The sequence below is a fragment of the Bacillus sp. 22-7 genome, assembly GCF_010628845.1.
In the GTDB taxonomy this organism is placed as follows: Bacteria; Bacillota; Bacilli; order Bacillales; family Cytobacillaceae; genus Cytobacillus; species Cytobacillus firmus_B.
On record NZ_NJQY01000004.1, the window covers coordinates 269,183 to 319,586 of the forward strand.

49 protein-coding genes and 1 rRNA gene are annotated in these 50,404 nt (G+C 43.1%); 33 read left to right on the forward strand and 17 right to left on the reverse strand.

The features are described from left to right. Positions 1 to 398: 398 nt before the first annotated feature. The 3 genes from CE058_RS03245 to CE058_RS03255 form a co-directional block, all read right to left on the reverse strand. Positions 399 to 1,628 (reverse strand): PucR family transcriptional regulator, encoded by a 1,230-nt coding sequence (locus CE058_RS03245; RefSeq protein WP_163140270.1) that lies wholly within the window; start codon positions 1,626 to 1,628, stop codon positions 399 to 401. A gap of 122 nt (positions 1,629 to 1,750) precedes the next feature. Then, positions 1,751 to 3,214 carry a sodium/proline symporter PutP gene (putP, locus tag CE058_RS03250; protein ID WP_048011755.1) on the reverse strand — a complete coding sequence of 488 codons (1,464 nt, stop codon included), beginning with the start codon at positions 3,212 to 3,214 and terminating at the stop codon, positions 1,751 to 1,753. 145 nt (positions 3,215 to 3,359) lie between these two features. Beyond that, entirely contained in the window at positions 3,360 to 4,277 is a 918-nt protein-coding gene (locus CE058_RS03255) for a proline dehydrogenase family protein (protein WP_163140272.1), read from the reverse strand. 259 nt (positions 4,278 to 4,536) lie between these two features. Here CE058_RS03255 and CE058_RS03260 point away from each other — a divergent pair, with 259 nt between their 5' ends. From CE058_RS03260 to CE058_RS03295, 8 genes are all read left to right on the forward strand, one after another. Then, complete coding sequence (locus CE058_RS03260) at positions 4,537 to 5,691, forward strand: ABC transporter substrate-binding protein (protein WP_048011757.1); 1,155 nt, start codon at positions 4,537 to 4,539, stop codon at positions 5,689 to 5,691. Positions 5,692 to 5,770: 79 nt separating this feature from the next. Continuing rightward, complete coding sequence (locus CE058_RS03265; RefSeq protein ID WP_048011758.1) at positions 5,771 to 6,646, forward strand: branched-chain amino acid ABC transporter permease; 876 nt, start codon at positions 5,771 to 5,773, stop codon at positions 6,644 to 6,646. A gap of 12 nt (positions 6,647 to 6,658) precedes the next feature. Next, entirely contained in the window at positions 6,659 to 7,636 is a 978-nt protein-coding gene (locus tag CE058_RS03270; protein ID WP_048011759.1) for a branched-chain amino acid ABC transporter permease, read from the forward strand. Continuing rightward, the gene (locus tag CE058_RS03275; protein ID WP_048011760.1) at positions 7,608 to 8,381 is read left to right on the forward strand and encodes an ABC transporter ATP-binding protein; all 774 of its coding nucleotides are present in this window, start codon (positions 7,608 to 7,610) and stop codon (positions 8,379 to 8,381) included. The genes CE058_RS03270 and CE058_RS03275 overlap by 29 nt, the downstream gene beginning before the upstream one ends. Further along, a complete protein-coding gene (locus tag CE058_RS03280) occupies positions 8,374 to 9,084 on the forward strand; it encodes an ABC transporter ATP-binding protein (RefSeq protein ID WP_048011761.1) in 711 nt (236 codons plus the stop codon). The genes CE058_RS03275 and CE058_RS03280 overlap by 8 nt, the downstream gene beginning before the upstream one ends. A 95-nt stretch (positions 9,085 to 9,179) precedes the next feature. Then, positions 9,180 to 10,160 carry a glycerophosphodiester phosphodiesterase family protein gene (locus tag CE058_RS03285; protein ID WP_048011762.1) on the forward strand — a complete coding sequence of 327 codons (981 nt, stop codon included), beginning with the start codon at positions 9,180 to 9,182 and terminating at the stop codon, positions 10,158 to 10,160. A gap of 161 nt (positions 10,161 to 10,321) precedes the next feature. Beyond that, positions 10,322 to 12,058: an ABC transporter ATP-binding protein gene (locus CE058_RS03290; RefSeq protein WP_048011763.1), complete on the forward strand. Its 1,737-nt coding sequence runs from the start codon at positions 10,322 to 10,324 to the stop codon at positions 12,056 to 12,058. Next, positions 12,051 to 13,880: an ABC transporter ATP-binding protein gene (locus CE058_RS03295; protein WP_048011764.1), complete on the forward strand. Its 1,830-nt coding sequence runs from the start codon at positions 12,051 to 12,053 to the stop codon at positions 13,878 to 13,880. Before CE058_RS03290 ends, CE058_RS03295 begins: the two co-directional genes overlap by 8 nt. Before the next feature lie 67 nt (positions 13,881 to 13,947). On the opposite strand, the gene CE058_RS03300 is transcribed toward CE058_RS03295, so the two are convergent. Continuing rightward, entirely contained in the window at positions 13,948 to 14,613 is a 666-nt protein-coding gene (locus tag CE058_RS03300; RefSeq protein WP_163140274.1) for a vWA domain-containing protein, read from the reverse strand. A gap of 75 nt (positions 14,614 to 14,688) precedes the next feature. Continuing rightward, positions 14,689 to 15,750 (reverse strand): M20 family metallopeptidase, encoded by a 1,062-nt coding sequence (locus CE058_RS03305; RefSeq protein ID WP_163140276.1) that lies wholly within the window; start codon positions 15,748 to 15,750, stop codon positions 14,689 to 14,691. Between the two features lie 326 nt (positions 15,751 to 16,076). Between CE058_RS03305 and CE058_RS03310 the strand changes: the two genes are divergently transcribed. Beyond that, entirely contained in the window at positions 16,077 to 16,580 is a 504-nt protein-coding gene (locus CE058_RS03310) for a DoxX family protein (protein WP_048011779.1), read from the forward strand. A gap of 55 nt (positions 16,581 to 16,635) precedes the next feature. Here CE058_RS03310 and CE058_RS03315 read toward each other — a convergent pair whose 3' ends face one another. The 3 genes from CE058_RS03315 to CE058_RS03325 all read right to left on the reverse strand — a co-directional run bounded on the left by CE058_RS03315 (position 16,636) and on the right by CE058_RS03325 (position 18,023). After that, the gene (locus CE058_RS03315) at positions 16,636 to 16,824 is read right to left on the reverse strand and encodes a YfhD family protein (protein ID WP_048011767.1); all 189 of its coding nucleotides are present in this window, start codon (positions 16,822 to 16,824) and stop codon (positions 16,636 to 16,638) included. A 93-nt stretch (positions 16,825 to 16,917) separates the two neighbouring features. Continuing rightward, the gene (locus tag CE058_RS03320; RefSeq protein WP_082139046.1) at positions 16,918 to 17,043 is read right to left on the reverse strand and encodes a YfhE family protein; all 126 of its coding nucleotides are present in this window, start codon (positions 17,041 to 17,043) and stop codon (positions 16,918 to 16,920) included. Between the two features lie 74 nt (positions 17,044 to 17,117). Further along, positions 17,118 to 18,023 (reverse strand): TIGR01777 family oxidoreductase, encoded by a 906-nt coding sequence (locus CE058_RS03325; RefSeq protein ID WP_048011768.1) that lies wholly within the window; start codon positions 18,021 to 18,023, stop codon positions 17,118 to 17,120. Positions 18,024 to 18,127: 104 nt separating this feature from the next. Between CE058_RS03325 and recX the strand changes: the two genes are divergently transcribed. After that, positions 18,128 to 18,931 carry a recombination regulator RecX gene (gene recX / locus CE058_RS03330; protein WP_048011769.1) on the forward strand — a complete coding sequence of 268 codons (804 nt, stop codon included), beginning with the start codon at positions 18,128 to 18,130 and terminating at the stop codon, positions 18,929 to 18,931. 18 nt (positions 18,932 to 18,949) lie between these two features. Here the strand turns inward: recX and CE058_RS03335 are convergent, their stop codons facing one another. Next, entirely contained in the window at positions 18,950 to 19,621 is a 672-nt protein-coding gene (locus CE058_RS03335; protein WP_048011770.1) for an SDR family NAD(P)-dependent oxidoreductase, read from the reverse strand. A gap of 177 nt (positions 19,622 to 19,798) precedes the next feature. On the opposite strand from CE058_RS03335, the gene CE058_RS03340 reads away from it, so the two are divergent. Continuing rightward, positions 19,799 to 20,128, forward strand: a complete 330-nt coding sequence (locus tag CE058_RS03340) for a YfhH family protein (protein WP_048011771.1) — start codon at positions 19,799 to 19,801, stop codon at positions 20,126 to 20,128. Between the two features lie 61 nt (positions 20,129 to 20,189). On the opposite strand, the gene CE058_RS03345 is transcribed toward CE058_RS03340, so the two are convergent. Both CE058_RS03345 and CE058_RS03350 read right to left on the reverse strand, forming a co-directional pair. Beyond that, the gene (locus CE058_RS03345) at positions 20,190 to 20,348 is read right to left on the reverse strand and encodes a YpzG family protein (protein ID WP_009335831.1); all 159 of its coding nucleotides are present in this window, start codon (positions 20,346 to 20,348) and stop codon (positions 20,190 to 20,192) included. Between the two features lie 19 nt (positions 20,349 to 20,367). Continuing rightward, positions 20,368 to 20,538: a small, acid-soluble spore protein K gene (locus CE058_RS03350; protein WP_048011772.1), complete on the reverse strand. Its 171-nt coding sequence runs from the start codon at positions 20,536 to 20,538 to the stop codon at positions 20,368 to 20,370. A gap of 127 nt (positions 20,539 to 20,665) precedes the next feature. On the opposite strand from CE058_RS03350, the gene CE058_RS03355 reads away from it, so the two are divergent. Then, positions 20,666 to 20,935, forward strand: coding sequence for a YfhJ family protein (locus CE058_RS03355; RefSeq protein WP_048011773.1), 270 nt, complete (start codon positions 20,666 to 20,668; stop codon positions 20,933 to 20,935). A gap of 33 nt (positions 20,936 to 20,968) precedes the next feature. Here the strand turns inward: CE058_RS03355 and CE058_RS03360 are convergent, their stop codons facing one another. After that, positions 20,969 to 21,949, reverse strand: coding sequence for a metal-dependent hydrolase (locus CE058_RS03360; protein ID WP_048011774.1), 981 nt, complete (start codon positions 21,947 to 21,949; stop codon positions 20,969 to 20,971). A 205-nt stretch (positions 21,950 to 22,154) separates the two neighbouring features. Between CE058_RS03360 and mutY the strand changes: the two genes are divergently transcribed. Further along, positions 22,155 to 23,249, forward strand: coding sequence for an A/G-specific adenine glycosylase (gene mutY, locus CE058_RS03365; RefSeq protein WP_048011775.1), 1,095 nt, complete (start codon positions 22,155 to 22,157; stop codon positions 23,247 to 23,249). Positions 23,250 to 23,288: 39 nt separating this feature from the next. Here the strand turns inward: mutY and CE058_RS03370 are convergent, their stop codons facing one another. Continuing rightward, positions 23,289 to 23,513 (reverse strand): hypothetical protein, encoded by a 225-nt coding sequence (locus CE058_RS03370; protein ID WP_048011776.1) that lies wholly within the window; start codon positions 23,511 to 23,513, stop codon positions 23,289 to 23,291. Positions 23,514 to 23,678: 165 nt separating this feature from the next. On the opposite strand from CE058_RS03370, the gene fabL reads away from it, so the two are divergent. From fabL to nikC, 10 genes are all read left to right on the forward strand, one after another. Then, a complete protein-coding gene (gene fabL, locus CE058_RS03375; protein WP_048011777.1) occupies positions 23,679 to 24,428 on the forward strand; it encodes an enoyl-[acyl-carrier-protein] reductase FabL in 750 nt (249 codons plus the stop codon). Between the two features lie 85 nt (positions 24,429 to 24,513). Beyond that, positions 24,514 to 24,705, forward strand: coding sequence for a gamma-type small acid-soluble spore protein (locus CE058_RS03380; RefSeq protein ID WP_048011778.1), 192 nt, complete (start codon positions 24,514 to 24,516; stop codon positions 24,703 to 24,705). 574 nt (positions 24,706 to 25,279) lie between these two features. After that, positions 25,280 to 25,531, forward strand: coding sequence for a YgaB family protein (locus tag CE058_RS03385; RefSeq protein ID WP_048010446.1), 252 nt, complete (start codon positions 25,280 to 25,282; stop codon positions 25,529 to 25,531). A gap of 287 nt (positions 25,532 to 25,818) precedes the next feature. After that, complete coding sequence (gene ntdP / locus CE058_RS03390) at positions 25,819 to 26,349, forward strand: nucleoside tri-diphosphate phosphatase (RefSeq protein ID WP_009335840.1); 531 nt, start codon at positions 25,819 to 25,821, stop codon at positions 26,347 to 26,349. 377 nt (positions 26,350 to 26,726) lie between these two features. Continuing rightward, entirely contained in the window at positions 26,727 to 28,475 is a 1,749-nt protein-coding gene (locus tag CE058_RS03395; RefSeq protein ID WP_163140278.1) for an ABC transporter ATP-binding protein, read from the forward strand. Positions 28,476 to 28,796: 321 nt separating this feature from the next. Continuing rightward, on the forward strand, positions 28,797 to 29,813 hold the full coding sequence (locus CE058_RS03400; protein ID WP_048010448.1) for an ABC transporter ATP-binding protein: 1,017 nt from the start codon (positions 28,797 to 28,799) through the stop codon (positions 29,811 to 29,813). Beyond that, positions 29,788 to 30,756: an ABC transporter ATP-binding protein gene (locus tag CE058_RS03405; RefSeq protein WP_048010449.1), complete on the forward strand. Its 969-nt coding sequence runs from the start codon at positions 29,788 to 29,790 to the stop codon at positions 30,754 to 30,756. Before CE058_RS03400 ends, CE058_RS03405 begins: the two co-directional genes overlap by 26 nt. Positions 30,757 to 30,834: 78 nt before the next feature. After that, positions 30,835 to 32,445, forward strand: a complete 1,611-nt coding sequence (locus CE058_RS03410; RefSeq protein WP_048010450.1) for an ABC transporter substrate-binding protein — start codon at positions 30,835 to 30,837, stop codon at positions 32,443 to 32,445. Positions 32,446 to 32,716: 271 nt separating this feature from the next. Then, positions 32,717 to 33,721 carry an ABC transporter permease gene (locus tag CE058_RS03415; RefSeq protein ID WP_048010462.1) on the forward strand — a complete coding sequence of 335 codons (1,005 nt, stop codon included), beginning with the start codon at positions 32,717 to 32,719 and terminating at the stop codon, positions 33,719 to 33,721. 54 nt (positions 33,722 to 33,775) lie between these two features. Then, a complete protein-coding gene (gene nikC / locus CE058_RS03420; protein ID WP_048010463.1) occupies positions 33,776 to 34,636 on the forward strand; it encodes a nickel transporter permease in 861 nt (286 codons plus the stop codon). 62 nt (positions 34,637 to 34,698) lie between these two features. Here nikC and CE058_RS03425 read toward each other — a convergent pair whose 3' ends face one another. The 3 genes from CE058_RS03425 to CE058_RS03435 form a co-directional block, all read right to left on the reverse strand. Next, positions 34,699 to 35,778 carry an FUSC family protein gene (locus CE058_RS03425; RefSeq protein ID WP_048010451.1) on the reverse strand — a complete coding sequence of 360 codons (1,080 nt, stop codon included), beginning with the start codon at positions 35,776 to 35,778 and terminating at the stop codon, positions 34,699 to 34,701. 253 nt (positions 35,779 to 36,031) lie between these two features. Next, a complete protein-coding gene (locus CE058_RS03430; RefSeq protein WP_048010452.1) occupies positions 36,032 to 40,504 on the reverse strand; it encodes a glutamate synthase-related protein in 4,473 nt (1,490 codons plus the stop codon). A 410-nt stretch (positions 40,505 to 40,914) separates the two neighbouring features. Then, on the reverse strand, positions 40,915 to 42,210 hold the full coding sequence (locus tag CE058_RS03435; RefSeq protein ID WP_048010453.1) for a glutamate-1-semialdehyde 2,1-aminomutase: 1,296 nt from the start codon (positions 42,208 to 42,210) through the stop codon (positions 40,915 to 40,917). Between the two features lie 193 nt (positions 42,211 to 42,403). Here CE058_RS03435 and CE058_RS03440 point away from each other — a divergent pair, with 193 nt between their 5' ends. From CE058_RS03440 to perR, 8 genes are all read left to right on the forward strand, one after another. Then, positions 42,404 to 43,411 carry an ABC transporter ATP-binding protein gene (locus CE058_RS03440; RefSeq protein ID WP_048010454.1) on the forward strand — a complete coding sequence of 336 codons (1,008 nt, stop codon included), beginning with the start codon at positions 42,404 to 42,406 and terminating at the stop codon, positions 43,409 to 43,411. Positions 43,412 to 43,444: 33 nt separating this feature from the next. Next, the gene (locus CE058_RS03445; protein ID WP_048010455.1) at positions 43,445 to 44,236 is read left to right on the forward strand and encodes an ABC transporter permease; all 792 of its coding nucleotides are present in this window, start codon (positions 43,445 to 43,447) and stop codon (positions 44,234 to 44,236) included. A 3-nt stretch (positions 44,237 to 44,239) separates the two neighbouring features. Continuing rightward, on the forward strand, positions 44,240 to 45,025 hold the full coding sequence (locus CE058_RS03450) for an ABC transporter permease (protein WP_048010456.1): 786 nt from the start codon (positions 44,240 to 44,242) through the stop codon (positions 45,023 to 45,025). A gap of 301 nt (positions 45,026 to 45,326) precedes the next feature. Beyond that, positions 45,327 to 45,740, forward strand: coding sequence for a potassium channel family protein (locus tag CE058_RS03455; protein WP_035333128.1), 414 nt, complete (start codon positions 45,327 to 45,329; stop codon positions 45,738 to 45,740). Between the two features lie 72 nt (positions 45,741 to 45,812). After that, positions 45,813 to 46,289, forward strand: coding sequence for a thioredoxin-dependent thiol peroxidase (gene bcp / locus CE058_RS03460; RefSeq protein ID WP_048010457.1), 477 nt, complete (start codon positions 45,813 to 45,815; stop codon positions 46,287 to 46,289). 193 nt (positions 46,290 to 46,482) lie between these two features. Then, on the forward strand, positions 46,483 to 47,433 hold the full coding sequence (locus CE058_RS03465; RefSeq protein WP_048010458.1) for a D-2-hydroxyacid dehydrogenase: 951 nt from the start codon (positions 46,483 to 46,485) through the stop codon (positions 47,431 to 47,433). A 1-nt stretch (position 47,434) separates the two neighbouring features. Then, positions 47,435 to 47,992, forward strand: a complete 558-nt coding sequence (locus tag CE058_RS03470; RefSeq protein WP_048010459.1) for a cob(I)yrinic acid a,c-diamide adenosyltransferase — start codon at positions 47,435 to 47,437, stop codon at positions 47,990 to 47,992. 108 nt (positions 47,993 to 48,100) lie between these two features. Next, the gene (gene perR, locus CE058_RS03475; RefSeq protein WP_162272000.1) at positions 48,101 to 48,538 is read left to right on the forward strand and encodes a peroxide-responsive transcriptional repressor PerR; all 438 of its coding nucleotides are present in this window, start codon (positions 48,101 to 48,103) and stop codon (positions 48,536 to 48,538) included. Positions 48,539 to 48,652: 114 nt separating this feature from the next. Here perR and CE058_RS03480 read toward each other — a convergent pair whose 3' ends face one another. After that, positions 48,653 to 49,009 carry a YgzB family protein gene (locus CE058_RS03480; RefSeq protein WP_048010460.1) on the reverse strand — a complete coding sequence of 119 codons (357 nt, stop codon included), beginning with the start codon at positions 49,007 to 49,009 and terminating at the stop codon, positions 48,653 to 48,655. A 150-nt stretch (positions 49,010 to 49,159) separates the two neighbouring features. Here CE058_RS03480 and CE058_RS03485 point away from each other — a divergent pair, with 150 nt between their 5' ends. Both CE058_RS03485 and CE058_RS03490 read left to right on the forward strand, forming a co-directional pair. Next, the gene (locus tag CE058_RS03485) at positions 49,160 to 50,035 is read left to right on the forward strand and encodes a nucleotidyltransferase-like protein (protein ID WP_048010461.1); all 876 of its coding nucleotides are present in this window, start codon (positions 49,160 to 49,162) and stop codon (positions 50,033 to 50,035) included. Between the two features lie 273 nt (positions 50,036 to 50,308). Then, a 16S ribosomal RNA gene (locus CE058_RS03490) occupies positions 50,309 to 50,404 on the forward strand; the annotation flags it as partial.

Below are 50,404 nucleotides of genomic sequence, written 5' to 3' on the forward strand. Positions count from 1 at the left end.
TCTGAGTCTTGAAGTGGGGGTCTTACTGCCCGTTAGACTGCGATAAAATGCCTGCTCCCTGGTTAGGGGACAGGCATTTCTTTTTTTGGGAACTTTTACAATTCTGATGCGTATATAAGCTGAAGGGAGCTGATAAAGGTGAACCATGTTAAAGAATGCCCGAGATGCAAAGGGACAGAATTTGCAGAAGGCACTGACTATGTGGCAGTCAGGCCATTGAATAAAAAACTTTCAACTGGATCTCTGAAGATCTTTCGCTTTTGTTTAAGCTGCGGGGAGATTGTTTCTATCAGAGTTGAAAATCCAGGCAAGTTTAGAAGCCAGTGATGGGAAAAGAGGCTGCATGAGAGCTCCATGAATCATCCTTTGTGCATCTCTTCCTCCACCAGCCCGCATTACTATTTCCTCCGCTTAAGCAGCTGTAAATCAATGTACAGCTGGCATCTTGTATTAAAGTCGTCAAAATCGATTGAAGTCAGGTCAGTAATTTGTTTCATCCGGTATTTTAATGTATTGGTATGGATGAAAAGCTGCTCAGCTGTCGGCTTGAGGCGGCAGTTGTTCAATAAATAGACTTCAAGCGTCTTCAGCAGGCTGGTTTGGCTCTCCAGGTCTTTTTTCTGCAGCTTCATAAGATCTTCATTAACATAATTGGTCTTGCTGTTATGCTGGGCGATCGGTTCCAGGTAACGGAACACCCAGAGCTTTTTATATTCATAGGGCAGTTCTTCAGGCGAGCCAATGAATTTGGCGGCTTTGATGACCTCCAGGGCCTCTCGATAGCTTTTGCGCAGCTTTAGGATGGAGGAATACTCTCCTCCGATTCCCGCATACACAGTCTGCTGCCTGAATTGGCTTAGGACGGTATTGGTTAATTCGTGTGCGTCTTCTGAAAGGCTGCCGGGTGCAGGGGAGCTGCTGCCGATCATTACGATGATCTCATGCTGATTCGTAAAGATATAAGCAGGATGGCTGAGCGCATTAGCGAACAGCCGAACGGTTTCATTTAATTCAGCAAACATCTCTTCATCTCCCTGAACGACCGTAAATACATTGATGATAAAAGCCTCCGGGAGGATGATTTTGACATTGGCAGCTTCCCATTTAATCTGATCTTCGGTCTGATACGTACGATCAATGATTTTTTGATAAAATTGATGTTTTTCTTCTTCTTTACGGAGCTTCTTCAGGTTTTTCTGATATAAAAGCTTTCCAATATGGAAGGAAACGTCATGCAGAAATTTCATTTCGCTTTCAGACAGGAAACCGTCTAATTCCTGAACCCAGATAAATCCAAGTATCTGCTCTTTATATTTTGCGCTTACAACTACACGCTGGTTAAGGCCGATTTCTTCCATCTTCTTAATTCTGAAAGGCTCAGGGATTGTCTTTAACTGGTCAACAATGCCTTCATCCATAAATTTCTCCAAAATGGGAATCGGCCATCTCTTCGAAAAAATAGTCTGCTGGTTCGCCAAATCAAAATGCTCAATATAATACGAGCTATAAGCCAGCAGCGAGAATTGCTCATCCTCGATGACAACAGGCTTCTTCAAAAAAGTGCTGACCATTTCTGTAATCTCATCAATATCAGTCAAAGTAAGGATTTTCTCCAGCGGCTGGCTCATTAAGCTCCCTCCTCATTATTGCTGTTCTTATTATAGTGAAAAACGGTGACAGGCACCACCCGAATTTTGTGGTATAGAAAAAGGACCGGGCATTTTCTTAGCCCAGTCCTGATTAGTCTAGTTTATTTTAAGGATTTTTCAAAGTCAGCAAACTGTTTCTCAACTTCTGCAGATGGCTTCTCAGTCAGAAGACTCACCACGATGATGGCGATTAAGCTGGCAGCAAAGCCAGGGATCATTTCATAGAGGAAGTCGGATAATCCGGCTTGAGACCAAATGATGACGGTGCTGGCACCTATGATCATCCCTGCTAGTGCTCCCCATCTTGTCATGCGTTTCCAGTATAAGCTGAGAATGATAAGCGGTCCGAAAGCAGATCCGAAACCAGCCCAAGCATAACCCACAAGGTCCAGAATCGTTTCATTTTTCTCCCATGAGATAAATAATGCAATGACAGAAACCAGCAATACAGATAATCTTCCTATTGTAACCAATTCTTTATCTGTAGCTGAGCGGCGGAAGAATGTCTTATATAAATCTTCCGTTAATGAGCTTGATGTGACTAGCAGCTGTGATGAGATGGTACTCATGATAGCTGCAAGGATTGCCGAGATTAAAAAGCCTGTAATGATCGGGTGGAATAATACCTCGCCAAGGAGGATGAAGATCGTTTCGGGATCTTCGATGCTAATTCCGGTATCCGCCACATAAGCAATTCCCACAAAACCAGTCAGCATAGCGCCAATACTTGAGAAAATCATCCAGCCCATCCCAATGCGGGTGGCTTTTTTGATTTCTTTAACTGAACTGATAGCCATAAAGCGGACGATAATATGTGGCTGTCCAAAGTAGCCAAGACCCCATGCAAAAAGGGATACGATGCCTAATAGGCTTGTCCCTTTAAAGATATCAAGGAAAGCTGGATTGATTGTTCTGGCAGTATCAATTGCCGGCCCAAATCCTCCTACATGGAAAAGGGTTACGATTGGGACAAGAATGAGGGCGAGGAACATAATCAAGCCCTGAACAAAGTCTGTCCAGCTAACCGCAAGAAATCCTCCAAATAGTGTATACGCAACCACAACACCTGTAATGATCCATAAACCTGTATGGTAATCCAGCCCGAAAGTGCTCTGGAATAAAACGCCCCCGGAAACCATGCCTGATGATACATAAAAGGTAAAGAAAATTAAGATAACTAATCCTGAAATCAGGCGAAGGATTTTGGAAGCATCCCCGAACCGGTTTTCTAAATAACCGGGAATCGTAATAGAATCATTGGCTACCTCAGTATATGTGCGAAGCCTTGGTGCCACATAGATCCAGTTTGCCCATGCCCCGAGAGTCAAGCCGATGACAATCCAGGAAGCGCTTAGGCCAGTGGCATACATGGCTCCTGGAAGGCCCATCAAAAGCCATCCGCTCATATCGGAAGCACCCGCACTTAAAGCGGTTACCGCAGGACCCAATGTCCGTCCTCCGAGCATGTAATCTGATAGATTGGAAGTCCGTTTATACGCATAATAGCCAATCCAAAGCATTCCAATCATATACACGGTAATGGATATAATTAATGCATAATCCATTTTGTCAGCCTCCTTTTTGTTGGTTTTACAAAATATTTAGATAAAATAAGCGATGAGAAAGCAGTGGTTTGCTTTCTCATTACCTAGAAATCATGACTGGTTTCTTTTTATTATAGTTATATTTTAATATTTTGGAAGAAAAATATTATTTCTTGAAAATGCCCTTAAAAGCAAATGCAATATTAGCCGGCCGTTCAGCAAGCCTTCTCATGAAATAGCCGTACCAGTCCATGCCGTATGGTACATAGACACGCATCTTATAGCCTTGCTTTGCCAGCTCCAGCTGTGTTTTATTCCTCATGCCATAAAGCATTTGAAACTCGAAACGGTCGTTTGAAATGTTATGCTTCTTTGCTAATTCTTTTGTGTACTCGATGATCTGGTCATCGTGGGAAGCTATTGCTGTATAGTTTCCGTTTAAGAGACTTTGTTCTATTAATTTCTTATAGTTTTCATCAACATCTGTCTTCTCAGGAAATGCGTGCTCAGGTGCTTCTTTATATGCCCCTTTTACCATTCTTAAGAACGGCTGGTATTTCCCCAGATCCTCCAGGTCCTTTTCAGTCCGGTACAGGTACGCCTGCAGAACGGTGCTTACACAGCTGTACTTTTCTTTAAACTGTTTAAACAAATCGATCGTTGCCTGGCAGCGCGGCACATCTTCCATATCGATTGTCACCATGATCTTATGCTTCTCGGCAGTATCAAGAATTCTGGTCATGTTTTTCACAACAAGATCATGATCAATATCCAGACCAAGAGAAGTCATTTTCAGGGATACTTGTGAATCCAGTCCTTCTTTGCTGATCATTTCAATGGTTGAAATACATTCCTCTGTCCGTTCATTTGCCACTTCAACAGAATCAACAAATTCTCCCAAATGATCCACTGTTACAGAAAGTCCCTGATTATTCAGATCCCTGATAAATCGGACGCTGCTTTTGAAATCAACCCCGCCTATTAATTTTCCTGCTGCAAAACTTCCGCCTCTATTCTGGGCGATTTTATTCAGTAAGCTATTTTTAGATAAATATAGGAAAAAGTCCCTTGTAATCGCTTCCATTTCAACAAGCACCTCCAATGGTTGTATCTTTAGATTAATCTTACAATTCTGTGACAAGTTACGACAATGTTCATAAAAAACAAAGATTCAATCAATCTATTGTTGACAGAAGACAATGAAAGGCTGCATTTTCCATATTCCGCTCCAAATTAATATGTAAGAAAAGTTTCCATATTATTGTTTACAATGACAAGCATTTGTATTTAAATAGTAATATAGTTTTGAATATTTATTTATTTCAGAAAATGGGGGTTAAAAAATGAGAAAGCAGTTAAAGAAATTTGCTCAATTTACAGCATTGTCCAGTTTGCTTGTCCTCTCTGCATGCGGCGGCAACCAGGCTGCAGGGGATGAGGATGGGAAGAGCAGTGGAGGAGCTGTTAAAGCGGATATTGGAGTTATTTCCTATATCAGCGGGCCGGGTGCAGCTTATGGTGAAGCTATCACAAATGGCTTAAAGCTGGCACAGGAAGAAATCAATGGCAAGGGAGAAGTCAAGATTAACCTTGTAACTGAGGATTCTGCCGGTAAGCAGGATCAGGCATTGACAGCAGCGCAAAAGCTTATGAATTCCGAGAATGTGACAGCCATTATCGGGCCAACCTTAAGCACAGAAATGAACGTAGTCGGTCCTGAAGCCGACCTCAACGGAGTGCCGATCATGGGAACTTCAACAACGGCAGAAGGAATTCCGCAAATTGGGGATTATGTCTTCCGCAACTCACTGCCTGAAGCATTGGCGATTCCGGCTGCAATAGATAAAGCCATTGAAAAATATGATGCTAAAAAAGTAGCAATTCTATATGGAAATGATGATGTTTTTACAAAATCGGGCTTTGACACAATGAAAAAAGCAGCGGAAGAGAAGGGCCTTGAAATCTTAACGATTGAAACGTTCCAAAAAGGCCAATCAGATTATAATGCTCAGCTGACAAAAATTAAAGGCTTAAAGCCGGACCTAATTCTGGCGTCTGCTCTATACAATGAAGGTGCAGTCATCATGGATCAGGCCAGGAAAATGGGCATTGATGTTCCGTTTGTCGGAGGAAACGGCTTTAATTCTCCTGAGGTCATCAATATTGCAGGGGATGCAGCAAATGGCCTGATTGTGGCAACTCCATGGTACGGTGAAAAAGAAGATGATAAGGTCAAGGAATTTGTAAGCAAATATGAAAAGGAATACGGCAAAAAGCCGGATCAGTTTGCAGCACAGGCATACGATGCTCTGTACATAATGGCTGAGGCATTGAAGAATGCCGGTGAAGCTGACCGTGATGCACTTCGGGATGCTCTGGCCGAGGTCAAGGGCTTTAATGGAATTCTTGGAGAGTTCTCTTTCGATGAAGAAGGAGATGTCGTGATGGATCCGACCGTTTTAGTTATTGAAGAAGGAGCATTTAAGGAATTTAATTAAAAAGCTGCGAAAGTGAAGCTCTGGCGCCTTCAGTGCCAGAGCTTACTTTTAAGAAAATTAGAGTAAGCAGGTGAATGCCGTGTTAATCGAACAATTAATAAACGGAATTACCCTTGGCAGCATTTATGCCATTGTTGCACTTGGGTTTACATTGGTTTTCGGGGTGCTTGGGATTATCAATATGGCACACGGAGAAATTTTTATGTTCGGAGCCTTCATTGGCGTTGTTGTCACTTCCACTTTTAAAGGGCCGCTTTGGCTGGCTTTTCTGGCTGCAATTGCGGTAACTGCTGCAATGGGATATCTGCTTGAACGATTTGCCCTGAGACCGCTCCGGAATAAACAGGGTGTATCCCATCTGGCGCCATTGATCAGCACTATTGGTGTATCGATACTGCTGGAAAACCTGTCCCACCATATTTTTGGACCGGGCAACCATCCTTTCCGTGCTTCTTTCGCGGAAATCAGCTTCCAGATCGGTTCGATAACTGTGTATCTTGTGCAGATTGTCATCTTTGTCATATCCGTCCTGCTCATGTACGCCCTTTCTTTTTGGCTTGGCAAAACAAAGGCAGGAAAAGCCTTAAGAGCAACTGCTGAAAATCTGGAAACAGCAAGCCTTCTTGGTGTTGATGTCAAAAGAACAATTACAATGACGGTTATCATCGCATCGGCAATGGGCGGAATCGCCGGTATCCTTGTCGGGATGGCCTTTAACTCTGTAACGCCGCAGATGGGTTTATCCATTGGGCTAAAAGGACTTGCCATCATCATTCTTGGGGGCATGGGGAATGTCAAGGGAGCGATGGCAGGAGGACTTATTCTTGGTCTGGCCGAAACCTTTGTCGTTGTTTACGGCGATTCAGGTTACAAAGATGCAATCGCTTTTGCGGCCATCATCATCATACTTCTCATCAGGCCACAGGGATTGTTTGGCCAAAAAATTTCAGCGTAAGAAGGTGAAATCATGCTTGCAGAATTAATAAATCCATATTATTTACAGGTAGCTTCTTTTATATTAATCAACATTATATTAGGGGTTAGTATTTATATTACTCTATCAACTGGACAGCTTTCGCTAGCCAACGCAGGATTTATGGGGATCGGTGCCTATACATCTGCACTATTGACGCTGAATTTTGACCTTCCGATTATTGTGGGCATACTGGCCGGCACTTTATTGGCAGGTGTTTTCGGAATCCTGATCGGGATACCGACATTAAGGCTTCAGGGTGTTTATCTCGCCATTGTTACCCTTGGGTTTGGAGAGGTTATCCGCGTTATTTTTGTAAACTGGGAGTCTATGACAAAGGGAGCTGTCGGTTTATCAGGCATACCGCATATGGGCCGTGAGCTGCTGAATACATTAAAAGACTTAGGCTTTGATCCGAAAATACTTGGGCTTCAAAATAACCAGTTTGTGTTTCTGGCTATCTTCCTCATTTTATTAGGGGTGACAATCAGCATCATCGCATTTTTCAGAAGGCAGAACCGCTCAAGAGTAGGACGGGCTTTCGCAGCGATTAAGCTGGATGAAAAAGCTGCAGAATCAATGGGCATCAATATCACGTATTATAAGGTCCTGGCATTTGCACAGGGGGCCCTGGTAGCGGGTTTTGCAGGTGCACTGTTTGCCCATGTTCTTGCGTACATAAGTCCTGCCGATTTTGCCTATCACCGTGCCGTTGAGATTCTGATTTTTGCCGTTTTCGGGGGAAGCGAAGTAATCTGGGGACCGGTGTTTGGGGCGCTCTTTCTAACTGTAATGCCGGAAGTGCTCCGATTTATCAGCGAATACCGCTACATGATTTACGGTCTGATCATTATTATTATGATGGCAGTCAGACCGCAGGGATTAATTGATGTAAATATTTTAAACTGGGTCAAGCTAAAAACATCAAAGAGGAGGCAAAAGCATGGTACTTCAAGTCAAAAAAGCATGTAAAAACTTTGGCGGGCTGAGTGCCCTGTCTGATGTCTCGTTCTCTATAAATCAAGGTGAGATCTTTGGGCTGATTGGTCCGAATGGAGCGGGGAAGACCACGATGTTCAATCTGATTACATCAATGTTCACTCCTACCTCAGGCGAGATCATCTTTAATGAAGACAATATCAATGGCTTAAAGCCGCATCTGATCACGAAAAAAGGCATTTGCAGGACATTCCAGAATATTCGCCTGTTTCCGCAGATGACAGCAGAAGAAAACGTGATGGTTGGGGAGCACTGCCGAAGCAAATCAGGGGTTTTCAGCAGTGTATTCAGGACAAAATCACAGCGGCAGGAAGAAGAGAGAATCCGCAGCAAAGCGAATGAACTATTAGAGTTTGTGGGGCTCGGCGGGTTCGCGGAAACTGTATCAGACAGTCTTGCATACGGCCAGCAAAGAAGGCTGGAGATTGCCCGTGCCCTGGCCAGCTCTCCTAAATTGCTTCTGCTCGATGAACCGGCAGCCGGAATGAATGAAACAGAAACAAGCGAATTATTTCACCTCATTAAAAGAATTCAGGAACAGGGCATTACGGTCCTCCTGATTGAGCATGATATGCCGCTTGTCATGAAATTATGCGACCGTATTGCCGTCCTAAATTTCGGCAAGAAGATTGCTGAAGGCACACCTGCTGAAATCCAGAATAATCCTGATGTCATCGAAGCCTATCTCGGCAGTGAGGAGGAGGATATGTATGCTTAAGGTAAATGGGATTAACGCTTTTTACGGGAAAATCCAGGTTCTTAAAAACATCAGCCTCGAAGTGGAAGAAGGCAGTATTGTTACGATCCTTGGCGCAAATGGTGCAGGGAAGACAACGACCATGAAGACCATTTCCGGAATGCTTAAGCCTCAAGCCGGCAGCATTCAATTTCAGGGGCAGGATGTAACGGGACTTCGGCCGGACCAGCTCCTGCGCAAAGGGATTGCCCTTGTTCCGGAAGGCCGCCAGATTCTTTCCGGAATGACAGTGCTTGAAAACCTGGAAATGGGGGCATACCACCGGAAGGATAATGAAATTGACCAGGATATTAAGAACGTAATGGAGCGTTTCCCCATCCTCGAAGAAAGGCAGAAACAGCTTGGCGGAACATTATCCGGCGGACAGCAGCAGATGCTGGCCATTGCTAGGGCCATTCTCAGCAAACCAAAGCTGCTTCTTCTGGACGAACCGTCAATGGGACTGGCCCCTCTGATCGTGGCTGACATCTTTAAAATTATAAAAGAAATTAATGAAGCGGGCACGACTGTTCTATTGGTTGAACAGAATGCAAGGCAGGCCCTGAAAATATCCGATTACGGATACGTTTTGGAAACAGGCAAAATGGTTGCTGAAGGAAGTTCAGAGAAGCTTCTGAATGATCCGCGCATCATGGAAGCATACCTGGGGCGCAAATCAAGCTAAAGATAAAAGGCCGAATCTTTTGATTTGGCCTTTTATCTTTTTACCTAATGCATTATGATAATAACGGAAATCAACGTGCAAAAACCGGAGGACAAATGAATAAGAGAAAGAAAATCTTAAAAAGGATAATGATAACTTTATTAATTCTCGGCGTATTTCTATTTTTAAACAACAGCTCTCTGCTTACAAAAGAAAGAAACGATAAGCCGCTCCTGCTCGCTCATAGAGGAATGGCACAGACCTTTCATATGGAAGGGATCACAGGAGAGACGTGTACGGCTGAAAGAATTTACGAGCCTGAGCATAACTTTCTTGAGAATACGATTCCTTCCATGGAAGCAGCTTTTGAGGCAGGGGCAGATATAGTCGAACTGGATATCCAGCTTACAAAGGATGGACAATTTGCGGTGTTCCATGATTGGACCCTGGATTGCCGGACAAATGCAAAAGGAAATACGAGAGAGTATACAATGGAGGAATTAAAAAAGCTGGACATTGGATACGGCTATACAGCCGATCACGGTAAAACCCATCCGTTTCGCGGTAAGGGAATCGGAATGATGCCAAGCCTGGATGAAGTCATGAAAGAGTTCCCGAAAGGAGATCTCTTAATCCATATTAAAAGCAATGACTCCCAGGAAGGAGTAAAGCTTGCTGAATACCTGTCGATATTTCCAGCAGACAGATTGGAGAAAATAACTGTATATGGAGGAGACAATCCAATTGCCGCACTGAAGGAAGAAATGCCTGGAATGCGGGCTATGTCTAAGGCTACATTGAAAGATTGCCTCCTGCCATATATAGGTGCGGGATGGACAGGTTATGTGCCAAATGCCTGCAAAAACACACAGGTTCATATTCCTGAATCATATACAAAGCTGCTGTGGGGATGGCCAAATAAGTTCTTAAACCGAATGGATGAGGCAGGTACAAGAGTTATAGTGGTTGCCGGGGATGGCAGCTGGTCGGAAGGCTTTGACAGACCGGAAGACCTAAAACGGCTCCCTGAGAGCTATTCAGGAGGCATCTGGACAAACAGGATTGAGCTGATTGCCCCAGTATATAGGAAAGAATAGACGTCTGGTCTGATCCAGGCGTTTTTAAATTTTTTTAACGGAATTATTTAAAAATTTTGTAAAAAGGATTATGATATGGATAGGGTTATTTAGTTTGCCGAAGGATTTTAAGAGTATTATTATACATATATTAACTGCAATTACAGCTTGGGGGACTATAAATGGCGAAAGTATTGGCATTTCTTAAGCCTTACCGGATAGCGGTGGCTATAGCTCTGTCATTAATGCTGACGGAGCTTGCTGTTGAGCTTATTCAGCCATTATTAATGGCAAAAATCATAGATGAAGGCATCCTGCAGAATGATCTTCAGGAGATCCTGAAGTGGGGAGGGATCATGCTGGCTGCTTCTTTTGCGGCTTTTGCGGCTGGAGTCATCAATTCCTTTTATGCTGCACATGTCAGCCAGAGCTTCGGTTTTGATGTAAGGAAAAGCTTATATGACAAGGTTCAATCCTTCTCCTTTGCCAACTTTAATCTTTTTCCGACCTCTTCATTAATTACCCGTATGACGAATGATATTACGCAGCTTCAGAATACTGTTTTTATGAGCCTTCGAATCATGATGAGAGCGCCTCTCTTAATCATCGGCGGCCTGATCATGGCATTTGTGGTAGATGTAAAGCTTGCACTTATCTTATCAGCTGTTGCCCCTTTCCTTTTTCTATTTCTGTTTTGGGTCATGGGAAAAGGCGGCGCGCTTTTTAAGGCAGTCCAGGAAAAGCTTGATTCTGTGAATAGCGTCATGCAGGAGAACCTGACGGGGATCAGGCTAATTAAAGCGTTTGTCCGCAGAAATCATGAAGTGAAACGCTTCGCACGCACAAATGAGGATCTCAGAGATGGAACCGTTAAAGCATTGCGCCTGATGGAAGTGACCATGCCTGTTCTGCTTTTCATTATGAATCTTAGTATTCTTGGAGTCCTTTGGTTTGGCAGCATACAGGTAAATGCAGGGGATGTAAAGGTAGGCGAGGTAGTTGCGATTGTGAACTATGCAACCAGAATAACGGCCGCCTTCTCCATTTTCTCCTGGATTATCATGGCATTTTCCAGGGCGAGGGCATCAGCAAACCGTGTAACAGAGGTACTGGACACTGAAGTGGATTTAACAGACAGTCAAGAATCTCATGATAGGAAGGGCTTAACAGTGAGCCGAGGGGAAATTCACTTTAAAGATGTATCTTTTAAATATCCAGGCACTTCAGAGAAGGTACTCGATGGCATCAGTTTTATCATCCATCCCGGGGAAACAGTGGCAATAATGGGTGCAACAGGCTCCGGGAAGACCTCTTTATTCCAGCTTATCCCCCGCCTTTATGATGTGACCGGCGGGAGAGTTGAAATTGATGGGCGGGATGTAAGGGAATTGAAAATGGAGAACCTCCGCAGGAAAATCGGTTTTGTTCCTCAGGAAGCCCTGCTCTTTACAGGCAGTGTGAAAGAAAACATATCATGGGGAAAAGAAGATGCAGCGATGGAGGAAATCACTGAAGCAGCGGTCAATGCGCAGATACATGAAACCATCATGAAGCTTCCGCAGGGTTATGAAACAAGAGTGGGGCAAAAGGGAGTTAACTTATCCGGCGGGCAAAAACAGCGTCTTTCCATTGCCCGGGCGCTTGTACGAAAGCCTAAAATCCTTCTTCTTGATGACAGCACAAGTGCGCTGGATATGAAAACAGAAGCAAAACTTCTGAATTCATTGAAACAATATACCTGTACAACCATGATTATTACGCAGAAAATCAGTACAGCCATGGAAGCAGACAGAATCCTGTTGCTTGAGGATGGGGTGCTTCTTGCTGAGGGAGACCACGAGACTCTTCTTAAAACATCCGGATTGTATAAGCGAATTTTTCAATCCCAGTCTGGAGAGGAGAACAGAAACTATGCTTAAACACTTTAAAGAACCTTTCCAGCATAAAAGAATTCCTCTTGAGCTGAATGGTGAATTTACAAAAGGGAAAAAGCCCAAGTCTGAAAACATGGGGGCCACACTAAAAAGAATTTGGTCCTATTTAGCCTATAATAAGGGTTTGTTATATCTCGTTTTATTCATGGTGGTCATCAGCTCGGCAATGGGGCTGCTTGGCCCCTATTTAGTCGGAATGGCTATTGACGATTATATTGTCACAAAGAACAGCGATGGATTTATCGCTTTACTGATCTGGCTTGGCGTCATTTATGTGTTGAACTCGCTTGCCCTCTGGTTTCAGAATTATTGGATGATCGGCATCGCACAGGAAACGGTTTTTACGATGAGAACGAAGCTTTTTGGCCACTTGCACAGGCTGCCTATTCCGTTCTTTGACAAGCGGCAGCAGGGGGAACTGATGAGCAGGGTTACAAACGATATTGAAAATGTCAGCTCGACTCTGAACAGTTCAGTGATACAGGTCTTTTCCAGCCTGCTGACATTGATTGGCACTGTCTCTGTTATGCTTTGGCTAAGTCCTTTGCTGACGCTCATTACCCTGATCATTGTGCCGCTGATGTTCTTGGGAATGAAATGGATTACAGCACGGACAGGAAGGCTGTTCAAAGAGCAGCAGAAGAATCTTGGAGAGCTGAACGGTTTTATTGAAGAAACCATATCAGGGCAAAGGATCATCAAGACCTTTTCTCAGGAACAGAAAGTGATGGCCGAGTTTCGGGAAAAAGGGGAAAAACTTAAGCTGGCAGGGTTCTGGGCTCAAACTTATTCCGGGTTTATCCCGAAGCTGATGAATGTCCTGAACAACTTGAGCTTTGCCATTATCGCCGGGGCAGGGGGCATTTTTGCCCTGAATGGGATGATCTCAATCGGTGTGATTGTCATATTCACAGAGTATTCCCGCCAATTTACACGTCCGCTTAATGACCTGGCAAACCAATTTAACACCCTTCTATCTGCGCTTGCCGGAGCAGAGCGGGTATTCGACATCATGGATGAGGATGAAGAATTCCGAAATGAAGAGCAGCTGAAAGAGCTTGCCGAAGTGAAAGGCGAGGTCGAATTCCAGGATGTTTCTTTTTCGTATGAAGAAGACGGAAATACGGTAAGAAACGTAAACCTCCATGTCAAAGCAGGCCAGACCGCTGCTTTCGTTGGTCCGACAGGTGCAGGAAAGACCACCATGATCAATTTGCTCTCCCGCTTTTATGAACGGGACTCAGGCCGTATTTTAATTGACGGTGAAGATATCGCAAATGTGAAAAAAGAAAGCCTTAGAAAGCATATGGGATTTGTCCTGCAGGATTCATTTCTTTTCCGCGGCACTGTGCGTGAAAATATCCGCTACGGCAGGCTGGAAGCTTCAGAAGAAGAAGTGGTGGAGGCGGCTAAGCTTGCCAATGCCCATTCATTTATCGTGAAACTGCCGCAGCAGTATGATACAGTGCTGAGTCAGGAAGGAAATGGCATCAGTCAGGGGCAAAAGCAGCTTCTTTCCATTGCACGTGCATTTTTGGCCAACCCGGACATCTTAGTTCTGGATGAAGCCACAAGCAGCATTGATACGGTGACAGAGCTTAAAATTCAGGATGCCCTTCAGGAGCTGATGAAAGGAAGGACCAGCTTTGTCATTGCCCACCGTTTGAACACCATTCAAAATGCGGATAAAATTTTTGTTCTGGAAGAGGGCAGGATTATTGAGGAAGGAACACATGAATCACTGCTTGAACAGGAGGGCTTTTATTACCGGCTGCATGGTAAAGCGGCAGCAGGGGCAAATGCTTGAAGTCAATGGCTATTCCAACACAAAAGGCGGACTTGATTACGATCAAATCCGCCTTTTCGCTTATCTATCAAATAACATTTTTTTCTCTTGCTTCTCTTAGCCAGTCCGGGAATTCGTTCAGCAGGAGGTCATATAGTTCGTTATCAGAAATGGCCTCTACATCTTTAATGTGGAAAAAATTTGCGTTATCAATATAGCGGCCATCCATTTCATCCAGCTTTTCCAATACTTCAAAGTTTGAATCGCCTATCCCGACAAACTGCCAGAACAAGGGTTTATCGGATGATGAAACAACAGGTTTTTTGATGGTTCTTTTGCAGCCGCCATCATTAATGAAAACAATGAAGGCTGGATCTTTGCTCGGATCTTCAGAGGTATATTTCTGAATGACATCCTCCATTACCGGAGGCTCATCATTTCGTCCGAATTTGTGTATTAGATCATTATTTAAAATATACTGATCCACATATCCTTCAAAATCATGTTCAGTTACCGGCTTCAGCCTGGAAAATTCATTATCATAGACCCAGACATCCAATGCGCCATCATCATCAAATTGGCTGGCAACAGCTAAGATTCTCTCCACAACCCTCTGAACGGTTCCATTTTTATATAACTTGCGCATGGAGCCGGAAATGTCCAGCACCAAACCTACTCTGGCAGTGACATTTGTCAGATTCTTTTTTTCCAGTACAATGCCTGCTGATTTTTTTAATAAACTAATAGAGCTCATTTATGTGGAATCCCCCTTTAATCATATATTCTAATGTTTACCATATCGGGAGACTATCCGCATTAAAAAAGCTTTCTAATTTGAGAATTTCATAGCAAAGTCGATCAGGATTTTTTCATATAAATGGATGGAATGCGGCAGAACGTATTCCTTATCTCCGTGCCAGTTCATGCCGGTTGGGCCAAATTCGATGGCAGGGATCCCGTAATTGGCAAAGAACACAGTATCCGCAGAACCATGCTGTCCAAAGAAAACAGCTTTATCTTCTGTGTGCTTTTCGACAATGGGTTCGAGCATCAGGATGAAAGGATTATCTCTGGCTGTCACAAGCGGCTTTGAGAACATATTCATGATAATTTCCCCATCTGTGATATTTTCAATTTGTTTGATGATCTCTTCATGGTTTTGCTGCGGCAAATAGCGGATATCATACGACATTACACATTTTTCAGGCACCTTATTATATACATCCCCTCCGCTTATTTTTGCAAGATTAATCGAAGGATATGGGTAAAATTCCGATGATTCCTTTGCAAAAGGCAATTTTAATAGTTTTTGATGAACTTCAAAAGCCTTTTCGATAGCATTGACTCCCTCCCATGGACGGCTGCCGTGTGCAGGGTCTCCTTCTATCTCAATGTCCAGCCTGATAACGCCTTTTGCTTCGAGCGCAATTCCAAGCTGAGTGGGTTCAGAGCAAATGACAAAATCGCCGCGATATCCCTGTTCTGCTAAATACCCGGAACAATTAAAGCCTCCGATTTCTTCATCTGAAACAATTTGAATCTGTATTTTTACGCCTATGGGCATATTTTTGAGCTCTTTTACTGCGCACATCATGGCGGCAACACCGGCTTTCATATCCGCAGCTCCACGTCCATAAATCTTATCGCGGACTTCTACAGGAATGAACTGTTCATCCTTTCCTGAAACAACATCCACATGTCCGTTAAAAATAATGGTCTGATCCCCGCTTCCGATTTCACAGACAGCCATTTTATAGCCATTATTTTCGATGATTCTGGAAGGGAGGTCATGTCCCGACAGCCATAGATGGCAATATTCAATGGCCTGGTTTGCTCCCTCCTTTGAAGAGCTGTTAATGGAAATGAGATCTTTCAATAAGTTTTCAAGCATATGTCAAAGGTCCTCCTTTAATACAGCAATAAATTTACACAGTCCTCTCTTACTATTCCCGCTTTGGGAGGATGAAAACAGCCTGTTTTATGATGGCCCAATAATTGTGAAGAATTGGTGAAGTGTATTGCGAAAAGGGGAGGGATGGAGTATATTATAAGTGAGGAAAGTTAGTGAAATGTTTCACAAATCAATTCAAAAAACAACTTCACTAAAGCATTCCTTCCTCCTAAGAGCTGGCCGGCTTTTTAAATCCCCAAGAGGGAAAAAATTTTAAGATATTATGTGAAATTATTCACAATAATAACATGGAGATGATTATGATGATGAAATGGTGGAAAACTCCTCAGGCAGCAGCTGTTTGGACCGTATTAAGGGTTTGGCTGGGTATTCAGTGGCTTGAAGCAGGATGGCATAAGGTAGCAGACGGATTTGATGCAGGCGGATTTATGCAGGGGGCCATTGCCAAAGCAGCTGGCGATCATCCTGCAGTGCAGGGCTGGTATGCTGGATTCCTGGAAAATGTAGCACTGCCAAACGCGGACTTATTCAGCACTCTAGTGGCATGGGGTGAAGTTCTTGTCGGGGTTGGCCTTATACTTGGAGCTGCGACCATTCCGGCTTTAATTGCAGCAGCTTTCATGAATCTAAACTTCTTGTTAGCAGGAACAACAAGCACTAACCCAATACTGTATACAGCAGCAATCATCCTTCTATTTACAGGCGCTGGTGCTTACTACTGGGGAATTGACAGATTCGCTTATCCATATATCAAGACAATGATGAAAGGCGGTCACGGCATAGGCAAAAGAGAAGCACACACCCACTAAGCAGAAATAGGAAGAAGCAGGAACCTGATGTTCCTGCTTCTTTTTTACCTTTGAGCTAGCGTTTTTTCCTGCTTTTTGCCCGCTGATCGGCAGCCTTGGAACGTGCCATTGCCTCGAGATCATCATGATCGGCGAGTTCGCGGTTAAATTCTACGTCGATGCCGTCAGATTTCATGTTTTTCGGTACTTGTGGAAGTGATGCTTTGTTTTTATCACGAGTTTTATGTCCATGTGCACGGCCCATTGTAAATAACCCCTTTCAGCAATAAAGGTACGGAAACTTAGGTGTTTCCGTACCTTTATCATGTACCATCGATCAGGGCGGTATGAGTGGAAATTAATGTTTGGACAGTCTGCCTGCAAATCCGCCGGCCTTGTCAGCCCGTTTGAATTCTCTTGAATAAGTTACTTCCTGCATGCTTGATAACGTGCTTTTGGATTTGTCTTTTTTCTTTTTATCCACTTTGCATCATCCTTTCAGAATAAGGGTACACACTTACCTTATTTTTCCCTTATTTGACATAAATGATACAAATTTCATTGATAAATATTCCTTAGAGCTGAACGTAAATCCGGATATAAAAAGTCATAGCCTAATGCCTGCAGTTTTTCAGGAAGCACCTTTTGCCCTTCCAGTACCAATGTACTCATCTCCCCGAGAGCTATTTTTAAAGCAAAACCGGGAGCGGGCAGCCAGTGGGGGCGATTAAGGACTTCACCGAGTATTTTTCCAAATTCTTTCATTGTCAGGGGATTTGGTGATGTAAAGTTAACGGGCCCCTGCAGATGCTCGTATTCAATGCAATAAAGGATTCCGTTTACAACATCATCTAAATGAATCCAGGAAACCCATTGATCCCCAGTTCCAACAGACCCTCCGGCAAATAGCTTGTAGGGAAGTGCCATTCGCGGAAGAGCTCCATCGCTCTTTTCGAGAATGATTCCAAATCTGCAGAAAACGGTCCGGACTTCAAATTCTTCTGCTTTGGAGGCCTCTTCTTCCCAGCATCTTACTGTTTCAGCTAAAAAATCAGTGCCGCTTTTGCTGTTGGCTTCTGTAAAGGTTTCATTCCGGGATGTGCCATAGTAACCGACCGCACTGGCATTGATTAATGTATATGGCTTTTCTTCAAGGCGGCTAACAATGCGGAGAACTTCCCTTGTGGCAGTAATGCGGCTGTTTAATATACGCTTTTTGCGTTCATCTGTCCATCTTCCGCTGTTAATGGACTCACCAGCCAGGTTGATAAACACGTCAATGCTTTCCAGAGCATCCTCAGGTGAGTCATCATCGTTCAGCCATTGTACATATTGCAAATTTTTAGAAGCATGCTTATCAGCTGAATTCCTTGTAAGAATAAACAGTTCATGTTTTTTATCCAGTAATTTTTTAACCAAGGCGCTTCCAACAAAACCAGTTCCGCCGGCGATGGCAATTCTCATGGGAAATTCCCCTTTCAAGTGTCATATACTTTGGTACATTTTACGACGTTTTCTTTCAAAATCCTTTTTTGGATGTGTTACATTTAAGATAAGAGGTGGAGAAAATGCCGACTATTACGAAAATCACAGTTCAGAAAAAAAACACAGACCGCTACAATATATATATGGATTATGGGAAAGGTGAAGAATATGCATTTAGTGTGGATGAAGATGTTTTAATTAAGCATCAGCTAAAAAAGGGAATGGAGCTTGATGAATTCTCTTTAAATGAAATTGGCTATCAGGATGATATCCGGAAAGCCTATAACAGGGCTATTCATTATTTATCCAGAAGAATGCGCTCAGAAACCGAAGTCCGCAAACATTTAGCTGAAAAAGAAGTGGAAGAACCGGTTATTCAGGAAGTTATCCACAAATTGTATGATTACCATTTTTTAAATGATGAAGAATTTGCAGCAGCTTTTGTGCGTACACAAATGAACACATCAGATAAAGGTAAAGGCCTGATCCGCACAGAACTAAAGGAAAAAGGGATTTCCCCTCAATTAATCGAAATGGCATTGGAGGAATATCCAAGGGATGCTGAAGTAGCTGCCGCTATAAGGCTGTGTGAAAAATATTCAAAGAAATATGCTCGTGATTCATCCAAAATCCTTAAGCAAAAGCTGGAACAGATGTTAATGCGCAAAGGCTTTAATTTCGACATCATTCAAGAAGCTGTAACTGAAACGGAGATTGATAAAGAAGAGGATGAAGAACTGGCTGCCCTGAGGTTCCAGGCGGAAAAAGCGAAGAAGAAATATGCAAACCTTCCTGAGTTCGAATATATGCAAAAAATGAAGCAAGCCTTGTTCAGAAAAGGTTTTTCTTTTGAATTGATAGAGCAATTTTTAAGTGAAGAAGAATAACACATGGAAGCCCATGTGTTATTTTTTTGACTCGATGACAATTGAGTCTTCTTCTATATGATCCAGAATCATGGCTGCCACTGCTTTAGGAGAACGAAGCCTCGATTTGTCCTTGATATGGTCGTTTTCATCCCAGAAAGGGGTATCCATGCCGCCCATATAAACCGCTTTAACTTTAATATTTGTATTCTCCAGTTCCTTCTGAAGGCTCTCCGTAAACCCTCTTACAGCGAATTTGCTTGCCACATACACGGATTCATTTACTTTCCCTTTTAAGCCCGCAGTCGAGATGATATTCATCAGCAGGCCTTCGTTTTTTTCCTTTAAAAGGGGGAGAACGGCCTGTGTCATATAAATAGTGCCCAGCGTGTTAGTTTCGAACATTTCCTGAATGTCATGAGCTGAAAGGCTGTTAACAGGCCCGAAATGTCCAACCCCGGCATTGTTTATCAGGCCATAGAGTTCATGGTTTTGGAGTTGCGTCATCAATTTGCTGATGTCTTTGGTTTGTGTGATATCTACAGTATAGGATTGAGCGCTTCCGCCGGCTTCATGAATTTCCTGTTCCACGCTCTGCAGCTTTTCCAATGTCCTGCCAGTTAAAATAATATGAAATCCCTGTCCCGCAAACAATAAAGCAAGCTCTTTTCCCAAGCCTGACCCCGCGCCGGTAATGATGACTGACTTCATCTGAATCCTCCTTTGAAACGTCTTATAATCACCATCTTAGCAAAAAAGTCCAGCACATGCGAAATGCATTAAAACAAAAAACAGGAGCCTTTTCTAAACGGGCATTTTCTCATATACTTAGCTATGGAAGCCTTAACAGTAAATGTAACTATCTGAAGAAAGTAAGAGGATATTAATATGCAGGAAAAAAGATACAGTACAATGTCTACGTATGAGCTTCAGCAGGAAATTGCCAGTTTAAATGAAAAAGCAAGGAAAGCGGAACAGATGGGTATGGTAAATGAGTTTGCCGTGCTTGAACGCAAAGTCATAATGGCGAAATCCTACCTGCTCAATCCAGATGACTTTTTACCCGGTGAAATTTATGAAATTGACGGGGATCCGGGTGTTTACTTTAAGATTGACTATATGAATGGAGTATTTGCCTGGGGATTCAGGCTGAACGGAAGCAAAGGCGAAGAGGCTCTGCCCATTTCCATGCTGAAAAAATTAGAGAATAAAGGATGACCTGAGCGTGGAGTAAAAAACACTCAGAGGGGGAAAAGCCCCCCCTGATTGAAATTTCACTTTAAGAGTTTTTGCGAATCTGCCTTTTTAAAATAATGAGGTCTTGAGTTTGCTGGGTCTCGCCATTTACTTGTGAATGTGCACGTTTTGGCCTAAAGTGCGGTGAAGTAAATGGACTGGAATAAGGATTATCACCAAAAAAGTTTTTGCTGTTTCCCATAACCAAGCCTCCCTGTATTTTAAAATTCAGGTGTGTCACTTTCGCGGTCTGTTGAAGCTTTCATTCGTTCCTGAGGGTGTGTGTTAATCGTGCCATCAGCCCGGCGTGAAGCATACTCTGCTTTTGCCCGCGGCTCCCCCTCCAATTTTATATTGTTCTGATTTGGGAAATTTCTCGCTTTATTGCGCATAACAAGCCTCCTAAACCGGAATAAGAGCGTGACCGGCAAATAGCTAATCACGTAATACTATTATTTGTATTTTACGGAAGGCTATGAAGGATTAAGGGGATTAATAAATGGAAAAGAGGTGATTTTTATGAATGAGTACCAGCAAAAGCTTTATGAGCTTTTATTGGAAAAGAATAACCTGCTTTCGGCAAGTCAGGCCCAGACATGGATTGAGCTGCTTTGGGAGGATTTCGAAGCAACATATGCCAAGGCTGGCAGAGAATATAAGGGTGCTGAAATGACAGAAAGAATTGTAAGGCAATGGATAGAAAACTATGGCAGCAGGCTCCATGAATTTGTCGCCAATAATCCTAAATATAAGCATTTGCTTGAGCAGGATAAGAATACCCTAAATTAAAAACAGGCTGCCAATCGTAGCAGCCTGTTTTTATTATCCGGGAAGAATATCCAGTTTTTTTCGAAGCTTTTCCTCGCTGAAAATCCAGCCTGTATAGGATGATTGAATGTTAAACTCCCGATCGAGCTGGACCACTGCTACAAATGGATAATGTCCATTGCTCCGGTAGCGAAGGTCAATAAAGCGAACTTCATAATAATCATCATATTCATCCACTTCCCAGCGGTAAACCGGTGAGAAGGACAGGAATGCAGATAGATTTTTATCTTTCTTCGCGGCTTCTATTACAGGTGTCTCGGGAACGGGAACGCGATTAAATTGATCGAGAATCCTCACATGGTTTTTAACAGCACGCCCGACGAAAAATTGCTGCCTGCTCATAACCGCCACACGCCACTGGTTAAACCTCATGGTTGGGGCAATGATGATTTCAGTTGCATCCGGTATCATAACCTTTACGGCATTTAATACACTTCTCTGGGCTGCAAACCGCAGAAGATAATAAACGAAAATAATGCCATAAATGATTAGAAATGTATAACCGGGATGTGCCCCAAATGCCCATATGAATAATCCGGCGACATGAATCCCGAAAATGAATGGGTCAAATGTGTTTATAATTCCCAGTGCTACCCATTTGGATGAAAAGGGCCGGAGTGCCTGTGTTCCATATGCATTGAATATGTCTACAAAAACATGCAGGAATACAGCCAAAAAAGTCCATAGCCATAAGTGCAGCAGATCCGCTGACGGAAAAAACGGATAAACCACTGCAAGTATGACAAGCGGCCAAAGCAGGACGGCCGGTATGGAGTGGGTAATTCCCCTGTGATTGCGAATGTAAACGGCGTTATTTCTTAGTTTTAAGACAGTATCGATATCAGGTATTTGTGAACCGACGATGGCTCCAATCATGACACTTGTTGCTGTGGCAGAACTCTCCGCAACAACGGGGTCAAGAGTGGCAATGCCGCCAAGCGCCAGCCCCATTACTACATGTGTGCCGGTATCCAAGAGGAAAATACCTCCTTCCCTGGTAACAAATCTTATGTGGAGTCCTAATTTACTTAAAGTGTAACAGCAAAATTCTTGTATTAACAGCTGAATATGGGTACCTTTAAAGGTGTCGCAGAAGTTGATGTCCAATTATTAATAAGCAGCGACTGTACTAATATATTCCCATATTTTCCGATTGTTTAACATCAGGAGGATTAAAAAATTGAAAGAAGTTAGTCAAAATACAATCGAATCAACCGATATAAAAGGTTTTCAAGATGATTTGCTCAGCTGGTTCGAAGCCGAGCAAAGGGATTTGCCCTGGAGAAAAGATCAGGATCCGTACAAAGTATGGGTTTCTGAAATTATGCTTCAGCAGACGCGGGTGGACACTGTAATCCCCTATTTTTACCGTTTTATTGAACAGTTTCCGACCATCAAGGATCTTTCTGAAGCAGACGAAGAAAAGGTATTAAAAGCCTGGGAGGGTCTGGGGTATTATTCACGGGCAAGAAATCTTCAGGCTGCCGTCCGGGAGGTACATGAAAAATATGGAGGAAAAGTTCCGGATACGCCAAAAGAGATCTCCTCCCTAAAAGGAGTGGGACCCTATACTGCAGGGGCCATTCTCAGTATTGCGTATGGAATACCAGAACCGGCTGTGGATGGCAATGTAATGCGTGTCCTTTCGCGAATCCTCTCCATCTGGGAAGATATCGCCAAGCCTTCTTCCAGGAAAATTTTTGAGTCTTCCGTTCGAACATTAATTTCACATGAAAACCCGTCCCATTTCAACCAGGCGCTTATGGAGCTTGGCGCATTAATATGTACACCAACTTCTCCTTCCTGCTTATTATGCCCGTTGAGAGAACATTGTACTGCGTTTTATGAAGGGACTCAGCAGGAGCTGCCCGTAAAAACGAAAACCAAAAAGCAAAAAAATGTGCAATTAGCAGCAGCTGTCCTTATAGATGATCAGGACAGAGTGCTAATACACAAAAGACCCGGCAAAGGCCTGCTTGCTAATCTCTGGGAATTCCCCATGGCAGAGATCAATATTGCTTATGTAAGCGACAAAGAGCAGATGAAGGATGCGTTCAGCACACAATATGGTGCCCATGTGGATATACAGGAAATGACGGGTCAGATCGAACACGTTTTTTCCCATTTAACATGGAACATAAATGTTTATAAAGGAAAATTATTAGAACTTAAAGAGGAAAAAAATGATTTGAAATTAGTCACTCTTGAAGAAATGAAGGAATTTCCTTTTCCGGTTTCCCATCAGAAAATCTGGAAGCAATATTTGAAAAGCTAAGAATAGAAAAAGGGGGGCGTGCCCCCTTTTTCAATAAGGTTAATCGTAGCTTACCCTGGTCCCGTGTGTATAATCGGCTTCCTGCCTTTTCAGGCCGCCGCGGTTTTCTATTTCTTCAACAATCTCCCTATGAATCGTCTGGCCTTCAGCATTTAAATAAGGCATGATCTGCTGAAATGAATGATGGTAAAAAGCAAGCTCGCTGTCCTTCCAGTCCGATTTCGACATCATGGAAAGCTCTGTCATATCACGACCCACAAACATATGCCATCTTCCTTTCCTCAATTGGATTACAGATAGTGTTTTAATTCGAATTGCCATATATACATGGAAAAAGCTAAAATGAAATCGGTAAGGTGTTTTGTTTATAAATTCCCTTGATAAAAATCCTTAAACAACAGAAATACATAACAGAAAGGAAATTGAATCATGACACAAAAAGTAGCACTGGTAACAGGAAGCAGCAGAGGAATTGGAAAGGCGACAGCCATTAGGCTTGCCAAAGAAGGCTATGATATTGTCATCAATTACGCACGCAGCAAATCGGCTGCAAATGAAACAGCAGCCGAAATTGAGGCGCTCGGCAGAAAAGCCCTGGTTGTTAAAGCGAACGTGGGGGATGTAGAGAAAATCAAAGGACTGTTCGCGGAGATTGACCGTGAATTTGGAAGGCTCGATGTGTTTGTCAATAATGCAGCTTCCGGGGTTCTGCGTCCCGTAATGGAACTGGAAGAATCTCATTGGGACTGGACGATGAATATTAACAGCAAAGCCCTGCTTTTCTGCGGTCAGGAAGCTGCAAAGCTAATGGAGAAAAGCGGCGGCGGAAAAATTGTAAGCATCAGCTCGCTGGGATCGATCCGCTACCTGGAAAACTATACGACTGTTGGGGTTTCCAAGGCAGCATTGGAAGCATTGACACGTTACCTGGCTGTTGAGCTGGCCCCTAAAAATATCACCGTAAACGCTGTTTCAGGCGGTGCGGTGGATACAGAAGCTTTAAAACATTTCCCTAACCGTACAGAGCTTCTGGAAGAAGCAAAAACGAAAACACCTGCAGGACGAATGGTTGAAATTGAAGATATGGTGAATACGGTTATGTTTTTGTTAGGTGAGGAATCCAGCATGATACGCGGCCAGACGATTATTGTGGATGGCGGCATTTCTCTGCTGGTTTAATAAAATATGGATATTTTTGGTTTTTAAAAAAGTTGGATAGTTTCCTTCACTCCCGGTTAAATTAATGAGCGTGGAGGTGATTATAATGGCTAAACAACCAAACCAATCTCAAGCTGGAACTAACGTTCAAGAAGTGAGACAACAAAACGCACAATCTGCTGGCCAAGGCCAATACGGTACTGAATTTGCCAGCGAAACAAATGCTGCTGAAGTAAGACAGCAAAACCAGCAAGCTGAAGCTCGCAAAGGTCAAAATGCAGGCAAACAAAGCCGCTAATTACATCTAAAGAAAGAAGCCGCCTTTTAAATGGAAAGGGCGGCTTCTTTTTTGTTGCAAAGATAAGTAAGTTTTAATTTTTGAACGTCGATAACTGTCTAGCTCCACAAGGAACGCTTCGACAGCATCATCATCGCACGGCTAAAAGCGTTAGCTTTTAGGAGGAGCGCATACCCCCTCGAGGTCACAAGCTTGGCTTGTTTCGGCTCCCAGGGACGAAAGACTAGCCAATCCCTTCCAGAAGGAAAGAACACCTTCTTGCAGGGCTCGTCTTATGCTTGTCGTCCCTGAGCAGTCGCCTCCACATTTCGGGCAACCCTCCCAAAAAGGCAAAGAACGCCTTTCCGGGAGGCCGTCTTGTGCTTGAGGCCCACAGGATGTGGGTCATGCAGACGTTGCCACAGGACGTGGCGTTCTTAGTCTGCGTTCCTTCGTGGGCAAGGCGCTTGCGCTTTTCTTATGCTCTGTCCCTTCGACAAAACTTCCATAAAGTCAACATAACTAGTCAAAGGGTTAAAAAAAGGTACAGCGAAATTATAGAAATAGGAAAAATAATGGGGACGGTGGAACAAAAATGGAGAACTTTAACAGTTTGGTTTCAGAACAGATGAGAACGATGGAAAAGCTTCTTTATCTGCAGAGTGAACTGGAGCGCTGCCAGGAGATTGAAGAGGAATTAAAAGCCATTCAGCAGGAAACAGAGCTTGAAAGTGTACAGTATGAAATTGCCAGAATGAAAGAAGAGCTCAAACAAATTCATCGTATATTTGAGGAACAGACCGAAGAGGTCATCCGCTCCTACCAGAAAGTAAATGTAACCGTTTAAAGATAAACTCTCTATAATCTTTCGTTGTCTTCAATACCTATAAAATAAGCTATTATATCCTTTTTTTACAGCCATTGATACATTTCAATGGCTCTTTGTTTTAAAAATTTCCTTTTACCGTTATAATAGTAGAAAACAGGAATCGTACTTTGTTGCCTTTTTCTTTTGGATATTATTGAGTCATGCTGTGCAGTATGCGCTTAGCATGAAGGGGAGGAAGCCTATTAAAGGCGCCAAAAAAGTATTATCAGGTTGCAAAGCTTCCGGAAGGAAAGTAGGGGAAAAGAATGGCGGTACCCATCGAAGGCGAACCAATGCAAATACACAGCTATAAACATAATGGGCATATCCACCGCGTCTGGGAGGAAACAACCGTATTAAAAGGGACACAAAATCTGGTGATTGGCGGAAATGACCGGACAATCGTAACAGAATCTGACGGAAGAACATGGGTGACGAGAGAGCCAGCCATTTGTTATTTTCATTCTCAGCACTGGTTTAATGTGATTGGAATGATTCGGGAAGATGGTGTTTATTATTACTGTAATATTAGTTCACCATTTATTTTTGATGGTGAAGCGTTAAAGTATATTGATTATGATCTCGATATTAAAGTATATCCGGACATGACATTCAATTTGCTTGACGAAGACGAATATGAACGGCACCGTCAGGAAATGAATTATCCCGATGTGATTGACAGCATCCTTAAATCAAATGTGGACAACCTCATCCATTGGATTCGTCAGAGAAAAGGTCCTTTTGCACCCGACTTTATTGATATATGGTATGAACGTTATCTTACTTACAGACGCTAAAAAAGGGCTGAATGCCGAAAAAACGCCTGTTGGACCTTGAGTCAGCAGGTTTTTATTTTTGTCCAGCGCAAGCAGCCTGCCCCCTCGGGGTCACAGCTTGCCGGGGGTGGGCAAGGCGCTTGCGCTTTTCTTAAAAAGATAAGAAAGTATATAATTTTTGAACGTCGATAACTGTCTAGCTCCAGCGCCTACCCCCTCGAGGTCACAAGCCAATCCTCCCAAAAAGGCAAAGAACGCCTTTCAGGGAGGCTCGTCTTGTGCTTGACGGGGGTGGGCAAGGCGCTTGCGCTTTCCGCCATGAATCTGCATGATTGCCGGGTTTAGGGGTAAGTTTAAGAAAATAACAGGGAATGAGACAGAGAGGGGGAGCGATCCGGTTGGACAGTATAAAAAGATATTTGAAATTCGTTAAGCCGTATCGGCTTCAGATTATAGGAACCATTATCATAGGCATCATTAAATTTGCCATACCGCTTTTGATTCCGCTTCTGATTAAGTATGTAATAGATGATATTATTGGCAATGATGCTTTGAGTCAGAGCGATAAGAACAGCACACTGTTATTGGTTATGGCTGTGATGATTGCTTTATTTGTCATCGCCCGTCCGCCAATTGAGTATTACCGACAATACTTTGCCCAGTGGGTGGCAAGCAAAATTCTGTATGATATCAGGGATAAGCTTTTTACCCACATTCAAAAGTTAAGCTTCCGATTCTATGCAAATACCAGAACAGGGGAAGTGATTTCCAGGGTCATAAATGATGTTGAGCAAACCAAAACATTCGTCGTAACCGGTTTAATGAATTTATGGCTCGATGTGGCAACCATTTTAATTGCAGTTGTCATTATGCTGAATATGGACGTTACGCTGACGATTGTGTCCCTGCTGTTATTTCCATTTTATGCTTTCTCAGTCAAGTACTTTTTTGGGAATCTCAGAAAGCTGACAAGGGCCCGTTCACAGGCACTTGCAGAGGTGCAGGGCTATCTGCATGAACGTGTTCAGGGAATGGCAGTAGTTAAAAGCTTTGCCATTGAGGATTATGAGCAGACCCAATTTGATGCGCAAAATAAGAATTTCCTGACAAAAGCGATCGACCATACGAAGTGGAATGCAAAGGCATTTGCAGTAGTGAACACCATTACAGACATATCACCGCTTTTAGTCATTGGATATTCAGGATATCAGGTTATCCAGGGAGATATTTCCCTCGGTGTCATGATGGCATTTGTCGCTTATATAGATAGATTGTACGGACCGCTTAGAAGACTTGTTAACTCTTCAACCACCTTAACCCAATCAATCGCATCTATGGATCGGGTATTTGAGTTAATTGATGAGAAATACGATATTGACGATTCACCTGATGCCATTCAATGCCGTGATGTTAAAGGGCATATCCAATTTGAAGGAGTGAGCTTTTCCTACAATGAGACTGAGCCTCCGGTATTAAAGGAAATAAATCTCGATGTATCAGCAGGGGAAACAATTGCACTTGTAGGGATGAGCGGAGGAGGAAAGTCCTCTCTGGTAGGGCTGATTCCGCGTTTTTACGATGTGAATGAAGGCCGAATTCTTCTTGACGGCACTGATATCCGTTCGTTTAAAGTAAGGAGCCTTCGCGATAAAATCGGGATGGTGCTTCAGGATAATATCCTGTTCAGTGAATCGGTCAAAACTAACATTCTGCTCGGCAAACCCGATGCCACTGAAGAGGAAGTAATCGATGCTGCCAAGGCTGCAAATGCCCACGAATTTATTATGAATTTGCCTGAAGGCTATGATACCAAGGTTGGCGAGCGCGGTGTGAAACTGTCGGGAGGGCAGAAGCAGCGAATTGCCATTGCGAGAATCTTTTTGAAAAATCCGCCGATCCTTGTGCTGGATGAAGCCACTTCAGCCCTTGATCTGGAGAGTGAACATCTGATACAGGAAGCATTGGAAGAATTGGCTAAAGACCGCACGACTTTTATCGTGGCCCATCGACTTTCCACCATCACACATGCAGATAGAATTATTCTGATAGAGCATGGTGAAATTTCTGAAGCGGGAAGCCATGACGAATTAATGAAAAAACAAGGCAATTATTATAAGCTTTTTCAAGTTCAGCAGCTTGAAAATTAGGTTTAAAAGCCGGCTCTATTACAGGGCCGGCTTTATTTGTGTGCTTTTTTATAGCAATGCGTTAAATTACTATAGTGTTAAAACAGCTTCCGGCAATTAACGGTCATTAATCTCCATCTTTTTCATAATTATTAGTAGGATATTACTTATAAATCCATGTTTAAAAATATATAATGTTTACTATATTTAAATAATTTAGAAAAATGAGTAGACTTAACCAATCTTTTTTTATAGAATGAAAAAAAGATAGTGACCTAAGGTCCAAAATTGTTAAAAATGTCCCATTTCATAGAAAAGGACGATCAGGAAAGGAGTATCCGTGTGAATCAAGCTCCAGTTTTAGATGTAAAACAGCTAAGGACATCCTTTTTCTCTTCAGATGGAGAAGTTCCGGCTGTGGATGATATCAGTTTCTCCGTCAACAAGGGTGAAATTCTGGGGATAGTAGGAGAATCAGGCTGCGGGAAGAGTGTTACATCTCTATCCATTATGAAGCTGATTCCACAGCCCCCGGGAAAAATTGTTGGCGGTGAAATTCTTTTAGATGGAGAAGATCTCGTTAAAGCATCAGAAAAAAGAATGCGTGAAATAAGGGGAAATGAAGTGGCTATGATTTTTCAGGAGCCGATGACTTCATTGAATCCGTTATTTACAATAGGAGATCAGCTGACAGAAGGAATTAGATTACATAAAAAATTAAATAAGAAGGCTGCAATCCAGCAGGCTGTTGAAATGCTTAAGCTTGTTGGTCTGCCAAGGGCAGAGCAGATAGTAAAGGAATATCCCCACCAGCTGTCAGGGGGAATGAGGCAGAGGGTAATGATTGCCATGGCATTGTCCTGCCATCCTCGGCTTCTGATTGCTGATGAGCCGACAACTGCTTTGGACGTGACCATCCAGGCACAGATATTATCCCTTATGAAGGATCTTAATGAAAAGCTGGACACAGCCATAGTCATGATTACGCATGATCTCGGGGTAGTAGCGGAAGTATGTGAGAGGGTAATTGTCATGTATGCCGGGAAAATAGTGGAGGAAGCTCCTGTAGAAGAGATATTTAAAAATCCAAAGCATCCTTATACCCAGGGACTTCTGCAATCAGTGCCTGATGTAAGAGAGAAAAAGGAGCGATTATATTCCATTCCGGGAAATGTGCCTAAACCAGGCTCCATTAAGACTGGATGCCGTTTTGCAGCGCGCTGTGAATTTGTCCATGACCGGTGCATGACGGAAAGTCCTCCGCTTTATAATGCCAATAATGCAGAACAGCATACAGTGCGCTGTTTCCTGCATGAGTCTGGGGGTGTGATTGATGACCGAAGTGCTGTTGGAAGTTAATCAGTTAAAGAAATATTTCCCCGTAACAGGCGGCCTGTTTGGAAGAAAACAGGGTGACGTGAAAGCGGTTGATGATATCACCTTTTTCGTTAACAAAGGGGAAACGCTTGGCCTTGTTGGTGAATCTGGCTGCGGCAAATCAACCACAGGGAGAATGCTGATGCGCCTGATTGAACCGACAGAGGGGAAAGTGGTTTTTGAAGGCAAGGATCTGACTTCCCTAAACTCAGCGGAAATGCGCAAGATGAGAAAGGAAATGCAGATGGTATTCCAGGATCCGTTTGCGTCGTTAAATCCCCGCCATACTGTTGAGCAGATTTTAGAGGAGCCTCTCATTGTCCACGGCATCGGGAACAAAGAAGAACGTAAACAGCGGGTAAAAGAGATGCTTGAGGTTGTCGGCCTCAGCAGCTACCATGCCAAACGCTATCCGCACCAATTCAGCGGAGGCCAAAGGCAGAGGATTGGAATCGCAAGAGCATTGATGACCAAGCCTAAGCTGATCATTGCAGATGAGCCTGTTTCAGCACTTGATGTATCCATTCAATCACAGGTGCTCAACCTGCTGGAGGATCTTCAAAAAGAATTTCAGCTGACGTATATATTCATTGCCCATGATCTCGGGGTAGTTAAACATATCAGTGATAGAGTTGGTGTTATGTATCTTGGAAGGTTAGTAGAGATCACAACCTCTGACCAGCTCTACGATAAGCCGCTGCATCCTTATACAAAGGCATTGCTTGGTGCAGTTCCCATCCCTGACCCGACATTAAAGAAAGACAGGGAGCTATTAACCGGGGACATTCCAAGCCCGCAGAATCCGCCAGCTGGATGTGCTTTCCATACTAGATGTAAAGAATGCATGGAAATCTGCAAATCAGATAGGCCGCAGCTGAAGGAAATTGAACCGGGTCACTTTGCAGCCTGCCATCTTTATAGCTGAGCTATATAGGGCAGAACTGCATGGATGATAAATATGTTAAATAGCCGATACCGGCCAAAAGGAAAAAGGGGGAAAACAATGAAGAAGCGCAATGGCATTTGGTTCCTGGTTGCAGCTTTGTTACTGTCACTGGCTCTTGCCGGCTGCAGCAGCAACTCAAGCAGCGGAACGAAAGACGAAAAGGATAAAGAGAAAGGTACAGATACAGAGGAAACGTCATCAGGCGGTACATTAGTATTTGGCCGCGGCGGTGATTCTACTTCACTTGATCCCGCTATTACAACAGAAGGCGAATCTTTTAAAGTTACAAAAAACATCTATGAAACTCTGATCGAATTTGGTGAGCAGGATACAGAAATTCAGCCTGGCCTTGCTACTGAATGGGAAATGAGCGAAGACGGGCTAAAGCATACATTAAAGCTTCGTGAAGGCATAAAGTTCCACGATGGAACTGACTTTAATGCCGAAGCGGTTGTCTTCAACTTTGAAAGATGGAAAGCCGGAAGCGCTGAGCAGTTCTATTACTATAACTCTCAGTTTGGGGATAAAATCTCTGAAGTGAAAGCTGTAGATGATTACACAGTTGAGTTTACTTTAAACAAGCCAATTGCACCATTCTTAAAGAACCTTGCGATGTCTCCATTTGGAATTGCAAGCCCGGCTGCGATTGAAAAGCATGGTGAAAAATTCCTTCACAACCCGGTGGGTACAGGTCCATTTGTATTTAAAGAATACAAAGCAAACGACCGCATCACTCTTGTGAAAAATGAAGAATACTGGCAGGAAGGCCTTCCAAAGCTGGATGAGGTTATCTTCCGTGTCATCCCTGAAAACTCTGCTCGTCTGAACGCCCTGGCTACAGGCGAAGTCGACTTAATCGATGGTGTTAACTTCAGTGATGTTGGCCAAATCGAAGGAAATCCGGATCTTCAAACTTTTGAACGTCCATCATTAAACGTAGCTTACCTTGGATTGACAAGCACACGTGGACCATTAAAAGATAAAAAAGTCCGTCAGGCATTGAACTATGCAGTTGATAAGCAAGCTCTTATTGATGCATTCTATGCTGGTGCAGCTGAGCCTGCGAAAAACCCAATGCCTTCAGTTGTAGCGGGTTACAATGATGACGTTAAGGATTATGAGTATGACCCTGAGAAGGCTAAGGAACTTTTAAAAGAAGCAGGATATGAAGATGGTTTTGAAATGGAGCTATGGGCAATGCCGGTTCCTAGACCATATATGCCGGATGGACAAAAAGTGGCTGAAGCACTTCAAGCCAACTTTGATGCAATCGGCGTAAAAGCAAAGATTGTAACTTATGAGTGGGGTACTTACCTGGATAAAGCTAAGAATGGTGAAGCTGATACATTCCTATTAGGATGGACTGGCGATAATGGGGATGCTGATAACTTCCTGTATGTTCTTCTTGATCAGGACAGCATCGGTTCCAACAACTACTCTTACTACGAAAACCCTGAAGTGCATGAACTGCTTGTAAAAGCTCAGGCTAGTGCAGACCAGGCAGAGCGTGAAAAACTTTACAAAGAGGCTCAGCTTCTGATCAAAGAAGATGCTCCGTGGATTCCGCTTGTTCACTCAAGACCAATCCTTGCGGGTAAAGCTGATATCACTGGCTTCAAGCCGCATCCAACAGGTTCTGATTTACTGGCAACTGTAGAATTTAAATAAGCTGCTTAACAAGTGACATAAGTATACTTCTTATATTTCAAGGAAAAGGGAGTACAGTTCTGTAGCTCCCTTTTCTATATAGAAATATTATAAATTAGGAAACTTTGAATTTCGATAACTGTCTAGCTCCAGCGCCTACCCCCTCGAGGTCACAAGCCAATCCCCCCAAAAAGGCAAAGAACGCCTTTCTGAGAGGCTCGTCTTGTGCTTGTCGGGGGTGACCAAGGCGCTTGCGCTTTTCTTAATAACCTTCAAGAGAGGTGAGATGGCAATGCTGTCCTACACACTTAAACGTCTGTTTTCCCTAATTCCCGTTCTGCTGGGGCTTTCGCTGATCGTCTTTTTTATGATCCGGGCAATACCGGGTAATCCGGCACAGATTATTTTGGGACAATTGGCAACAAAAGAAGCAGTAGAGGAATTAACGAAGCAGCTGGGGCTGGATCAGCCTTGGTACCTTCAATATTTTACATATCTGGGCGGGCTTATTACGGGGGATCTTGGAGAATCACTCCGGACTAAAACGGAAATAAGCCAGGAAATTTGGCCGTATTTGGCTGCAACAATTGAACTTACATTCGTTGCCATGTTAATTGCTGTTTTTATCGGTGTGAATGCCGGAATCATCAGTGCCTGGTATCAGAATTCATGGTTTGATTATGTGGCAATGGTGCTGGCGCTTATTGGCGTTTCCATGCCAATCTTCTGGCTCGGCTTGATGGAGCAGTGGGCATTTGCCATTAAGCTGGACTGGCTGCCTACATCGGGAAGGGAAGAAGTAAGAAATCCGATTGAAGCCATAACGAACATATATATGATCGATACTCTCCTGCAGGGAAGAATCGATCAATTCTGGGATGTCATAAGACACCTGATTCTGCCGGCATTTGCCCTGGCGACCATCCCAATGGCGATCATTGCGAGAATTACCCGTTCTACGATGCTTGAGGTAATGAGATCTGATTTTGTCAGAACAGCGAGGGCCAAAGGCTTGAGAATGTTCTGGGTTGTTTATAAGCACTCATTAAAGAATGCCATCATTCCAGTTCTTACGATTATCGGTCTTCAAATGGGATTATTGCTGGGAGGCGCCATTTTAACAGAAACGATTTTCAGCTGGCCGGGAATCGGACGGTATATTTATGAGGCTATCAACTATCGTGATTATCCTGTTATCCAGTCAGGCATTCTTATCATTGCATTTATCTTTGTCATGATCAATCTGGTGGTGGACTTGCTGTATGCAGCAATTGATCCGCGGATTAAATATAATTAAGGAGGGGGAACAGACTTGGAACTTTCAACACAAAAAGACCTTCAGCCGCCTATTATGCCGGCTGAAGAAAAAGCGGTTTCCCCCTGGGTGGAAGCATGGAGGAGCTTTAGAAAAAACAAACTGGCTTTAATCGGCACGATCATTGTATTATTTTTCATCATTCTGGCAGTATTTGCACCGCTTATTGCACCGCAGGGGATTAATGAACAGATGCTCTCAAAAAGGCTTCAGGCTCCATCCAGCCAGCATTGGTTTGGAACAGATGACTTTGGCCGGGATATCTTTTCAAGGGTGGTTTACGGGGCAAGGATCTCATTATGGGTAGGTTTTCTGGCCGTAATCGGATCTATTGTAGTTGGATGCCTTTTGGGGGTAGTAGCAGGATATTATGGCAAATGGGTTGATACCATCATCTCCCGCGTTTTTGATATCATGCTTGCTTTCCCAAGCATATTGCTGGCTATTGCGATTGTGGCTGTGCTTGGCCCATCATTAAGAAATGCCCTGATTGCCATTGCGGTTATCAATATTCCCAACTTTGGCAGACTGATCCGTTCAAGGGTGCTGAGTGTCAAACAGGAGGAATATATTATGGCTGCAAAAGCGATTGGGATGAGCAACAGCCGTATTCTATTCAGGCATGTTCTGCCAAATAGTATGGCGCCAATAATTGTACAGGGAACACTTGCGATTGCAACAGCGATTATTGAATGTGCTGCCCTTGGATTCCTTGGCCTTGGTGCAGAAGCGCCAAATCCTGAATGGGGGAAAATGCTCTCTGATGCAAAGGCATATTTGATACAGGCTCCATGGACGATGATCTTCCCGGGACTTGCGATCATGCTTACAGTTCTCGGGTTTAATTTAATGGGTGATGGATTAAGGGATGCACTTGATCCGCGTATGAAGAATTAACAAAAAAGCAGCTGACATCAGCTGCTTTTTCCTATGAATGTAAGTTGTAAATAGACCACAGTCTACTCGGCATTCTCCGGTATGGTAACCTCATTTTCGTCCTTGTGATATGACTGAAAGCTGGATATAAGTTTATCCAGGTGCTCCACATGTTCATCGTAATCAACAATAGCTGATACAATCTGCATGATATGCGGCAGAATGGATTCTTCATCATGTTCATGTTCTTTTTGCTGAGCCAGGAAAAGATTCACCAGTTCCTTTCTGCTCAGGCTGAAGTCGCCTTCCTCAAATACTACATTCGGACGAACTTTCCCGATAAATTTTAGCATAACATGTTCATGATAATGGATAAGAATATCAAGCTGCTGCTGCACAGCATGCTGGAATTCTTCAGGCATTTGCTGCAGATCATTTTCAAATCGATGAAGCTTTTTTAATGTTTCCAGTGAGCGTTTTACAGTGGAAATCATTTGGCGGTAAATAACGAGTTTCCTGGATTTAACCAGATCGTTTCGTTTAAAATAATTTCTTTCCTCTTTATACATTAAGTACAGCTGTTCAAGCTTAACATTACTGTCTTTCATTTTATCTATATCGTTTTTCAGCAGTCTGTGTTCAGATGCATGGCGTATGGTAAGCCTGATCCATTTGGTAATTTCCTCTGTGTTATTGGATATTTTAAAATATAGTTTGTTTTCGTATTTAGGCGGAAGAAATACAAGGTTAACAATAAAAGCTGATAATACCCCGAGCATAATGGTTGAGAATCGAATAAGTGCAAATTGCAGAAAGGTATCACCCGGTGTCTCCATGATGACAATCAGGGTTACAAGTGACAGGCCAATTGTGTTCTCTATTTTTAGCTTAAGATTAATCGTGATAACAATAATAGCTGCCAGACCTATGATAAAGACATGGTTGCCGAATAAAAGCACAAAAATCACGGCAATTAATGCACCGATTGCGTTCCCCTGGATCTGTTCCACAATAGAAAGATAAGATCTGTAAATGGTCGGCTGAACGGCAAAAATAGCGGCAATTCCTGCAAAGATAGGAGCAGGAAGCTGAAAGAGTTCTGATAATAATAGAGCTAGAATGATTGCGATTCCCGTCTTAAGTATGCGGGCGCCAAGTTTCATACAATGTATGTCCTTTCTTTCTTAAAAATTGGGTTCATTGAAAAGCGATTTAACCGTAAAAGCAGTAATTATACCTACTTTAAACGATTTTGCTCATTGTTAAACAATAATGTACTATACAGGGATATGGAAAGAAGTTCAAGGGGCATTTTTATGAAATTATTATTAATAGTTAGTAAAAAAGTTAAGGGTGCCTTAAAGAAGACAAAAAGCCCCATCCGCAGAAACGGGTGGGGCTTGATTGTGCAGATAATCACTCTGTGGAAACAGACGGGTCTGCCTGTTCTTTGACCGGTATTACTTGAACAAAGTGGTCTTCCGGATGATTAAGAAGGGAAGCAAGCTGGGAAGCTTCTTCTGTCTGTCCCTGATCATTCAGCATGGCAATGTATTGGCCAAGCAGTTCTTTTACATCTTCCTTTCCTTTATCGGAAAGAGAAGTAACCGAAACTTTAGCTCCCTTGGCAATTCTGCGCTGGATGGCTTCTTTTGTTAAGCCCATTTCCGGCTGGTGTCTTAAGTAAACAACACCGCCTGTCATTCCTGCACAGATCCATGGACCGGCATCGCCAAGGACCAGGCCTCGGCCATTCGTCATATACTCAAAGGCAAACCCTTTAATATTGGCGTTTGAACCGATATTGCCGTATTCTTTTTCAGGCAGCGGCCTTTGCAGCTGGCCGCCGATAATCATATCCGCTCCGGATAATCTGATTCCGGCACGGGCGTCAGCATTTCCTTGAGCTACAAGCAAGCCTTCCTGTGCTCCATAGCCGAAGCCTTTACCAACAGAGCCATTATAGAACTTGCCATTTTTGCCTTTTGCTTTAAAGATTTTAATTTGTCCGCCGAAAGAAGTTTTTCCGATGCCATCCTGTGCGCCTCCGGCAACTTCGATGTTGATGCCGAAGCTGTTGTAAGCTCCAAGGCCATTGCCTGGGATGGAACCGCCTTTGTATTTCAAATCAACTTGCGGAAGAGTTTTGTAAGAACCGTCGAGTCTGTTTCTTACACGGTGGCAGGAAACCCGGCTTCCCAGTACACGCTGCTCGGAAGTGACGCTTTGGAATTCACGTGACTGATCCAGTTCTTCTACACTTGCATCGAGATACTCTGCTCCAACAGCTACCTGCAGCTGGGCTTCCTGCAGGGCTTCAGGTGCTTCCTGGGCAGAAAATTGGCCGATTTCAAGTGTCTTCAGCAGGTGAGTCAGGTCAAGCTGATCCTGTCCTTTAATCTGTACAAGCAAATCAGAACGTCCTACAGCATCCTGCAGATTTTTTATGCCAACAGAAGCTGCCAATGCTTTCAGTTCTTCGCCAAAAGCAGTAAACAGGTTCATGATGCCTTTAACAGCAAGATCGAATTGGCGTGGAACAAATCTTCTTAAGCCATGTTCCTTCGCCTGTGCCTCTGAATCTATTTGTGTTGCAATTCCAACATGGCAAGTATCAAGGTGGCAGCCGCGGCATGTCGTACAGCCGATAGCAAGCATGGAAAGTGTACCAAAGCCTACACGGTTAGCACCCAGCAGCATAACCTTCAATACGTCTGCAGCACTCTTGATGCCGCCATCAGCCCAAAGCTCCACATTATCGCGGATGCCTGCTTCGAGCAGGGCGTTGTGAGCTGCCTTTACACCAATCTCAACTGGAAGGCCAACATGCTGAAGGGCGTGAATTCTCGCTGCCCCTGTACCTCCGTCAAAACCGCTCAATGTGATGATATCAGCACCAGCTTTTGCAATCCCGACTGCAATGGTTCCGATATTCGGCACAACCGGCACCTTAACTGCAACCTTGGCTTTGTCATTGGCTGTCTTAAGTTCATGAATCATCTGTGCCAAATCTTCAATCGAGTAGATGTCATGATTGTTGGAAGGTGAAATCAAATCCGATCCAATTGTAGCATTACGTGCCTCTGCAATTTTTGCCGTAACCTTGGATCCAGGAAGGTGACCGCCTTCACCAGGCTTTGCACCCTGCCCAATTTTTATTTCCAGCAGGTTGGATGAATTCAGGAGCTCGGCATTAACACCAAAGCGTCCTGATGCTACCTGCTGACCGCGGGTCCTCGGATATTTTCCGAGCATATCCTTGATTTCTCCGCCTTCACCATTCAGGCTGACCATGTTCAGCCTGTCAGCACCTTCTGCATAGGCTCTAAAGGCCGTTTCATTCTGAGAGCCAAAGGACATGGAGGAGATAACAAATGGCAGGTCATGCTCGCCCACATGCAGGCTGATATCATCCGGCTTCAGATGAGAAGCCGTTTCCTTAAATCCGGTTAAATGGCGGATTGTTGTCGGGTTCTGGTCTTCCTGTTCAGTAATTTTTTCCTTGTAAACACTATAGTCACCAGTCGATGCCACTTCGCCGATCGCTTTCCAGATGCGCGGGAAAAGGCTGAACGTTTTTCCGATCCGTTCCTTTTCATTCTGGTAATCTTCCGCTCTGGCAAAAGCGTCTTCCTTTAAAACGCTGAAGCTGAATGAAAGTTCTTTAGATCCGAAGAAGTTGACGATATTCAGATATCCGGCTAATTCCTCATGAAGACCAATGGCAGAGAACAACCGGCCATAGCCTCTTAATTCATGAATCCCGATAGTGGAAATGACTTTTTCAAGTCCTTTAGTCAGAGCTGAATATAAATTCTTCAGCGGTGTATCAGATTCGCCTAGAACCGTCATAAACATATAGTAAGGGCTTATAATATCAGCGCCTAAACCGAATGCGGTAATGATATCATGAAGCGATCTGATTGAAGCAGACCGGAGCAGCAGGGAACATTCACGGCGCAATGCCTCTTTGACAAGAGCCTGATCGATCGCAGAGACGGCCAGGTGCGGGTCAATCCAGTAAGCGTCCTCCTGATGAGCATTGGCATCATCCAGTACAAGCAGGGTTTTGCCATTTTTGACCGCATCAACCGCTTCTGCTGCTAAACGGTCTAAAGCTTCTTTTACCGTTTCATCTTTCGTAAATGTGGAAGATAAATAAGATATCAGCTTTTGTTCCTGATAGAAGCCGGTTACTTGGTCATAGCTCGGCTGATTGAGTTCATCGGAACATTCAAAGCCTGCTTTGCCTTCTATTAAAATAGGAGTCTGCAATTCAATAACGGCCCCTTGCTCCTGTTTTTCAAATAAAGAAGGACGCTGGCCGATAATCGTACGAGTTGAGAAATGCTCCGTTTCCCGGTCACGGTCAATGGCAGGGTTTGTAACGACAGCAACACTTTCCTTAATAAAATCTGCGATGTTTTTCCGCTGAGGATTCAGTGCTGCTAAAGGTGAGTCGTGTCCAAGAGAACGGATTGGCTCCGCTCCTTTTTCTGCCATTTGCTCGACAAGCTGGACATGGTCTCTCTCCCAGCCGAATGCTTTATACTGCCCGTTATGAATTTTATCCGGGTAATTTACAGTAATGGTTTTTTCCAATTTTGGAGACTGCAGGCGGATCCTGAAATTTTCAGCGTTCACTCTCATTGAAAATCGGTTAAAAACTTCAGCCTGATAATGGCTGTGCTCGTAAACAGCCAGTGTATCACCATCCCATTTCAGCCCCACCTTTTCACCTGGTGACAGCGGCTTAGGCTCATTAACATATTCACTGGATGGGATGATTCCTGGTTCTGATGAGAACAGGTAGGAGCTCTCGGTTTCCAGCATCCACAGCGGGCGAAGGCCCAATGCATCGACACTGAACACTGCCTCATCGGCAAATCTGGAAATAATTCCTGCTGGTCCCTGGGCAAAATGTCCCCATGCTTCCCGGATATAGGCGTACATATCCTGAAGATGCTCAGGGTATGACTTGATTTCATTCACGATAGGAGGGAACATGACGTCCATTGCCTCAAAGAGAGAATAGCCGTCACGGCAAATAAACGTTTCAAGCGTTCTGCTCAGATCCTGTGAGTCACTGCCATCTTTTACTAGCGGAACGCCGACCATTTTGGCTTCATCTCTAAGCTTGGCAATGGTGTTGATTTCCCCGTTGTGTCCCAGCACGCTAAAAGGCTGCACGCGGAAAAAGCTTGATAATGTGTTAGTTGAATAGCGATTATGCCCAAGTGTCATTGTTGAAGCAACAAGGGGGCTTGCCAGATCGTGATAATATTTCGGAAGAATATCTCCGGCTCCCATAACTTTGTACACAGCATGATGCTGGCTAAGGGAGGCGACATGGACATGTTCGTCTTCTTCAAAATCAACGATTAATTCAAACAGCTTTTTGGAAAGCTCTGCACCATTCGATTCTGCTAAACAGGCAAACTGCCAGAATACTGGATTTTCCTGTATGGCAATCGGTCCTAAAGCTGAAGATTCGGTTACTTCGTCAGATGCATAAATAACCGTCAGACTTGCGTCAGCGAGTTTTTGCAGCAAGATCGTTTTCAGTAATTCAGTATCCTGCTTTCTGGACATAAATACATGGCCAACCACAAATCCATCTTTTTCTGCTGCGTTAGAATCGGCTCCCGCTTCCTTTAACTTTTCTTTCCACAGCTCTCTCGGGATATCAATATGGATCCCTACACCGTCCCCTTCTCCATTAATAAAACCGGCACGGTGATTCATCGTAACAAGCGCATTGATGCAGCTGAAAATATTTTCGCGGGTTGGGACTTTCTTTTTCTCCATGGCAGAAACGATGCCGCACGCATCATGCTCCTGGCGGTAAAACTCTTTAAAAAGTGAAGGACTCCATTGCTGTAATGTCATAAAATTCGGCTGAAAATAAGGCTGCGCCTTAAAGCCGTTCACCTCCTGAAAAATAGTAATCTATAAGTTTTTTTTGTTTACGGGTTTTAAATGAGGGTATTGCAAAGTTATCATTGATTTGAAAGGTAAATGCATGGAGCATTTATTGAATGAATAGTTGGATAATTCGGGATATGCTGCAGGACATAATGTTCTTTATGTCAGCGTAATCCGCTCTTACACAAAAGATTTCTCCCATCATATCATATGAATTTTCAGAAATCAATTATTTATACAAAAAGTTGGATATGGTTTGGAGGGGGAAATAGGCATTTGTATAAAAAAACTCCACTATTGTAAACGTTTTCATTGTTGGGAATAAAGAAAACGGAAGCATTTCTGCTCCCGTTGGTGTATAAAATAGTGAATATTTATTCGTCTTTTAATTGCTGAAATGCGTTTTGCACCGCATGAATGGTGGCTTGAATATCATCCTCTGTATGCGCGATTGTCATAAACCAGGCTTCATATTTCGAAGGAGCCAGGTTTATACCTTGATTGAGCATCAGCTTGAAGAACTTTGCAAACATTTCTCCATCTGTATTTTCCGCCTGCTCGTAATTCACCACTTTTTCTTCCGTAAAGTAGATTGTCAGGGCACCTTTTAATCGATTAATGGTAATGGGGATGTTATGTTCTTCAGCTGCCTCGCTTATCCCTTTTTCAAGCAGTTCTCCCAGTCTGTCCAGATATTCATAGACACCAGGCTGTTTTAAAACTTCGAGACAGGCAATTCCTGATAGAATCGACGCCGGATTTCCAGCCATAGTACCAGCTTGATAGGCTGGACCTAAAGGAGCTACTGTTTCCATAATCTCTTTCTTTCCGCCATAAGCACCGATTGGAAGGCCGCCGCCAATGATTTTCCCCATGGCTGTCAAGTCCGGTTTTACACCAAGCAGATCCTGAGCGCCGCCATACATAAAACGGAAAGCTGTGATGACTTCATCATAAATGACAAGCGCACCGGCTGCATGTGTTAATTTGTTAACCTGTTCCAGGAACCCCGGTTTTGGTTCAACAATTCCGAAGTTGCCGACAATCGGTTCCACCAGCACAGCAGCGATCTGGTCACCCCATTTTTCCAGCGCTTCTTTATATGGTTCGATTTCATTGAAAGGAACCGTGATCACTTCCTGGGCAATGCTCTTTGGAACTCCGGCAGAGTCAGGCGTTCCAAGTGTTGAAGGCCCTGAGCCTGCAGCAACCAGGACAAGATCGGAATGGCCGTGATAGCAGCCGGCAAACTTAATGATTTTGTCCCTTCCCGTATAGGCCCTCGCCACACGGATCGTTGTCATAACGGCTTCAGTACCTGAATTCACAAAACGGACTTTGTCCAAATTAGGCATTGCTTCCTTAAGCATCTCGGCGAATTTCACTTCATGTGGTGTCGGAGTTCCATATAATACTCCGCGCTCAGCAGCTGTTTTTATGGCTTCTGTAATATGCGGATGGGCATGCCCGGTAATGATGGGACCGTATGCAGCCAAGTAATCAATATATTGATTACCGTCTACATCCCAGAAATAAGCACCCTGTGCCCGTTCCATTGCGACCGGCGAGCCGCCGCCAACTGCTTTATAGGAGCGGGAAGGACTGTTTACCCCGCCGACAATATGTTCTAAAGCTTGTTTATGCAGCCGTTCAGAATTAGTAAATTGCATGTTAATCCTCCTGATAAAATCCATTTATATGTCCGTCATTATTTTAACATGTTTGGAAGGGGCCTCGTCCAATCCTAAGGGAAGGCGGATTATTCTGTATTTTAAAAATAGGATTTGAAGCAATCTAGTTGTGAAGAAGGCGCTGTTTGTCTAAACTATTTCATTAGGGCATTAATTGGCAGGAGGAGTAAAGATGAATGATGCAATAACAGTCCGGAACTTAAAAAAGGAGTTTAAAGCTTATTCCAGCCGCTCCGGATTAAAGGGTGCTTTCCGTGATTTGCTTACAAGGAATTATAAGATTGTGCCAGCGGTAAACAATATCAGCTTTAATGTAAAGCAGGGCGAGATGGTTGGCTATATAGGTGAAAATGGAGCCGGGAAGTCAACGACCATAAAAATGCTGACAGGGATCCTGACCCCGACAAGCGGTGAAGTGATCGTGAATGGAATGAACCCTCATAAAGACCGTGAAAAATTCGTCAGCACGATTGGAGTTGTCTTCGGCCAAAGATCCCAGCTTTGGTGGGATATTGCTGTTCAGGAATCCTTCAGGCTGCTAAAGAAGGTGTACAAAGTTTCCGATGAGCAATACGACAGCCATATGGCACATGTGATCAAAACCCTGGATATTGAACCTCTGCTCGATAAGCCGGTCCGGAAGCTTTCGCTCGGGCAAAGAATGAGGTGTGAACTGGCAGCAGCACTCATCCACAATCCGCCGCTCTTGTTCCTGGATGAGCCGACTATTGGGCTTGATGTGCTTGTTAAATTGAAGATCAGAGAGTTTTTAAAAGAAATCAATGAAAAATATAATACAACCATTCTGCTGACTACTCATGATCTGTCGGATATCGAGGCGCTGTGCGAACGCGTAGTGATGCTGGATGAGGGGAGCATCATTTATGATGGAGCCTTAAAAAGCCTGAAGGAAAAATGGGGAGAAGGGAAGGAAATAGAATTCCAGTTCCTTGAAGACGTGACCCTGAACGACTTAAAGCGAATAACGGCTTCATCGGAAGTGAAATGGGAAAAGGATGAGAAAGAAGCGATCTTTACAGCCTTTACAGAGGATAATGATGAACTGATTTCCCTGCTGATTGCCAAGGTGGTTGCGGATTTGAAAGTGAAAGACATCAATATTAAAGAAACTTCAACAGAGGAAATCATAAGAAATATTTATGACCGGGGGATGTCTTAATGAAAGAATTTACTTTTACCCGGGGGTGTTCCTGTGGATAAGTATATCGAAATGATTCGGATCCGTTTTTTGATGATGCTTGCCTACAGAACAAATTATTATACAGGTATTCTGATTTACAGCATTAATATTGGCGCTTACTATTTCTTGTGGAGTGCCATTTATGGAGAAAAAGATGCGATTGAGGGCATGTCTGTGGTCCAGATGTCGACATATGTGGCTGTAGCCTGGATGGCCAGAGCGTTTTACTTTAATAATATAGACCGGGAAATGGCTGCTGAAATTAAAGAAGGAAAAGTAGCGGTGGAGCTGATCCGCCCATATAATTATCTGGGTATGAAAACGATGCAGGGACTGGGGGAAGGAATATTCCGTCTCTTCTTTTTCTCCGTTCCGGGCATGGTTATCGTCTCGTTCATTTTTCCGCTCCAATTTTCTGCGGATTGGACGACCTGGATTTTCTTTGCGGTATCGATAGTATTAAGTTTTTTTATTAATACGCAAATTAATTTGCTGACAGGCATTACCACTTTCTTCTTATTTAATAACACAGGGCTTATCCGGGCAAAAAGAGTTGTGATTGATCTCTTTTCCGGCCTTCTGATTCCTATCAGCTTTTTTCCCTTATGGGCACAGGATGTACTGAAATTTCTGCCCTTTCAGGGTATCAGCTATGTGCCGAGCATGATTTTTACAAATAGTTTTTCGAATAATGAAGCCATCCAGGCGATTATTATGCAGGGGATCTGGGTTCTTATTCTGATCATACCCATTCAGGTTCTGTGGATCATAGCGAAAAAACAGCTCATTATTCAAGGAGGGTGACGCATGTTTTATATAGCCATTTTCTTTCAATATGTCGCCCAATATATGAAAACAAGAATGCAGTACCGCGCAGATTTATTTGTTGAGATCTTTTCAGATCTTCTATTTCAGGCAGTCAATTTAATTTTTATCCTAGTCGTCTTTGGCCATACTAATTTTCTTGGCGGCTGGACGAGGGATGAAATCATCTTTATTTACGGTTTTTTCCTTGTGCCATATGCGCTGTTTTCATCGTTCTTTAATATTTGGGATTTTAATGAGCGATATATAGTAAAAGGTGAACTCGACAGGATTTTAACCAGGCCGATCCATAGTTTGTTTCAAATCGTATTGGAACGGATGGAGCTTGAATCCTTGTTTGGGGCCGTAACAGGCATTGCTGTTATGATCTACGCTGGAAACAGCCTTGGTTTAGGGATTACCTGGACTGACCCGTTCTTGTTTTTCTTATTTGTGATAGGCGGAATGCTTGTGTATGGAGGCATCTTTGTACTGATTGCCTGTATCAGCTTTTGGGCAGATGCCAGAACCTCTATCATGCCGATGATGTATAACATCGGGAATTATGGAAGGTATCCGGTTGATATTTACAATAGTGTTATACGCTTTGTCCTCACCTGGGTTCTTCCGTTTGCCTTTGTCGGTGTATATCCGGCTTCCTACTTTCTGGGGAAAGAAGAATGGTTTTTATACTCCTTTTTAACACCTGTAATCGGAATCGTATTTTTCGGCATCTCGATCCTGACCTGGAATTCAGGTGTTAAGCGATATCGGGGAGCGGGCAATTAGAACTGGGATAAAATCCCGGTTTTTTTAAAGTGATAAGAAAGTATTTAATTTTTGAACGTCGATAACTGTCTAGCTCCAGCGCCTACCCCCTCGAGGTCACAAGCCAATCCTTCCAAAAAAGGCAAAGAACGCCTTTCCGGAAGGCTCGTCTTGTGCTTGTCGGGGGTGAGCAAGGCGCTTGAGCTTTTCTTAATTGGGCGAACCCGTCCCAAAGCAGAAATAGTTTCCGAGACAGGCTGTCATATGGGAAAGGCCATAAGCGTATAAATGAATTGGAAGGCATTTCGAAATGAGGTGCAGTATGGCTTTTTATTTATCGCTGATTTTAATCGTGCTGTGCATGATCATGAGTCTGCAGACTCTTTTTTCATCCGCCAAGATTAAGGGAAGATGGGTGTCTGCTGAGAATTTCCTTTATCTCATAAGTTTATATGCAACGATTCTGATTGGGTTTGGGCTGATATATATTTGGCTTGATTTACATGGGCTGGTGGTTTTGATGGACGGCACTGAGTATATGGAAACCGGTTTCCTCGAGAGGCTGGAGACGGGTTTTTATTTTAGTGCGGTAACCCTTTTTTCTGTTGGGTATGGAGATGTCAGTCCTGTTGGAATAGGCAGGCTTATTGCCGTATTGGAAGCGTTAATCGGGTATGTGATCCCGGCCGCATTCGTAGCCAGGGTAGTATTTGATGCAGGTGACCGTGCTTTATAATGATATCGGTTGTTTTTGCCGGAAAAGTTGGATAGGCTTAGAGTAAGAAACTATTCAACAGGAGGAATGAAGATGGCGATTGAAATCGGTAAAACGGCTCCAGATTTTAAGCTTGAGGCAAGCAATGGTGAAAGAGTGAAATTATCAGATTACCGCGGGAAAAATGTTGTTCTGTATTTTTACCCGAAAGATATGACACCTGGCTGCACAACGCAGGCATGTGATTTCAGGGACCAGCATCAGAATTTTGCAGATGTGAACGCAGTCGTTTTAGGAGTAAGTCCTGATCCGCTCAGCAGACATGAGAAGTTTATTGAAAAGCATGGATTGCCTTTCCTGCTGCTTGCAGATGAAGACCATAAAGCGGCAGAGGTGTACGGTGTGTGGAAGTTGAAAAAGAACTTCGGGAAAGAATATATGGGGATTGAGCGTTCAACCTTTATAATTGACCAGGAAGGCAAGCTCGTGAAAGAATGGCGCAAGGTAAAGGTTAAGGATCATGTCGAGGAAGCACTGGAGTATATTAAGGAGAATTTGACTCAGGCTTAAATGGGTAGCCTATTTTTTATCGGAACAAGGCTTTTGTCCATTCCGAAGAACAAGTTTTGCATATCATTTTATTAGGGCATACCTCCTCAGATACTTTTTCGAAACGGACCTGAACAGGTTCGTTTTTTTTTAAATATTTTTACCCTTCAGTGATGAGTGGTATGATGAATAAAACTACGTTGGAGTGGAGTTTATGAAAATTGTGTCTTCCATTTTGCCTCCCGAAGAGCTGCGCGAGGAAGTAATTCGGGATTTCCCTGAGGGAGATTTCCTGTTTTTCGACGGAATAGAAGCTGCAGGGGAATCCTTTTATAATGCTGAAGTATTTATTACCTATGGAGAAGATCTGACAGAAGAACATATTCATAAAGCAACAAAATTAATGTGGATTATGGTGATGTCAGCGGGAATGGATGAAATGCCTTTGAAAGCCTGTAAGGAGAAAGGCATCTTAATTACAAATGCAAGAGGAATCCATAAAATCCCTATGGCTGAATTTGCACTTGGAACTATGTTAGGGCATGTTAAACAAAGAGCATTGCTGGCTGAAAATGAAAAGGCAGAAGACTGGAATCGTAATCTGCCGATGGAAGAGCTGCATGGAAAAACCTTATTAATTATCGGTGTAGGGGCAATAGGGGGAGAGATTGCTAGACTTGCCAAATGCTTCGGCATGAAAGTGGCTGGAGTGAATAGGAGCGGAAGGGAAAATATGTGGACAGATCGTATTTTTCCACTCAGCAGGCTAACCGGGATCCTTCCTGAAGCTGATTTTATCGTTTCTGTCCTTCCAAGCACACCAGAAACTAAATATCTGTTAAAAGAAAAGCATTTCGCTGCTACGAAGAATTCTGCAGTGTTTATGAATATAGGAAGAGGTGATCTTGTCGAGGAAAAGGTGCTTCTGTCTGCACTCGAAAAACACCAGATTTCACATGCGTACCTGGATGTTTTTGAAAACGAGCCCCTGCCTGAAGGCCATTCTTTCTGGAGTATGGAAAATGTAACGGTCACACCTCACCTGTCAAGCCGAACAAAAAACTATTTACCAAGATCTTTTGAAATTTTTAGGCATAACCTTCATACATATATAAAAAATAACAAAGATTATATGAATGTCATCGATTTTGAAAGAGGGTATTGAAATGAGGATTTATACCAAAACGGGAGATAAGGGGACAACATCACTAATATATGGGCAAAGAGTCAGTAAGAATGACATTCGCGTAGAGGCATACGGTTCATGTGATGAGGCGAATTCCATGATTGGATTGGCTTTAAGCCATTTAAGAAGCGAGTATTTCAGCGGTAAAGAAAAAGCGGAGCAGGTTTTCCATAAAGTGCAGACTGACTTGTTCCATGCAGGAGCAGAGCTGGCAACGCCCGCAGGAAAAGAAGTTAAATGGACGATAAAGGAAGAGGATATCACCTTCATGGAAACGCAAATTGATGAGTGGGAAGCTGATCTAACTGTGCTTAATAACTTTATTTTGCCTGGCGGCCATCCTTCAGGAGCGGCATTCCATGTAGCGAGAACCGTTGTGAGAAGAGCGGAAAGATGTGCGGTGTCACTCAGTGATGAAGTGAATCCGCTCGTTTTAACCTATCTGAACCGGCTGTCTGATCTGCTGTTTGTTGCTGCGCGATTTGTGAATCACCATTTGGGCACTGGTGAGCAGCCGCTGCATGATGAAAAGAGCTGATTCCCTCTATTAAGGTGTTTGTAATATTGACAAATGTGGTAAAAAATTAGTACACTATTTATAAAGATTATAAAGTAAGAATATTTGTTGGAAAAGAGGTGCATGGCGGTGGCGCATATGGAATTAAAAGAGGCGCTGGATACTTTAAAAGACACTGGAGTACGTATCACTCCGCAGCGTCATGCGATACTTGAATATTTAATAAACTCCATGTCACACCCGACTGCTGACGATATATACAAAGCATTAGAGGGAAAATTTCCAAATATGAGTGTGGCAACAGTTTACAATAATTTACGAGTATTCCGTGAGGTTGGCCTGGTAAAGGAACTGACATATGGTGACGCATCTAGCCGCTTCGATTTTGTTACCACTCATCATTATCATGTCATTTGTGAAAGCTGCGGCAAGATCGTAGACTTCCACTATCCTGGCCTGGATGAAGTAGAGCACCTTGCTTCGCATGTTACAGGTTTTAAAATCAGCCATCATAGAATGGAGATTTACGGAACATGTCCGGATTGTGCAAGTAAAGAAGCTCACTAATAAATTTTTAAAGCTGCCGGCGCTGTGCTGTCAGCTTTTTATTTTTATCCAATAAAAAACCGGCTGTTAGAGAGCCGGTCATTTTAGAACTTGAATATGGAAGCAAGAGATAAATCAGCTCTGCTTCGTATTTTTTTTGTTGTATTTTTCATCAAATTCAGCGCCCTCGAGATTTGGATCAAGCGTCAAAGGTTCATTGCAGTACATGCACATATCAACGCGGCCAAGCATCTTTGTGTGTTTTCCGCAATTCGGGCAAACCACCTGCACGGTTTTTGTTGAAAGCATGCCGATCCAAAAATAAACACCGGTGCTGGCAAGAATGCAGAGCATTCCGAGAAGCATAAATATTGTCATGAGAAGAGCGGAATTCCTGAAGAATATTCCGAGATACATAACAATAAATCCGATGAAAATTAAACTAAGGGCAAATGTACGAATCTTATTGATTTTATTTGAGTACTTAGCCATACTGCTCCCTCCTAAAAACTAACTATACCATACTCCTTTTACTGAAATAAATATTAATATAGAATGGTGTCGAAAAATGTCTCACCTTTAAGAAGGATTTCATTTATAATTGTCGAAGATATACGCTATCAATAAAATGGAGGAATTATGATGGAAGATATTCTCCGTCCTATATACCAGGAACGGGCAAGCCAGACAAACACTCTAGGCGTGATTATGACCGAAAAAATGGAAAAGGCTATTCCTGCTACTGATACATTTGATGCTGTACTGCTGATCCTTGTTGAGGAAGCAGATGAACCTGTGTTTGTTAAACATTACACATATAAAGATAAAAAAGCGGCTCTGCATATCGTGACCGATAAGCAGCTTCGCGAATGGATCCTGCTCGGGTCGAACCGGAAAATCTTTGATTGGCTCTATAGTGGAAAAGTTTTATTTGATCGAAATGAATATATTCATAACCTGAAGGTGGAATTAAGAGAGTTTCCATTCTATGGACGAAAATTAAAAATGGGGCTTGAGTTTGCCAAGCTGATCAGACGATATATGGATGGCAAAGCCTTCTTTGAAAATCGGCATTATTTTGATGCCTATAACCATATTGTCCATTCCCTTCATCATCTGGCCAGGCTTGCTGTTATCGAAAATGGATTCCATCCGGAAGTAACTGTATGGAATCAGGTAAAGCAAATTGAGCCTGAAATCATGAAGCTGTATGAAGAATTGGTGAATAGCCAGGAGCCGCTTGAAAAAAGGCTGGAGCTGCTGTTCCTTGCAAGTGAATTTTTAATCCATTCAAGAACCAAGCAAGGAATAAGTCATCTTGCCGATGTGCTTGCTGAGAAAGAAGAATGGTCCATCCATGATATTATGAACCATGATGAACTTCATCTGTATGCGGTTGACTTAAGCATGCTTCTGGAGTATTTGATTGATAAGCATTTCATAGATGTAGTGAATATAGAAACAAAAGGTCAAGGAATTTATCACAGGTATTACAAACTCAAAAAAAAATTATCGTAAAAAAACTTTAAAAGCTATTGACCTTTATTTAAATCCTTGTTATATTTATATCCGTCGCTGCGATATGAACGAAAAACACTTTCACAGACGACGGATAACTTATAAAAAAAGTGTTGACAGATAAAATCAACACATGTTATATTAATAAAGTCGCTTCTGAGCGATTAGGTAAAATATAACAAGCGAAATTGATCTTTGAAAACTGAACGAACAAAACGTCAACGTTTAAATCATTAGTCTTTTTCGAAAAGACAAACGAGCTTAATCAACTCTTATATGGAGAGTTTGATCCTGGCTCAGGACGAACGCTGGCGGCGTGCCTAATACATGCAAGTCGAGCGGACGGATGGGAGCTTGCTCCCTGAAGTC

Coding starts and splice junctions, on each gene's coding strand:
- nikC (WP_048010463.1), top strand. CDS start 33,776: ATGCCGGCTGAAGAAAAAGCGGTTTCCCCCTGGGTGGAAGCATGGAGG.
- CE058_RS03350 (WP_048011772.1), bottom strand. CDS start 20,538: ATGCGCAATAAAGCGAGAAATTTCCCAAATCAGAACAATATAAAATTG.
- CE058_RS03485 (WP_048010461.1), top strand. CDS start 49,160: ATGGAAGATATTCTCCGTCCTATATACCAGGAACGGGCAAGCCAGACA.
- CE058_RS03290 (WP_048011763.1), top strand. CDS start 10,322: ATGGCGAAAGTATTGGCATTTCTTAAGCCTTACCGGATAGCGGTGGCT.
- CE058_RS03280 (WP_048011761.1), top strand. CDS start 8,374: ATGCTTAAGGTAAATGGGATTAACGCTTTTTACGGGAAAATCCAGGTT.
- CE058_RS03410 (WP_048010450.1), top strand. CDS start 30,835: ATGAAGAAGCGCAATGGCATTTGGTTCCTGGTTGCAGCTTTGTTACTG.
- CE058_RS03285 (WP_048011762.1), top strand. CDS start 9,180: ATGAATAAGAGAAAGAAAATCTTAAAAAGGATAATGATAACTTTATTA.
- CE058_RS03245 (WP_163140270.1), bottom strand. CDS start 1,628: ATGAGCCAGCCGCTGGAGAAAATCCTTACTTTGACTGATATTGATGAG.
- CE058_RS03300 (WP_163140274.1), bottom strand. CDS start 14,613: ATGAGCTCTATTAGTTTATTAAAAAAATCAGCAGGCATTGTACTGGAA.
- CE058_RS03310 (WP_048011779.1), top strand. CDS start 16,077: ATGAAATGGTGGAAAACTCCTCAGGCAGCAGCTGTTTGGACCGTATTA.
- CE058_RS03450 (WP_048010456.1), top strand. CDS start 44,240: ATGTTTTATATAGCCATTTTCTTTCAATATGTCGCCCAATATATGAAA.
- CE058_RS03260 (WP_048011757.1), top strand. CDS start 4,537: ATGAGAAAGCAGTTAAAGAAATTTGCTCAATTTACAGCATTGTCCAGT.
- CE058_RS03470 (WP_048010459.1), top strand. CDS start 47,435: ATGAGGATTTATACCAAAACGGGAGATAAGGGGACAACATCACTAATA.
- CE058_RS03435 (WP_048010453.1), bottom strand. CDS start 42,210: ATGCAATTTACTAATTCTGAACGGCTGCATAAACAAGCTTTAGAACAT.
- CE058_RS03425 (WP_048010451.1), bottom strand. CDS start 35,778: ATGAAACTTGGCGCCCGCATACTTAAGACGGGAATCGCAATCATTCTA.
- CE058_RS03275 (WP_048011760.1), top strand. CDS start 7,608: ATGGTACTTCAAGTCAAAAAAGCATGTAAAAACTTTGGCGGGCTGAGT.
- CE058_RS03455 (WP_035333128.1), top strand. CDS start 45,327: ATGGCTTTTTATTTATCGCTGATTTTAATCGTGCTGTGCATGATCATG.
- fabL (WP_048011777.1), top strand. CDS start 23,679: ATGACACAAAAAGTAGCACTGGTAACAGGAAGCAGCAGAGGAATTGGA.
- CE058_RS03430 (WP_048010452.1), bottom strand. CDS start 40,504: ATGACATTACAGCAATGGAGTCCTTCACTTTTTAAAGAGTTTTACCGC.
- putP (WP_048011755.1), bottom strand. CDS start 3,214: ATGGATTATGCATTAATTATATCCATTACCGTGTATATGATTGGAATG.
- CE058_RS03325 (WP_048011768.1), bottom strand. CDS start 18,023: ATGAGAATTGCCATCGCCGGCGGAACTGGTTTTGTTGGAAGCGCCTTG.
- recX (WP_048011769.1), top strand. CDS start 18,128: ATGCCGACTATTACGAAAATCACAGTTCAGAAAAAAAACACAGACCGC.
- CE058_RS03315 (WP_048011767.1), bottom strand. CDS start 16,824: ATGGGCCGTGCACATGGACATAAAACTCGTGATAAAAACAAAGCATCA.
- CE058_RS03255 (WP_163140272.1), bottom strand. CDS start 4,277: ATGGAAGCGATTACAAGGGACTTTTTCCTATATTTATCTAAAAATAGC.
- CE058_RS03405 (WP_048010449.1), top strand. CDS start 29,788: ATGACCGAAGTGCTGTTGGAAGTTAATCAGTTAAAGAAATATTTCCCC.
- CE058_RS03335 (WP_048011770.1), bottom strand. CDS start 19,621: ATGAAGTCAGTCATCATTACCGGCGCGGGGTCAGGCTTGGGAAAAGAG.
- CE058_RS03355 (WP_048011773.1), top strand. CDS start 20,666: ATGAATGAGTACCAGCAAAAGCTTTATGAGCTTTTATTGGAAAAGAAT.
- ntdP (WP_009335840.1), top strand. CDS start 25,819: ATGGCGGTACCCATCGAAGGCGAACCAATGCAAATACACAGCTATAAA.
- CE058_RS03465 (WP_048010458.1), top strand. CDS start 46,483: ATGAAAATTGTGTCTTCCATTTTGCCTCCCGAAGAGCTGCGCGAGGAA.
- CE058_RS03345 (WP_009335831.1), bottom strand. CDS start 20,348: ATGGGAAACAGCAAAAACTTTTTTGGTGATAATCCTTATTCCAGTCCA.
- CE058_RS03295 (WP_048011764.1), top strand. CDS start 12,051: ATGCTTAAACACTTTAAAGAACCTTTCCAGCATAAAAGAATTCCTCTT.
- CE058_RS03370 (WP_048011776.1), bottom strand. CDS start 23,513: ATGTTTGTGGGTCGTGATATGACAGAGCTTTCCATGATGTCGAAATCG.
- bcp (WP_048010457.1), top strand. CDS start 45,813: ATGGCGATTGAAATCGGTAAAACGGCTCCAGATTTTAAGCTTGAGGCA.
- CE058_RS03415 (WP_048010462.1), top strand. CDS start 32,717: ATGCTGTCCTACACACTTAAACGTCTGTTTTCCCTAATTCCCGTTCTG.
- CE058_RS03385 (WP_048010446.1), top strand. CDS start 25,280: ATGGAGAACTTTAACAGTTTGGTTTCAGAACAGATGAGAACGATGGAA.
- CE058_RS03380 (WP_048011778.1), top strand. CDS start 24,514: ATGGCTAAACAACCAAACCAATCTCAAGCTGGAACTAACGTTCAAGAA.
- CE058_RS03305 (WP_163140276.1), bottom strand. CDS start 15,750: ATGCTTGAAAACTTATTGAAAGATCTCATTTCCATTAACAGCTCTTCA.
- CE058_RS03270 (WP_048011759.1), top strand. CDS start 6,659: ATGCTTGCAGAATTAATAAATCCATATTATTTACAGGTAGCTTCTTTT.
- CE058_RS03340 (WP_048011771.1), top strand. CDS start 19,799: ATGCAGGAAAAAAGATACAGTACAATGTCTACGTATGAGCTTCAGCAG.
- CE058_RS03480 (WP_048010460.1), bottom strand. CDS start 49,009: ATGGCTAAGTACTCAAATAAAATCAATAAGATTCGTACATTTGCCCTT.
- CE058_RS03440 (WP_048010454.1), top strand. CDS start 42,404: ATGAATGATGCAATAACAGTCCGGAACTTAAAAAAGGAGTTTAAAGCT.